The 45,444-nt window shown below is 65.2% G+C and carries 48 protein-coding genes and 1 tRNA gene (2 of these 49 cut by a window edge); 18 read left to right on the top strand and 31 right to left on the bottom strand.

All coding sequences use genetic code 11. The features are described from left to right. A protein-coding gene (locus FNJ84_RS11665; RefSeq protein WP_143793294.1) for a carboxylesterase crosses the window boundary here: on the bottom strand, window positions 1–793 show its 5' portion. Its footprint begins 68 nt before the window's first position; the window shows 793 of its 861 coding nt (coding positions 1–793); it begins with the start codon at window positions 791–793; the stop codon falls past the left edge of the window. Window positions 794–808: 15 nt separating this feature from the next. Next, window positions 809–1,555 carry an alpha/beta fold hydrolase gene (locus tag FNJ84_RS11660; protein WP_143793293.1) on the bottom strand — a complete coding sequence of 249 codons (747 nt, stop codon included), beginning with the start codon at window positions 1,553–1,555 and terminating at the stop codon, window positions 809–811. Window positions 1,556–1,700: 145 nt separating this feature from the next. Here FNJ84_RS11660 and FNJ84_RS11655 point away from each other — a divergent pair, with 145 nt between their 5' ends. From FNJ84_RS11655 to FNJ84_RS11630, 6 genes are all read left to right on the top strand, one after another. Next, a complete protein-coding gene (locus FNJ84_RS11655; RefSeq protein WP_185968502.1) occupies window positions 1,701–2,645 on the top strand; it encodes a glycosyltransferase family 2 protein in 945 nt (314 codons plus the stop codon). 174 nt (window positions 2,646–2,819) lie between these two features. Further along, a complete protein-coding gene (thrS, locus tag FNJ84_RS11650) occupies window positions 2,820–4,766 on the top strand; it encodes a threonine--tRNA ligase (RefSeq protein ID WP_143793291.1) in 1,947 nt (648 codons plus the stop codon). A 210-nt stretch (window positions 4,767–4,976) separates the two neighbouring features. Next, on the top strand, window positions 4,977–5,183 hold the full coding sequence (locus FNJ84_RS11645) for a cold-shock protein (RefSeq protein ID WP_143793290.1): 207 nt from the start codon (window positions 4,977–4,979) through the stop codon (window positions 5,181–5,183). Between the two features lie 110 nt (window positions 5,184–5,293). Further along, window positions 5,294–6,760, top strand: a complete 1,467-nt coding sequence (locus FNJ84_RS11640) for a class I adenylate-forming enzyme family protein (protein WP_143793289.1) — start codon at window positions 5,294–5,296, stop codon at window positions 6,758–6,760. Continuing rightward, on the top strand, window positions 6,757–7,398 hold the full coding sequence (locus FNJ84_RS11635; protein WP_143793288.1) for a DsbA family protein: 642 nt from the start codon (window positions 6,757–6,759) through the stop codon (window positions 7,396–7,398). The genes FNJ84_RS11640 and FNJ84_RS11635 overlap by 4 nt, the downstream gene beginning before the upstream one ends. Window positions 7,399–7,474: 76 nt before the next feature. Next, entirely contained in the window at window positions 7,475–8,701 is a 1,227-nt protein-coding gene (locus FNJ84_RS11630; protein ID WP_255471178.1) for a multidrug effflux MFS transporter, read from the top strand. Here FNJ84_RS11630 and FNJ84_RS11625 read toward each other — a convergent pair. From FNJ84_RS11625 to FNJ84_RS11610, 4 genes are all read right to left on the bottom strand, one after another. Next, entirely contained in the window at window positions 8,660–9,274 is a 615-nt protein-coding gene (locus FNJ84_RS11625; protein ID WP_255471177.1) for a nucleoside/nucleotide kinase family protein, read from the bottom strand. The genes FNJ84_RS11630 and FNJ84_RS11625 overlap by 42 nt on opposite strands. 56 nt (window positions 9,275–9,330) lie before the next feature. Beyond that, entirely contained in the window at window positions 9,331–10,104 is a 774-nt protein-coding gene (locus FNJ84_RS11620) for an ATP-binding cassette domain-containing protein (protein WP_143793286.1), read from the bottom strand. Then, window positions 10,101–11,174, bottom strand: coding sequence for an ABC transporter permease (locus FNJ84_RS11615; RefSeq protein ID WP_143793285.1), 1,074 nt, complete (start codon window positions 11,172–11,174; stop codon window positions 10,101–10,103). The genes FNJ84_RS11620 and FNJ84_RS11615 overlap by 4 nt, the downstream gene beginning before the upstream one ends. 82 nt (window positions 11,175–11,256) lie before the next feature. Next, the gene (locus FNJ84_RS11610) at window positions 11,257–12,291 is read right to left on the bottom strand and encodes a sugar ABC transporter substrate-binding protein (protein ID WP_143793507.1); all 1,035 of its coding nucleotides are present in this window, start codon (window positions 12,289–12,291) and stop codon (window positions 11,257–11,259) included. Window positions 12,292–12,413: 122 nt separating this feature from the next. Here FNJ84_RS11610 and FNJ84_RS11605 point away from each other — a divergent pair, with 122 nt between their 5' ends. The 3 genes from FNJ84_RS11605 (at window position 12,414) to rpsD (ending at window position 15,739) form a co-directional block, all read left to right on the top strand. Next, a complete protein-coding gene (locus tag FNJ84_RS11605) occupies window positions 12,414–13,532 on the top strand; it encodes an ROK family transcriptional regulator (RefSeq protein WP_143793284.1) in 1,119 nt (372 codons plus the stop codon). A gap of 26 nt (window positions 13,533–13,558) precedes the next feature. Continuing rightward, window positions 13,559–14,995 carry a xylulokinase gene (gene xylB / locus FNJ84_RS11600; protein WP_143793283.1) on the top strand — a complete coding sequence of 479 codons (1,437 nt, stop codon included), beginning with the start codon at window positions 13,559–13,561 and terminating at the stop codon, window positions 14,993–14,995. Window positions 14,996–15,118: 123 nt separating this feature from the next. Continuing rightward, on the top strand, window positions 15,119–15,739 hold the full coding sequence (gene rpsD / locus FNJ84_RS11595; protein WP_143793282.1) for a 30S ribosomal protein S4: 621 nt from the start codon (window positions 15,119–15,121) through the stop codon (window positions 15,737–15,739). Between the two features lie 62 nt (window positions 15,740–15,801). Here rpsD and FNJ84_RS11590 read toward each other — a convergent pair whose 3' ends face one another. The 4 genes from FNJ84_RS11590 to FNJ84_RS21985 are packed head-to-tail and all read right to left on the bottom strand — an operon-like array spanning window position 15,802 to window position 21,559. Then, a complete protein-coding gene (locus tag FNJ84_RS11590) occupies window positions 15,802–16,437 on the bottom strand; it encodes an aminotransferase class IV family protein (RefSeq protein WP_143793281.1) in 636 nt (211 codons plus the stop codon). Then, window positions 16,398–17,525 carry an aminodeoxychorismate synthase component I gene (locus tag FNJ84_RS11585; protein WP_143793280.1) on the bottom strand — a complete coding sequence of 376 codons (1,128 nt, stop codon included), beginning with the start codon at window positions 17,523–17,525 and terminating at the stop codon, window positions 16,398–16,400. The genes FNJ84_RS11590 and FNJ84_RS11585 overlap by 40 nt, the downstream gene beginning before the upstream one ends. Further along, window positions 17,522–20,953 (bottom strand): transcription-repair coupling factor, encoded by a 3,432-nt coding sequence (gene mfd / locus FNJ84_RS11580; RefSeq protein ID WP_143793279.1) that lies wholly within the window; start codon window positions 20,951–20,953, stop codon window positions 17,522–17,524. The genes FNJ84_RS11585 and mfd overlap by 4 nt, the downstream gene beginning before the upstream one ends. A gap of 48 nt (window positions 20,954–21,001) precedes the next feature. Beyond that, on the bottom strand, window positions 21,002–21,559 hold the full coding sequence (locus FNJ84_RS21985) for a hypothetical protein (protein WP_255471176.1): 558 nt from the start codon (window positions 21,557–21,559) through the stop codon (window positions 21,002–21,004). 69 nt (window positions 21,560–21,628) lie between these two features. Here FNJ84_RS21985 and hemB point away from each other — a divergent pair, with 69 nt between their 5' ends. Beyond that, on the top strand, window positions 21,629–22,624 hold the full coding sequence (gene hemB, locus FNJ84_RS11570; RefSeq protein WP_143793278.1) for a porphobilinogen synthase: 996 nt from the start codon (window positions 21,629–21,631) through the stop codon (window positions 22,622–22,624). A gap of 88 nt (window positions 22,625–22,712) precedes the next feature. Further along, entirely contained in the window at window positions 22,713–23,333 is a 621-nt protein-coding gene (locus FNJ84_RS11565) for a YSC84-related protein (RefSeq protein ID WP_370454600.1), read from the top strand. 69 nt (window positions 23,334–23,402) lie between these two features. On the opposite strand, the gene FNJ84_RS11560 is transcribed toward FNJ84_RS11565, so the two are convergent. Both FNJ84_RS11560 and FNJ84_RS11555 read right to left on the bottom strand, forming a co-directional pair. After that, the gene (locus FNJ84_RS11560) at window positions 23,403–24,245 is read right to left on the bottom strand and encodes an intradiol ring-cleavage dioxygenase (RefSeq protein WP_143793277.1); all 843 of its coding nucleotides are present in this window, start codon (window positions 24,243–24,245) and stop codon (window positions 23,403–23,405) included. Window positions 24,246–24,352: 107 nt separating this feature from the next. Continuing rightward, a complete protein-coding gene (locus FNJ84_RS11555) occupies window positions 24,353–25,156 on the bottom strand; it encodes an intradiol ring-cleavage dioxygenase (RefSeq protein WP_143793276.1) in 804 nt (267 codons plus the stop codon). 252 nt (window positions 25,157–25,408) lie between these two features. Between FNJ84_RS11555 and FNJ84_RS11550 the strand changes: the two genes are divergently transcribed. Genes FNJ84_RS11550 through FNJ84_RS11540 form a run of 3 tightly spaced genes read left to right on the top strand, consistent with a single transcriptional unit; the run spans window position 25,409 to window position 26,713 of the window. Continuing rightward, window positions 25,409–25,588, top strand: a complete 180-nt coding sequence (locus tag FNJ84_RS11550; RefSeq protein WP_101458859.1) for a hypothetical protein — start codon at window positions 25,409–25,411, stop codon at window positions 25,586–25,588. After that, a complete protein-coding gene (locus FNJ84_RS11545; RefSeq protein WP_143793275.1) occupies window positions 25,578–26,258 on the top strand; it encodes a DUF1638 domain-containing protein in 681 nt (226 codons plus the stop codon). Before FNJ84_RS11550 ends, FNJ84_RS11545 begins: the two co-directional genes overlap by 11 nt. After that, window positions 26,255–26,713: a GNAT family N-acetyltransferase gene (locus FNJ84_RS11540; RefSeq protein WP_143793274.1), complete on the top strand. Its 459-nt coding sequence runs from the start codon at window positions 26,255–26,257 to the stop codon at window positions 26,711–26,713. The genes FNJ84_RS11545 and FNJ84_RS11540 overlap by 4 nt, the downstream gene beginning before the upstream one ends. A gap of 22 nt (window positions 26,714–26,735) precedes the next feature. Here the strand turns inward: FNJ84_RS11540 and FNJ84_RS11535 are convergent, their stop codons facing one another. Beyond that, the gene (locus tag FNJ84_RS11535) at window positions 26,736–27,329 is read right to left on the bottom strand and encodes an HNH endonuclease (RefSeq protein WP_143793273.1); all 594 of its coding nucleotides are present in this window, start codon (window positions 27,327–27,329) and stop codon (window positions 26,736–26,738) included. A 228-nt stretch (window positions 27,330–27,557) separates the two neighbouring features. Between FNJ84_RS11535 and FNJ84_RS11530 the strand changes: the two genes are divergently transcribed. Beyond that, the gene (locus tag FNJ84_RS11530; protein WP_143793272.1) at window positions 27,558–28,001 is read left to right on the top strand and encodes a VOC family protein; all 444 of its coding nucleotides are present in this window, start codon (window positions 27,558–27,560) and stop codon (window positions 27,999–28,001) included. Here the strand turns inward: FNJ84_RS11530 and FNJ84_RS11525 are convergent. The 7 genes from FNJ84_RS11525 to FNJ84_RS11495 form a co-directional block, all read right to left on the bottom strand. After that, window positions 27,998–29,068 carry a 2'-deoxycytidine 5'-triphosphate deaminase gene (locus tag FNJ84_RS11525; RefSeq protein ID WP_143793271.1) on the bottom strand — a complete coding sequence of 357 codons (1,071 nt, stop codon included), beginning with the start codon at window positions 29,066–29,068 and terminating at the stop codon, window positions 27,998–28,000. The genes FNJ84_RS11530 and FNJ84_RS11525 overlap by 4 nt on opposite strands. A 56-nt stretch (window positions 29,069–29,124) precedes the next feature. After that, a tRNA-Pro gene (locus FNJ84_RS11520) sits at window positions 29,125–29,202 on the bottom strand. An 83-nt stretch (window positions 29,203–29,285) separates the two neighbouring features. Continuing rightward, complete coding sequence (locus tag FNJ84_RS11515) at window positions 29,286–29,999, bottom strand: MerR family transcriptional regulator (RefSeq protein WP_143793270.1); 714 nt, start codon at window positions 29,997–29,999, stop codon at window positions 29,286–29,288. Between the two features lie 13 nt (window positions 30,000–30,012). Beyond that, on the bottom strand, window positions 30,013–30,315 hold the full coding sequence (ihfA, locus tag FNJ84_RS11510; RefSeq protein WP_143793269.1) for an integration host factor subunit alpha: 303 nt from the start codon (window positions 30,313–30,315) through the stop codon (window positions 30,013–30,015). Window positions 30,316–30,448: 133 nt separating this feature from the next. Then, window positions 30,449–31,540 (bottom strand): TRAP transporter substrate-binding protein DctP, encoded by a 1,092-nt coding sequence (gene dctP / locus FNJ84_RS11505; RefSeq protein ID WP_143793268.1) that lies wholly within the window; start codon window positions 31,538–31,540, stop codon window positions 30,449–30,451. A 38-nt stretch (window positions 31,541–31,578) separates the two neighbouring features. Beyond that, the gene (locus FNJ84_RS11500) at window positions 31,579–32,910 is read right to left on the bottom strand and encodes a TRAP transporter large permease subunit (RefSeq protein WP_185968499.1); all 1,332 of its coding nucleotides are present in this window, start codon (window positions 32,908–32,910) and stop codon (window positions 31,579–31,581) included. Beyond that, entirely contained in the window at window positions 32,900–33,421 is a 522-nt protein-coding gene (locus FNJ84_RS11495; protein ID WP_143793267.1) for a TRAP transporter small permease subunit, read from the bottom strand. The genes FNJ84_RS11500 and FNJ84_RS11495 overlap by 11 nt, the downstream gene beginning before the upstream one ends. Window positions 33,422–33,558: 137 nt before the next feature. On the opposite strand from FNJ84_RS11495, the gene FNJ84_RS11490 reads away from it, so the two are divergent. Then, window positions 33,559–33,828 (top strand): DksA/TraR family C4-type zinc finger protein, encoded by a 270-nt coding sequence (locus FNJ84_RS11490; RefSeq protein ID WP_143793266.1) that lies wholly within the window; start codon window positions 33,559–33,561, stop codon window positions 33,826–33,828. A 73-nt stretch (window positions 33,829–33,901) separates the two neighbouring features. On the opposite strand, the gene FNJ84_RS11485 is transcribed toward FNJ84_RS11490, so the two are convergent. From FNJ84_RS11485 to rpmF, 3 genes are read right to left on the bottom strand one after another with little or no spacing between them, the layout of a single operon-like run. Then, the gene (locus FNJ84_RS11485; protein ID WP_143793265.1) at window positions 33,902–34,876 is read right to left on the bottom strand and encodes a beta-ketoacyl-ACP synthase III; all 975 of its coding nucleotides are present in this window, start codon (window positions 34,874–34,876) and stop codon (window positions 33,902–33,904) included. Continuing rightward, window positions 34,873–35,997 (bottom strand): phosphate acyltransferase PlsX, encoded by a 1,125-nt coding sequence (gene plsX, locus FNJ84_RS11480; protein ID WP_143793264.1) that lies wholly within the window; start codon window positions 35,995–35,997, stop codon window positions 34,873–34,875. The genes FNJ84_RS11485 and plsX overlap by 4 nt, the downstream gene beginning before the upstream one ends. 19 nt (window positions 35,998–36,016) lie before the next feature. After that, entirely contained in the window at window positions 36,017–36,223 is a 207-nt protein-coding gene (gene rpmF / locus FNJ84_RS11475; RefSeq protein ID WP_143793263.1) for a 50S ribosomal protein L32, read from the bottom strand. A gap of 275 nt (window positions 36,224–36,498) precedes the next feature. On the opposite strand from rpmF, the gene FNJ84_RS11470 reads away from it, so the two are divergent. After that, window positions 36,499–37,764 (top strand): sodium:proton antiporter, encoded by a 1,266-nt coding sequence (locus FNJ84_RS11470; protein ID WP_221931970.1) that lies wholly within the window; start codon window positions 36,499–36,501, stop codon window positions 37,762–37,764. Between the two features lie 3 nt (window positions 37,765–37,767). Here the strand turns inward: FNJ84_RS11470 and FNJ84_RS11465 are convergent, their stop codons facing one another. Next, window positions 37,768–38,304 carry a DUF177 domain-containing protein gene (locus FNJ84_RS11465; protein WP_143793262.1) on the bottom strand — a complete coding sequence of 179 codons (537 nt, stop codon included), beginning with the start codon at window positions 38,302–38,304 and terminating at the stop codon, window positions 37,768–37,770. 126 nt (window positions 38,305–38,430) lie between these two features. On the opposite strand from FNJ84_RS11465, the gene FNJ84_RS11460 reads away from it, so the two are divergent. Further along, the gene (locus FNJ84_RS11460; RefSeq protein WP_143793261.1) at window positions 38,431–38,874 is read left to right on the top strand and encodes an outer membrane protein assembly factor BamE; all 444 of its coding nucleotides are present in this window, start codon (window positions 38,431–38,433) and stop codon (window positions 38,872–38,874) included. A gap of 50 nt (window positions 38,875–38,924) precedes the next feature. On the opposite strand, the gene FNJ84_RS11455 is transcribed toward FNJ84_RS11460, so the two are convergent. The 7 genes from FNJ84_RS11455 to argS form a co-directional block, all read right to left on the bottom strand. Continuing rightward, window positions 38,925–40,034, bottom strand: a complete 1,110-nt coding sequence (locus FNJ84_RS11455; protein ID WP_143793260.1) for a class I SAM-dependent RNA methyltransferase — start codon at window positions 40,032–40,034, stop codon at window positions 38,925–38,927. Between the two features lie 48 nt (window positions 40,035–40,082). Beyond that, a complete protein-coding gene (locus tag FNJ84_RS11450; RefSeq protein ID WP_143793259.1) occupies window positions 40,083–40,286 on the bottom strand; it encodes a hypothetical protein in 204 nt (67 codons plus the stop codon). A gap of 9 nt (window positions 40,287–40,295) precedes the next feature. Further along, window positions 40,296–40,895, bottom strand: coding sequence for an SMC-Scp complex subunit ScpB (scpB, locus tag FNJ84_RS11445; RefSeq protein WP_143793503.1), 600 nt, complete (start codon window positions 40,893–40,895; stop codon window positions 40,296–40,298). A 108-nt stretch (window positions 40,896–41,003) separates the two neighbouring features. Further along, the gene (locus FNJ84_RS11440; protein ID WP_143793258.1) at window positions 41,004–41,834 is read right to left on the bottom strand and encodes a ScpA family protein; all 831 of its coding nucleotides are present in this window, start codon (window positions 41,832–41,834) and stop codon (window positions 41,004–41,006) included. 54 nt (window positions 41,835–41,888) lie between these two features. Further along, window positions 41,889–42,893: a beta-N-acetylhexosaminidase gene (gene nagZ / locus FNJ84_RS11435; protein ID WP_143793257.1), complete on the bottom strand. Its 1,005-nt coding sequence runs from the start codon at window positions 42,891–42,893 to the stop codon at window positions 41,889–41,891. Next, window positions 42,890–44,080 carry an SPOR domain-containing protein gene (locus FNJ84_RS11430; protein ID WP_143793256.1) on the bottom strand — a complete coding sequence of 397 codons (1,191 nt, stop codon included), beginning with the start codon at window positions 44,078–44,080 and terminating at the stop codon, window positions 42,890–42,892. Before FNJ84_RS11430 ends, nagZ begins: the two co-directional genes overlap by 4 nt. A gap of 72 nt (window positions 44,081–44,152) precedes the next feature. Further along, window positions 44,153–45,444, bottom strand: the 3' portion of a protein-coding gene (argS, locus tag FNJ84_RS11425; protein WP_143793502.1) for an arginine--tRNA ligase. The gene runs 451 nt beyond the window's last position; 1,292 of the gene's 1,743 nt are visible here — the last part of the coding sequence; its start codon lies off the right edge, out of view — the gene reads right to left on this strand; it ends in the stop codon at window positions 44,153–44,155.

The raw sequence follows: 45,444 nt of genomic DNA, 5'->3' as shown, positions 1-45,444 counted from the left end.
CCGCCGCCGGATCGACGATCCGATCCTGATCGGCCCACAGAAACAGCACCGGCTGCCGCGCGGCATCATAATTGCCCAGATGCGCATGTCGCACCAGCGCGGCCATGGGCAAGGTCGCAACCGTCGGATAGCAACTGGTCCAGGCCTGCGCATGCTCGACATTCACCGGCTTGAAGCAGCGGATCTTGCCCGCGATCATTGGCACCCATCGCCGGGCGAAGGGCCAGCCCAGCAGCGGCGCGGCCGGGCTTCGCAGGCCGAAATTCCCCGAGATCAGCACCAGCTTGTCGATCTTGCGCCCAAGAATAGGGTCGCGGGCGGCCTCGGCGGCCAGCGTCGCGCCCGTCGAGTTGCCGATCAGAACCACCCGCCGACCCAATCGCTGCCCGACCGTCAGCGCCTCTGCCGTGTCACGCCACCAGTCGCTTGCCCGCACCTGCCCCAGGGCCGCGCCATCCTCGCCATGTCCGGCCAGCCGCGTGACGAACAGATTTGCCCCAAGCGCCCCCGCCACGATCTCGGGCACCGGCCGCAATTCGCGGGGCGAGGCCGAAAAGCCATGCAGATACACCACCGCCAGATCGGTCTGCTGCCCCGGCGTCCCGGCCCAACCGATATGGGCGGCCAGGTCCGGGCGTATCCCGGCCTCGCGCACCTTCAGCCAGGCATCCAGATCATCGGGCAGTTGCACCCTGACGGGCAGCAGCTGTACCTCTTCGCGCGGCCCAAACAGCCACACGCAGACGGCCAGCACCGCCAGGATGATCGCGACAACCATCACCAGATCACGCATCGCGGGCGCGCCGGGTCAGCCACGCCACAGCACCTCGTCCACGGCGCTGGCGATCATCGCCAGACAATCCGGCGTCGAGAACCGATGATCGGCCCCCTTGACCAGCGCCAACCGCAGATCAGGCCCCTCGGCATGCTCCAGCAGGCGCAGCGCCCAGGCCATCGGCACATCCACATCCGCGGTGCCCTGAAGAAACCGCACCGGAAAGGGCAGCACCAAAGGCCTGCGCAAGACCAGATGATCACGGCCATCCTCGATCAGGCGGCGGGTGATCACATAGGGCTCTTCGCTGTAATCACTGGGCAGTTCGATCCGCCCGTCGCGCATCACCGTCGTCCGTTGTTGATCGGTGAAATCCGCCCAGAACCCGTCCTCGGTGAAATCGGGCGCGGCGGCAATGGTGACCAGCCCGGCGATCCGTTCCGGCATGGCCCCCGCGACCAACAGGCTGATCCAGCCGCCCATGGACGACCCGACCAGCACCTGCGGCCCTTCGGTCAGGTCCCGAATGACGGCCAGGGCATCCGCGAACCAGTCGCCAATTCCGCCCGCCTCGAACGCGCCATCGCTTTGCCCATGCCCGGAATAGTCGAACCGCAGAAAGGCGCGCCCCTGTTCCTGGGCCAGATCGCGCAGATAAAGCGCCTTGGTCCCTTCCATGTCGGATCGGAATCCGCCCAGGAAAACGATCCCCGGCCCCTGACCGGCCAATCGTTCATAGGCGATGCGCCGCCCCTGCCTTGTCGTCAGATGGTCCGTCATGCCCACGCTTTCCTGCCGCCCTGTCCCCGTCGATAGCCCGATTGACTCGGCCCGTCAAAGCCCCCAACCTGACACCGGTCCTTGGTTTCAGATAAATGTCGGCTTATTCATTCATACCCGCCCCCATCAGGCCGCTCTGCCCGGAATGACCCATGAACGTCATGCCCTGATGACCTCGATCAAGAACGAGGGGCCTTATCTGCTGGAATTTGTCGCCCATCACCGCGTGCTTGGCTTTGCGCAGCATCATTTTGCCTCGAATGATTGCACCGATGGCAGCGACCTGCTGCTGGACGCGCTGGCGGCACATGGCGTCGTGACCCATACGCGCAATCCGGTGCAGCCGGGTCAGGCGCCGCAGCCGACGGGCTATGCCCGGATCCGGGCCGCCGGCCATCTGGATGGTGCCGACTGGATCATGGTGATGGATGCCGACGAATTTCTGCAAGTCACCATCGGCCAGGGCCTGATCCAGGACCTGACCCGGCTTGCCGGTCCTGAAACGGATATTGTCACGATCCACAGCCTTGCCTTCGGCACCACCGAGGATATCCGCTGGCATCCCGGCCCGGTCACCCATCAGTTCACCCGCCGCCTGCCCGGCACCCACCGCCGCAACGCCCCGGTCAAAAGCATCAGCCGCACCAACCTGTTCCGCAGCCTGCACAACCATAATCCGGTCGGCTTTACCGGCGGCGATCGCCCGGTCCACGTCCTGCTGGGCAGCGGCGAGCGCATCGAGATCGCGGAAACCGGCCGCCTTGGACGCCACCTGCGCCAGCGCCGCACCGACAAAACCTCGCACCAGATCGCCTTTTACAACCACTACCCGATCAAATCGCTGGAATCCTATTGCCTGCGCCAGCAGCGCGGCGACGGGGCCACGCCCATCGGCGATGTCTCGGGCCGCTATGACCACAATTACTGGCAAAGCTTCGCCACGGCCAAGATCGAGGACCACAGCATCATCGACCGCTATGGTGCGGCCCTGACCGCCGAGATGGCCCGCCTTCTGGCGCTACCCGGCGTGTCCCAGGCCCATGCGCAGGCCGAAAACCTGCATCGCGGGCTGCTTGACGCCATGCTGTGACCGCCGCTTTCTTCTTCATCCAAATATCCTCGGGGGTCCGGGGGTGAAACCCCCGGCGCGGCGGTGGCGACCTGCGGCGGCCTGTTGACTTTGCCGCCAACAGGGCGCAAGACACCCGCCGACATACCCGCAACCGGGCGTTCCGTGGGCGCCAAACCGACGAGGAGGACAAGCATGTCCCAGATTTCCCTGACCTTTCCCGATGGCAATTCGCGCGATTACCCTGCCGGCGTGACGGCGGCCGAGGTTGCCGAAAGCATCGCCCCCAGCCTGGCCAAGCGCGCCATCTCGGCCAATCTTGACGGCCGCCATATCGACCTTGCCTGGCCGATCACCGAAAGCGGCGCGATCGCCATCAACACGATGAAGGACGAGGCCCCGGCGCTGGAACTGATCCGCCATGACTTCGCTCATGTCATGGCCCGCGCCGTTCAGGCGCTGTGGCCCGACACGAAAGTCACCATCGGCCCGGTCCGCGATCACGGCTGGTTCTATGACTTCGACCGCGCCGAGCCTTTCACCCCCGAGGATCTTGGCGCCATCGAGGCCGAGATGAAAAAGATCATCGCCGCCCGTGACCCGGTCCGCACCGAAGTCTGGGACCGCGCCCGCGCCATCGCCCATTACACGGCCGCGAACGAGCCATTCAAACTGGAACTGATCGACCGCATCCCCGATGGTCAGGATCTGCGGATGTATTGGCATGGCGACTGGCAGGATCTGTGCCGTGGCCCGCATCTGCAAAATACGGGGCAATTGCCCGCCGACGCCTTCAAGCTGACGCATCTGGCCGGGGCCTACTGGCTGGGCGATGCCACGCGCCCGATGCTGCAACGCATCTATGGCGTGGCGTTCCGCAACCGCGACGATCTGAAGGCCCATCTGACCATGCTGGAAGAGGCCGCCAAGCGCGACCACCGCAAGCTGGGCCGAGAGATGGAACTGTTCCATTTCCAGGAAGAAGCACCGGGCATGGTTTTCTGGCACCCCAACGGCTGGACCATCTATCGCGAACTGGAATCCTACATGCGCCGCCGCCTGATCGCGGCCGGCTACAAGGAAATCAAGACGCCGCAGGTGGTTGACCGCGTGCTGTGGGAACGATCGGGCCATTGGGAGGCCTATCGCGAGAACATGTTCATCGTCGAGGTGGACGAGGAAGGCGCCAAGGAAAAGCGGGTCAACGCTTTGAAGCCCATGAACTGCCCCTGCCATGTCCAAGTCTATAACCACGGGCTGAAATCCTATCGCGATCTGCCGCTGCGACTGGCCGAATTCGGGTCCTGCCACCGCTATGAAAGCTCGGGCTCGATGCACGGGCTGATGCGGGTTCGCGGCTTTGTCCAGGACGATGCGCATATTTTCTGCACCGAGGACCAGATCGAGGCCGAATGCGCGAAGTTCCTGCAGTTGCTCAGTTCTGTCTATGCCGATCTTGGCTTTGACATTTTCGACATAAAGCTGTCGACCCGCCCCGATGTCCGCGTCGGCGCCGACGAGATCTGGGACAAGGCCGAAAGCGCGCTTGAAAAGGCGATCCTGAATGTCCGCAATGATTTCGAGGTCGATCCGGGCGAAGGCGCGTTTTACGGGCCCAAGCTAGACTTCAAACTGACCGATGCCATCGGGCGCGAATGGCAATGCGGCACCTTCCAGGTCGATTTCAACCTGCCCGACCGGCTGGGCGCTGAATATGTCGGCGAGGATGGTGCCAAGCACCGCCCCGTCATGCTGCACCGCGCGATTCTCGGCAGTTTCGAACGCTTCATTGGCATCCTGATCGAAAACTATGCCGGCAAGTTGCCGCTGTGGCTTGCTCCACGTCAGGTTGTGGTGGCCTCGATCGTCTCGGATGCGGATGATTACGTCCATCAGGTCGTGGCAACCCTGCGCGCCGCCGGACTGCGGGCCGAGGCGGATACGCGCAACGAGAAGATCAATTACAAGGTTCGGGAACATTCCGTTGCGAAAGTTCCGGTAATCCTTGCAATTGGGATGAAAGAGGTCGAGAATCAGTCGGTCTCGATCCGCCGGCTGGACAGTCAGGGCAGCCAGACGCTGTCACTGGAAGAAGCAAAGAATACGCTTGCGACCGAGGCAACGCCGCCTGATCTGCGCTGAAAAGCGCCGATGTCACGTAAACTTCACGCCGCGAAGTGCTTCGCGGCGGGTTTCGTGCTTGCGTTTTATCACGATTCGTTCATTTTGCGCGTGTGAGCAACTTTCTACCCTGACCGCCTCCCTACCAGTGGGCAGCCGGACGACCGAAAGACAGGCTGCACGGCTCGTCATAATGAGTATGGCGGGAAATACTGAAAGGAGAGCACGGTCATGGCTACCGGCACTGTGAAATGGTTCAACGCCACTAAAGGCTACGGCTTCATCGCCCCCGATGATGGCGGCAAGGACGTCTTCGTCCACATCTCGGCGGTAGAGCGCGCCGGCCTGAAAGGTCTGCAGGACAATCAGAAGGTCACTTATGAGCTGCAAGCAGGCCGCGACGGCCGCGCTTCGGCCAGCGACCTTCAGGTGATGTAAGCACATCCCGATTTATGTTGGACTGACGGCCCGTTTGCACGGGCCGTTTTTCTTTGCCAATGTCCCGCTGGCGGCAGCTGTCACGCCGTGGATATTTGGATGAAGAAGAAATGAACCTTGCCGAGCATGTGTTGCGCGCTGGTGCGGCCACCCCGGACAAGCTGGCTTTGTCGGTCATCGGTCCCGCGCGGGCCGAGCGGTGGTCCTATGGCAGGCTGATCGCCGCCGTGCGGGGAACCGCGACGGGGCTGTTGCGGGCCGGATTGCAGCCGGGCGACAGGGTTCTGCTGCGCCTGGGCAATCGGCCCGCCTTTCCGGTGGCCTATCTGGGTGCGATTGCCGCCGGGATCGTGCCCGTGCCCAGTTCGGCCCTGCTGACCACCCGCGAGATCGACAAGCTGGCCGCCGAGATCGACCCGGCCATGGTGATCGCCGGCGATGGCGTGGCCTTGCCTGATCACCCTGCCCCGGTCTTGTCCGAATCCGTGTTGGCCGGTTTTGCCGATCTGCCGCCAGCCGATTTCGCGCAGGGTGATCCCGACCGGCTGGCTTATATCGTCTATACCTCGGGCAGTTCCGGCCAGCCTCGCGCCGTGATGCATGCCCATCGCGCCATTCTGGCCCGGCAGATGATGTTTCAGGGCTGGTATGGGCTCTGCGATCAGGACCGGCTGCTGCATGCCGGCGCCTTTAACTGGACCTTTACCCTTGGCACCGGGCTGATGGATCCCTGGACCCTTGGCGCGACTGCGCTGATCCCGGCCGAGGGCGTCGCAATCGAGCAAATCCCGCTGCTGGCTGCGCGTCATGGCGCCACCATCCTGGCCGCCGCACCCGGCGTGTTCAGGCGCATGCTGCGCGTCGAATGGGCCAATCCGCCCGAATTGCGCCACGCGCTGACCGCCGGCGAGCGACTGGATCCCGGCCTGCGCAAGACATGGCAGGACCGCACCGGCGGCGGCCTGCACGAGGCGATGGGCGCGTCCGAGATCTCGACCTTCATTTCGGGCAGCCCTGACCGCCCGGCACCAGAGGGCACCGCCGGATACCCGCAACCCGGTCGCCGCGTCACAGTTCTGGATGATGCCGGCAGCCCCTTGCCCCAGGGCCAACCCGGTCTGCTTGCCGTTCATCGCAGCGATCCGGGGTTGTTTCTGGGCTATCTCGACCAGCCAGAGGACACTGCCGCGCGTTTTCTGGGCGATTGGTTCATCACTGGCGATCAGGCCATGCAGGCCGAAGATGGCGCCATCACCATGTTGGGCCGCTCGGATGACATCATGAATGCCGGCGGCTTCCGTGTCGCCCCGCCCGAGATCGAGGAATTGCTGTCGACCCACCCCGAAGCCGGTGATCTGGCGGTGGCGGAGCTGGCGGTCGGCCCCGGCAGTTCGATCATCGCTGCCTTCTGGACCGGCACCGCCCCCGAGGCCCAGCTGCGCGCGCTGGCAGAAGCCGGGCTTGCCCGCTATAAGCAGCCGCGCGACTATATCCGCGTCGACGCGCTGCCGCGCACACCGACGGGCAAGATCAACCGCCGCGCGCTGCGGCAGGCATACAGCAAGGTCACCGCATGACGGAAACGGTCAATCTGGACATCTTCGCCGATCCGGTCTGCCCCTGGTGCCTGATTGGCAAGGCAGAGCTTGACCGGGCCCTGGAATCGCGCCCCGATCACCGCTTTCGGCTGGCCTGGCACCCGTTCCGCCTGAATCCGCAATTCCCGCGCGAAGGCATGGATCGCGGCGAATACCTGCGCGCCAAATTCGGCGACCGGGCCGAAAGCGTCATGGCCCCGGTTGCCGAACGCGCGGCCCAGCTGGGCCTGAAGCTGGCCCCGGTCGCACGCCAGCCCGACACGACCGACGCCCACCGGCTGATGCATTGGGCCGGAATCGAGGGCGCCCAGACCCGCGTGATGTCGGGCCTGCTGCGCGCCCATTGGCAGGAAAGTCGCGATATCGGCGATGCCGGGACCCTGACCGAGATCGCGGCCAAAGCCGGTCTTGACCCCCAGATGATCGCCCGCCTGCTGGCCAGCGACGCCGATCTGGACAGCATCGCCGCGCGCGAGATGCATGCCCGCGAACGCGGCATAAACTCGGTCCCGACCTTCATCATTGCTGACCGCCATGCCGTCAGTGGTGCCCAGCCCGCAACGTTGTGGCAGCAGGTGATCGACGAGCTGGCCACGGGCAACGCCGCCGCTGGATAGGGCCGGCCCTGCGGGCAGACTTGCACATTCTGCAAATTGGCACTAGAGGCCGGTGGTTATCCGAAAGGCCAGCGCCATGGACGCACCCCAGACACACCCGACCCATGTGGCGCCGATCAAGCGGCTGCCCTTGCCCGAATTCATCGCGATGCTGGCCTTTCTGTTCGCCACCATCGCCTTTTCCATCGACGCAATGCTGCCGGCCCTGCCCGAGATCGCCTCGGAACTGACGCCCGACAATGTCAACCGCGCCCAGCTGATCCTGACCTCATTCGTGGCGGGCATGGGGCTTGGCACGCTGCTTGCAGGGCCGCTGTCGGATGCGATCGGCCGCAAGCCTGCGATCACCCTGGGCTTTGCCATCTATGCCGTGGCGGCCATCGCGGCCATCTTTGCCAATTCACTGGAACTGCTGCTGGTCGCACGCTTTGTCCAGGGCATCGGCGCCGCGGGTCCGCGCATCGTCGGGCTGGCGCTGGTGCGCGATCTTTATGACGGCCGCGAAATGGCGCGGATCACCAGCTTCGTGATGATGATCTTCATCATCGTGCCGGCGCTGGCCCCCGCGCTTGGCCAGGTCATCATCTGGTTCGCCGGCTGGCACGGCGTCTTTGCCGCCTTCCTGTTCTTCGCCCTGGTCGGCAGCCTGTGGCTGAACCTGCGCCAGGCCGAGACCCTGCCCCCCGAACGCCGCCGTCCGCTCAGCGTCACCTCGCTGCGCAGCGCGGCGGCAGAGGTGCTGTCGAACCGCCAGGTGATGCTGGCGACGATCATCCTGACGCTTGGCTTCGCGCAGATGTTTGCCCTGCTCAGCAGAGCGCAACAACTGTTCAGCGAAACCTATGGCCGCGCCGAGAACTTTCCGATGTGGTTCGCGGCCCTCGCGCTGCTGTCGGGGTCGGGCACGGTTCTGAACGCGGTATTCGTGGTCAAGCTGGGGATGCGCCGCATCGCCAAATGGGCCTATATCATGCAGACCTGCATGTCCTCGCTGATGCTGGTGCTTTTTCTGGGCAACCTGCTGCCCCCAGGGCTGGAGTTTCCCGCCTTCTTCATCTGGGCGGTCAGCGTCTTTTTCATGGCCGGGGTGACCTTCGGCAACCTGAACGCATTGGCGCTGCAACAGATGGGCCATATCGCGGGCATGGCGGCCTCGATCATCGCCGCGGTCTCGACCATCCTTGCCACGGTGATCGCGGCGCCGATCGGCCTGCTTTACGATGGCACGGCGCTGCCGATGATCGTGGCCACGCTGATCTGTTCAGCCCTTGCCTGGTTCCTGATGACCCGATTGAAGGACTAGATCGGCCGCCCGCGAGCCGCGCAGCACCAGGGTCGCATTGGTCATGTCATTGGCCAGATGCGCCTCGGCATCGGCAGCCGTCTGCCCCTGCCAGCGCGCGGTCAGCCGGCGGCGCAGCTCGGCCTCGGGCACATCCAGCATGACAGTCAGGTCATATCGCGCGCCCCGCCAGGGATCCGCATCCAGCAGCAGATAGTTCCCCTCGACCACCACCAGCCGCGTGCCGGCATCAATGACACCCGCCCCGGCAATGGCCAGATCGCGGCCCCGGTCGAAAACCGGAAACACCACCTCGCCCCCGGCCCGCACCCGGTTCATCACCGCCACGAAACCGCTTGCATCAAAGGTCTCGGGCGATCCCTTGCGTGCGCGCAACCCGCGCTGGTCCAGCAACCGGTTGTCCAGATGGAACCCGTCCATCGGCAACAGAACCGCGCCCGGCACCCGCGCCACCAGCGCCTCGGCCAGGGTCGACTTGCCCGATCCCGGCGCCCCGGCCAGCGCCACCACGGCCCGCGGCCCCGGCAATTCGGCCAGCCGCCGCAACAGCGCCTGCCCCTCGCTTTGATCCAAATATCCTGGGGGGAGTCCGAAGGACGGGGGGCAAAGCCCCCCTTCCCCCGCCCCGGTCATGCCGCGACCCCTTCGGGCAGCTTGGCGCCGGTCATGAAGGCGACCGCATCAGACATGCTGTATTCATCCGGCCGAATCACCGCCAAACGCCGCCCCAGACGATGGATATGGATGCGATCGGCCACTTCAAAGACATGGGGCATGTTATGGCTGATCAGGATGATCGGAATCCCGCGCGACCGCACATCCCGGATCAGCTCCAATACCTTGCGGCTTTCCTTGACGCCAAGCGCTGCCGTCGGCTCGTCCAGGATCACAACCTTGGACCCGAAAGCCGCAGCCCGCGCCACAGCCACACCCTGACGCTGGCCACCCGACAGGGTCTCGACCGCCTGGTTGATGTTCTGGATCGTCATCAACCCCAGCTCATTCAGCTTCTCGCGGGCAAAAGCCTCCATCTTGGGGCGGTCCAGCTGGCGGAACCAGCTGCCCATGATGCCGGGTTTGCGCAATTCGCGGCCCATGAACATGTTATCGGCGATGGACAGGGCGGGCGACATGGCCAGCGTCTGATAGACGCATTCGATGCCGTAACCCCGCGCCTCCAGCGGGCTGCCGAACTGCACCTTCCGACCTTCCAGCGTGATCTCGCCCTCGTCGGGCTGCACCGCGCCCGACAGCGCCTTGATCAGGCTTGACTTGCCGGCGCCATTGTCGCCGATCACGGCCAGTATCTCGCCCGGCATCAGGTCGAAATCGCAATGATCCAGGGCTGTGACCTTGCCATAGCGCTTGACCAGGTTGCGGGCGTAAAGGATGGGCTCGCTCATGACGATACCTTTCTGATCCACTGGTCCACGGCGACGGCAAAGATGATCAGCACGCCAATCAGGAAGAAGGTCCATTGCGGGTCGGTCCCGACCAGCCGCAGCCCCATTTCGAACACACCGACGATCAGCGCGCCAAAGAACATCCCGACGATGGAACCCCGCCCGCCGAACAGCGAGATGCCACCGATCACCACAGCAGTGATCGACTGGATATTGCCCAACTGCCCGGTCGAGGCCGTGGGCGACACCGAACCGAACCGCCCGATCATCACCCAACCGGCGATGGCGCAGAACAGCCCCGCCAGCGTATAGACCTGGATCAGGATGCGGTCGGTCTGCACGCCCGCCAGCTGCGCGGCCTCGGCATCATCGCCCACGGCATAGACATGCCGCCCCCAGGCCGTGTTGCGCAGCACATAGGACATGACGGCCACCAAGGCGATCATCAGGAACACGGCGTACAGCACCTTTACCCCGCCCGGCTGGATCGCATAGCCCCAGAATTGCAGCGCAGGCGCCTGTTCGCTGATCTCGCGCGAGCGGATGGTTTCATTCTGCGAAAAGATGAAATTCGAGGCCAGAAAGATCTGCCAGGTGCCCAGTGTCACGATGAAGGGCGGCAGCTTCAGGCGCGAAATCAGAAACCCGTTCAGCGCCCCCATCGCCGCGCCGGCGGCAAGGCCAAGGGCAATCGCGGCCGGTGCCGGAATGCCATAGCGAAAGGTGAACTGCCCCATCAGCACCGAGGAAAACACCGCGATGGCGCCAACTGACAGGTCGATGCCGGCCGTCAGGATCACGATGGTCTGGGCGCAGCCGATGATGCCGACGATGGCGATCTGTTGCAGGATCGTCGACATGGTCGTCGCGCGAAAGAAATTGTCGGACAGGAAAGCAAAGACGATGACCGACGCAATCAGCACGATCATCGGCACGGCCGATGGCGTCTGATGCAGCCAGTGCTGAATCTTCTTCAGCCCACGCTCTTTTTGCTCAAAGCTGGCCACGGTTTCCGAGGCGCCGGTCAGCCCCTCTTCGAAACCGGAAGCCGGTTTGGGTTCAGTCGCCATGTCTCGCCTCCTTCGATCATGACTGTGCTTGTAAAAGGGGCGGCGCGCGGCCGCCCCCTTGCATCATTCGGGGTGCGGGCGGTCAGCCCCAGCACATCTCCAGCCCCTTGGCGGTGTCGATGGATTCAACCCCTTCCGCCGGCTTGTCGGTAATCAGCGTGACGCCGGTATCGGTGAAATCCTTGCCCTCGCTTGCCGCAGGCTTGGTGCCGTCGGCCGCAAAGGCCGCGATCGCCTCGATCCCCATCGAGGCCATCGCCAGCGGGTATTGCTGGCTGGTCGCCCCGATGATGCCGTCCTTGACGTTCTGCACGCCGGGGCAACCACCATCAATCGACACGATCAGCACGTCATTTTCCCGGCCCACGGCCTTCAGCGCCTCATAGGCACCGGCGGCGGCGGGTTCGTTGATCGTGTAGACCAGATTGATGTCGGGATCGGTGGCCAGCAGGGCCTCCATCGCGGTCAGCCCGCCCTCTTCGTTGCCGGCGGTGACCTCATGGCCGACGATGCGCGGGTCTTCCTCGTCGCCCCATTTGTTCGGATCGCCCAGTTCGATGCCAAAGCCCTGAAGAAAGCCCTGATCGCGCAGCACGTCGACCGAGGGCTGGCTGATGGCCAGATCCAGCATGGCGATCTTGGCATTGGCGGCCTCGGCGCCCATGGTCGCGGCGGCCCATTTGCCGATCAGCTCGCCCGCGGCAAAGTTGTCGGTGGCAAAGGTCGCATCGGCGGCGTCGATCGGATCCAGCGGCGTATCAAGCGCGATCACCAGAATGCCGGCATCCCGCGCAGCCGTTACCGAATCGACGATGGCCGCCGTGTCCGAGGCGGTCAGCATGATGCCCTTGGCACCATCGGCAATGCAGGCCTCGATTGCGGCGACCTGCGCCTCGTTATCGCCATCGACCTGGCCGGCATAGGATTTCAGCTCGATCCCCAGTTCCTCGGCCTTGGCGGTCGCGCCTTCCTTCATCTTGACGAAAAACGGGTTGGTGTCGGTCTTGGTGATCAGGCAGGCATTCACCGCGTCCTGCGCCTGTACACCGCCAGCTGCAAATGCCAGCGCGGAAGCCGCCAGCGAAAGGCGCAACATGGTTTTCACGGTCAGGTTCATTGTCATCTTCCTCCTCCGGGATGCGGGAATCGCTGCCCCGCGACACCAGCAAACAAGCACCTGAAAATTCATCTTGTCAATAAATCAATTATGTTGATTTAATAGGCAAGGGAGGAATAGCCATGCCAAACCAGACCGACGGGGGACCAGAAAGAACCAATAATGAAAGGCTTGTCATAGCCTTGCTGCAACATGACGGGCCACGGTCGCGGGCTGAAATCGCCGCTGCGACCGGGCTGTCTGCGCAAAGCGCAACAAATATATCAAGGCAGTTGATTGATTCTGGCCTGCTGACCACCGGCAAGGCGATTCGCGGCCGGGTCGGGCAACCCTCGACGCCGCTGTCCCTGGCACCGGACGGGGCGTTCTTTCTGGGGTTGAAGGTCGGCCGGCGGCTGGCCGAACTGGCGCTGGTCGATTTCACCGGCACGATCCGCGTCCACCGGCAAGAGGTGCATTCTCATCCCGACCCGGATCGGCTGGCTGGTTTTGCCCGTAACGCGATCGCCACGACCATGGCCGCCATGGCGCCCGAACAGGCCGCACGCATCGCCGGTCTGGGCGTTGCCGCGCCGTTTCAGCTGTGGGACTGGGGCGCGGACATGGCCGGTTGGCGCGACCGCGATCTGCGCGCGGAACTGGCCGAGGCGTTGCCTTTTCCCGTCTGGCTGGAAAATGACGGCACCTGCGCCTGCGCTGCGGAACTGATCTTCGGCCGTCGCGACCTGCCCGCCGATTTCCTGTATATCTATGTCGCGCATTTCGCTGGCGGCGGTCTGGTTCTGGACGGGCGCCCCCGCTTTGGCCCGCATCGCAATGCCGGGGCCATCGGCTCGATGCCGGGGCCGATGGGCGGGCAGGTGCTGGATCACGCCTCGGTCTCGGGGCTGGAACGGATGATCGGCCATCCCCTTCCGCCCGACGATGCGGGCTGGAACGTCCCCGCACAGATCGAGCATGACTGGGCCATCCAGGCGGGCGAGGCATTGGCCTGGGCCGCGCTGACAGCCACGGCGCTGACGGATCTGGGGGCCGTGGTAATCGACGGCGCGCTGCCCGCCGCGACCCGCGACCGGCTGGTTCAGGCCACGCAGGCGGCGATGGCGCGCCTGCCCTCGGCCGGGGTGAACCTGCCGCCGGTCATGGCCGGCACGCTTGGCCGCACGGCGCGCACCCTTGGGGCGGCGGCAATGCCCTTGTCGCATGCCTTCCTGCCCGATGGCGCACTGTCCTTGCCTTGACCCGGACAAAGGCTGATAAACAGGGAATGTTTCTTGGTCTTGATCTTGGCACATCCGGCGTAAAGGCGGTTCTGATCGGTGATGATCAGACTGTTCTTGCAACCGGGCATGCCCCGTTGTCGGTCAGTAACCCCCATCCCGGCTGGTCCGAACAGACCCCGGCGGATTGGCTTGCCGCCTGCCGCACCGCCATTGCCGGATTGGGCCGTCGGCTGGACCGCGTCGCCGGGATCGGCCTGTCGGGCCAGATGCACGGCGCCGTCTGCCTCGATGCGGATGATCATGTGCTGCGGCCAGCGATCCTGTGGAACGATGGCCGCGCCCATGCCGAGGCGGCCGTGCTGGACGCCGACCCGCGTTTCCGCGCCATCACCGGCAATATCGTCTTTGCCGGCTTCACCGCGCCGAAACTGGTCTGGATGGCAAAGCACGAACCCGATCTTTTCGCCCAAACCGCCCGCGTCCTGCTGCCCAAGGCCTATCTGCGGCTGTGGCTGACGGGCGGCCATGTCGAGGATATGTCGGACGCATCCGGCACCGCCTGGTTCGACCCTGCCACCCGTGACTGGTCCGACGACTTGCTGACGGCCACCGGCATGAGCCGCGCGCAAATGCCCGCGCTGGTCGAGGGCAGCGCCGTCTCTGGCCGGTTGCGCGCCGATCTGGCGGCGGAACTGGGCCTGCCCGCGGGCATTCCCGTCGCGGGCGGGGCGGGCGACAATGCCGCCACCGCCATCGCCGCCGGGATTGCCGCGCCGGGCATGGGGTTTGTGTCGCTTGGCACATCGGGCGTGATCTTTGCGGCAACGGACCGGTTCTGTCCCGCGCCAGAGACCGCCGTTCACGCCTTTTGTCACGCCTTGCCGGGCCGCTGGCATCAGATGGGCGTGATGCTGTCAGCAGCCTCCAGCCTTGACTGGTGGTCGCGGATCGTGGGGGCGAAACCGGGCGATCTGCTGGCCGGGCTTGGCCCCGTCGCCGCGCCGGGGGCGGTGCGCTTTCTGCCCTATCTCTCGGGCGAGCGGACGCCGCTGAATGACCCGGCCATCCGGGGGCAATTCATCGGGCTGGCCTCGTCCCATGGCCGCGACGACCTGACCCGCGCCGTGCTGGAGGGCGTATCGCTGGCTTTGGCCGAAAACCTGGCCGCGCTGAAGGCGGCCGGCGGTGGCGCGGATGCGCTGATCGCCATGGGCGGCGGTGCGCGGTCCGATCTGTGGCTGTCGATGCTGGCGCAGGCGACCGGCGTGCCGGTTCTGCGGCCTGCCGGCGCGGAAACCGGCGGGGCCTTTGGTGCCGCGCGTCTGGCACTGATGGCCGCGACGGGTGCCGGCGAAGAGGTGCTGACCCAGCCCCCCATCGCCGCCGAATTTTCGCCCGATCCGTCGCTGGCGGGTACCTGGGCCGAGGCGCTGGCCGCGCTGCCGGCGCTTCGCGGTGGAACGGCCCGGACGGCGGGTTGACACCGGGCGAATCCCCTCTATAAGCGCAGCCTTCATTGGTGTTGGTGGCCCCTGCAAGGGGATGCCTGTCAGGCGCAAGCCAGAGGACAACGCCCTTCGATAACGCAAAGAAGGAGATCAGCCGTGACCAAACGCACGTCTGCCAAGTACAAGATCGACCGCCGCATGGGCGAAAACATCTGGGGCCGCGCCAAATCCCCGGTGAACCGCCGCGAATACGGCCCCGGCCAGCACGGCCAGCGCCGCAAGAACAAGCTGTCGGATTTCGGCACCCAGCTGCGCGCCAAGCAGAAGCTGAAGGGCTATTACGGCGACCTGACCGAAAAGCAGTTCCGCCGCATCTATGCCGAGGCCGAGCGCGTCAAGGGTGACACCGGCGAAAACCTGGTCGGCCTGCTGGAGCGCCGCCTGGACGCCGTCGTCTATCGCGCCAAGTTCGTCCCGACCATCTTTGCCGCCCGCCAGTTCGTGAACCACGGCCATGTGACCGTGAACGGCCAGCGCGTGAACATCGCCTCCTACCGCGTCAAGGAAGGCGACGTGATCGCCGTTCGCGACCGTTCCAAGCAGCTGGCCATCGTGCTGGAAGCCGTCGGCCTGGCCGAGCGTGACGTGCCCGATTACGTCGAGGTCGACCACAACAAGATGACCGCCACTTTCGTGCGCACCCCGGCCCTGGGCGATGTTCCCTATGCCGTCGTGATGGAACCGAACCTGGTCGTCGAATATTACGCGAAGAACTGATCCGGTTCTTCCGTCAGGAATATGGAAAGGCCGTCCCTCGGGACGGCCTTTTTCATTTGGGCCTATCCGATCAGCCGCGCCGGGATCAGCCCGCGCAGCGCATTGCCGATCAGCAGATCGCCCGTCGCCAGATCCTCGGGATGCAATAAGGATGCCCGCGCAATTCCTTGATCCAGAAGGGATTGCCGCAGCACGCCGGGCAGCAGCCCACAGGTCAGGGGTGGCGTCAGCAGGGTGCCATCGCGGCGCAGGAACAGGTTCGTAATCGTGCCCTCGCAGACCTCGCCGCGTTCGTTCAGCAGCAGGGCCTCGTCCACGCCATCGGGCAGCGCGGCGCGGGCGGCGTCATAGGTGGCGCGCATCGAGGACTTGATCCGCAACCACGGATCGGCGCTGTCCAGCCGCAGGGCCGAGATCACCACCCGCCATTCCGGCGCGTTCGGCGGCAGCGGTTGGCGGGTCACCGCCACCTGCCCCGTGGCATCGACGGCCAGCCGGTTGCGCATCACCTGACCCGAGGCCTGCGGGATCGCGGCCTCTGCCGCCGCCTCATCCAGCGGAAAGCCAACTGCCAGGCACCCACGCCTCAGCCGCGCCACATGCAGCGGCCACAGGGCGATGCGGCCGTCAGCCTCTTGCCGCATGGTTTCAAAGACGGTCAGGCCCGGCGGGGCAGCGTCGCGAAGGTCGATTTCCACAGCGCCTCTCTCCATTCCGCATCGGGCTGGCTGTCATAGACGATGCCGCCGCCGACGTTCAGGCGCAAGCGCCCCGGCGCGGTCATGACCGGCGTGCGGATCGCCACGTTGAAGCGCATCGGCCCGGCGGGATCGGCCCAGCCAATCGCGCCGCAATAGATGCCGCGCGGGGTATCTTCCAGTTCGGCGATGATCTCCATCGCGCGGATCTTGGGCGCGCCGGTGATCGAGCCGCAGGGAAACAGCGCGGCGATGATGTCGGTCAGGGTCGCGGCCTCGGCCAGACGGCCCCGGACGGTGGAGACCATCTGATGCACGGTCGCATAGGGCTCGATATGGAAAAGCTGCGGGACATGGACGGAACCGGGTGTGCAGACGCGGCTGATATCGTTGCGCAGAAGGTCGACGATCATCAGGTTCTCGGCCCGGTCCTTTTCCGAGGCCAGCAGCGCGGCGGCATTCTGCGCATCCTCGGCGGGCGTGGCGCCGCGCGGGGCGGTGCCCTTCATCGGGCGGGTCTCGATCCAGCCATCGGCGCCCACGGCAAAGAACAGTTCCGGGCTGCGCGACAGGATCGGCGGACCGTCCAGAAGGCACAGCGCGCCCTCGCCCACCGGCTGACGTGCTTCCAAGGCGGCATAGATGGCCTGCGGGCTGCCCTTGGCAGTCAGCGCCATCGGGAAGGTCAGGTTGACCTGATAGGTATCGCCCGCCTCGATATAGTCATGGACGGCCTGAACGGCGGCGTGATGGCGGGCCTTGGGCCAGAGCGGTTCGGGCGGTGACAACCGCACAGCGCGGCCCGAGGGCAAGGGCGGTGCCGGTTGCGGCGCGTCGAAGACGCCCATCAGGATCAGCGGCAGATCGCGATCCGGGGGCATCAGCGACGCCAGACGCGGGGTCAGCGCATAGCCCAGTTCATAGGCGAAATAGCCCGCCAGCCAGTGACCGGCCTGCCGTGCGGCCTCGATGGCGGCGAAGGCCGCGTCGACCTGATCGGCGTGATCTGCGCGGATCAGGTCCAGCGGGTCCGCAAACAGCGTCCCCTGCCCCAAGGGTCCGGTGTCAAAGCGGACCCCGCCGCTCACTTCGCGGCCTTGGCCTTGGCGGCCAGATCGCGGACCAGACCGTAAGCGCCCTTGATGCGTTCCGCGTCGCTGCCCCAATCGCGGCGGATGACGATCTTGTTGCCCTCGACCTTGGCCTGCCCGCGCTGGTCGGTCAGGAATTCGACCAGCCCGCCCGGATTGGGGAACTTGTCGCCGTGGAACTGGATCGTCGCGCCCTTCGGCCCCACGTCCAGCCGCGAGACATTGGCCACCTTCGCCCGCGCCTTGATGCGGATCACGTTCATCAGGGTCGAGACCTCGCGCGGCAGCGGGCCGAACCGGTCGATCAACTCGGCTGCGAAGCCTTCGAGCTCAACCTTGGTGGTCAGTTCCGCCAGACGGCGATAGAGGCCCAACCGCACATCCAGATCGGGGATATAGCTTTCGGGGATCGTCACCGGCACGCCAAGGTTCAGCGTGGGCGCCCATTCATCCTCGGGCGTGCCCTCGATCTCACCCGATTTCAGCTTGGCGATGGTTTCCTCAAGCATGGCTTGGTAAAGTTCAAACCCTACCTCGTTGATATGGCCTGATTGTTCCTCGCCCAGCAGGTTCCCGGCGCCGCGCAGGTCAAGGTCCTGCGAGGCCAGATTGAAGCCCGCGCCAAGGCTGTCGATGGCGCCGAGGAACTTCAGCCGCCGCGTGGCCTGCGGGGTCAGCGGCGCGCGGGGTTTCGTCGTCAGATAGCAATAGGCGCGGGTCTTCGAGCGGCCCACACGGCCCCTGATCTGATAGAGTTGCGCCAGCCCGAACATATCGGCGCGCCAGACCACCATCGTATTCGCCGTCGGGATATCGAGGCCGCTTTCCACGATCGAGGTGGCAACCAGCACGTCATGGCCGCCATCGTAGAAATCGTTCATCCGCTGGTCCAGATCGGTCGCGGCCATTTGGCCATGGGCGACCAGATAGGTGATTTCCGGCACGTTTTCCTTCAGCCAGTCCTCGACCTCGGGCAGGTCGGCGATGCGGGGGACAACGAAGAAGCTTTGCCCGCCGCGATATTTCTCGCGCAGAAGGGCCTCGCGGATCGTCACGCTGTCGAATTCCGAGACATAGGTGCGGATCGCCAGACGGTCGACCGGCGGGGTCGAGATGATCGACAGGTCACGCACCCCGGTCAGCGACAATTGCAGCGTGCGCGGGATCGGCGTGGCGGTCAGGGTCAGGACGTGGACCTCGCTGCGAAGTTCCTTCAGGCGTTCCTTGTGGATGACGCCGAAATGCTGCTCCTCATCGACGATCACCAGCCCGAGACGCTTGAACCGCACCGCCTTGGCCAGCACCGCATGGGTGCCGACGACGATATCGACGGTTCCATCGGCCAGCCCCTCGCGCGTCTTGGCGGCATCCTTGGCGGCGACGAAGCGCGACAGCGGGCGGACGGTGATGGCGGTGCCGCGAAAGCGGTCGGCGAAGGTGCGGAAATGCTGGCGGGCCAGCAAAGTGGTGGGCGCGATGACGGCGACCTGCATCCCCTGCGACGCGGCGATGAAGGCCGCGCGCATGGCGACCTCGGTCTTGCCGAAACCGACATCGCCGACGACAAGCCGATCCATCGGGCGGCCCGCGGCAAGGTCATTCGCCACATCCTCGATGGCCGATTGCTGGTCGTCGGTCTCGCTATAGGGGAAGCGGGCGGCGAAGGCCTCCCAATCGTGGTGATCGGGTTCAAGGATCGGGGCGGGACGCAGCAGGCGTTCGGCGGCGACGCGCATCAGCTTGTCGGCGATCAGCTTGATGCGTTCCTTCAGCCGGGCCTTGCGGGCCTGCCATGCACCGCCGCCCAGCTTGTCGAGCAGGCCTTCCTCGTGGCCGTAACGGCTGAGCAGTTCGATATTCTCGACCGGCAGGTACAGCCGGTCCCCGCCCGCATATTCCAGCGCCACACAATCATGCGGCACGCCGGCGGCCTTGATCGTCTCAAGCCCGGTATAGCGGCCAATGCCATGTTCCACATGCACAACCAGATCGCCCGGCGTCAGGCTGGTGGTGTCGCGCAGGAAATCCTCGGGGCGGCGGCGGCGCTTGGTGCCCCGGATCAGCCTGTCGCCCAGCACGTCCTGTTCGGAAATCACCGCGAGGCCGGGGGCGGAATAGCCCTGCTCCAGCGGCCAGACGGCCAGCCCAAGCGCGCCGGGCTGGTCGGGCAGATCGCGCAGATCGGCGATGGGTTTTGCACTGGTCACGCCCTCATCGGCCATCAGCCCCGACAGGCGTTCACGCGCGCCCTCGGAGAAGCTGGCGAGAACGACGCGGCTGGTTTTCGACAGGTCGCGGATATGGGCGGCCAGCGCAGCGAAAAGGTTCGTGTCCTCGGATTGACGCTCGGGCGCGAAATTGCGGCCGATGCGACCGCCGCCGTCCAGGACGCCGGGGCCGGGCGGGGCGGGCAGCACGCGCAGCTGGATCCTGCGACGCGCCGCCAGCCACGCCTGCCATTGCTCGGGCGTCGGAAACATCTGGTCGGGCGGCACCGGGCGATAGACGGTATCGCTGCGCCCCTTGGCGGCCAGCGCGTCGCGGCGGGCCTGATATTGCTCGGCGATCATGCCGCGACGGGCATCCTCGACCTGCGAAATCTGGTCGTCCAGCATGATCGTGGCGCCGGGCAGATAGTCGAACAGGCTCTCAAGCCGTTCATGGAACCATGGCAGCCAATGTTCGACGCCCGCCTGTTTGCGGCCCGCGCTGACGGATTCATACAGCGGGTCATTGGTGCCGCCGCCATAGGTCGCGCGGTAATTCTGGCGAAAGCGGGTGATGGCGTCATCGTCCAGAATGACCTCGGACATGGGGGCCAGTTCGACGCGCTTCAGCGTCTCGGTCGTGCGTTGGGTCACGGGGTCAAAGCGCCGGGCGCCGTCCAGCACATCGCCGAACAGGTCCAGCCGCACGGGGCCGGATTCGCCGGGCGGGAAGATGTCGATGATACCGCCCCGGATGGCGTAATCGCCGGGCTCGGTCACGGTCGGGGCCTGAACGAAGCCCATACGGACCAGAAAGGCGCGCAGCGCATCCAGATTTACCCGATCACCGACGCGGGCCTGGAAACTGGCATGGGCCAGCAGATCGCGCGCAGGGATGCGTTGCAGGGCGGCGTTCAGCGTGGTCAGCAGGACGAACGGCCCCTTGATCGCGCCTTGCGCAAGCGCGGCCAAGGTGGCCATGCGTGCGGCCTGCACCGCGCCTGCGGGCGAGACGCGGTCATAGGGCGTGGTGTCCCAGGCCGGAAAATCCAGCACGACGGCGCCGGGGGCGTGGAAGGCCAGCGCATCGCGCATGGCGGCCATGCGGCGGTCGTCGCGGGCGATGTGAACCACTGGCGCACCGCGCGACAGTTCGCGGGCGATCAGGGCGGCGTCATGGCCCTCGGGGGCGCCGGAAAGGATGATCTGGTCAGGCATTGGCGTGAGGTAAGCGAAGGGCTGGCAGAGTCAAGCTGGCAGCGGGGGTCACAGCCCGTTTGGGTGCATCAGCTGCCAGATCGTGCCCCAAAGCGCGGTGATCGCCACGGCGAGGATCGACAGCACAAAGGCCAGGCGGCGGTGAAAGACGATCAGCCGCAGCGATTGCCGCGCCGCCTGATCGGGGGGCAACTGGCCGTCATGCGCCTGCGCCAGCACCGGCACCAGCCGCCGCGCCAGACGCAGCCGCAGCAGGAACAGCAGCAGCAGCGGCATCGCCAGAAGGGACGCCGCCTGCGCCAGTTCCAGCCCGTAGCAAAAGCCCAGGACCGCCAGCGAGCTGACCGCGAACCCGGCCAGCGCCAGCAGCGCCACCCCCTCGCGCCGGCCCAACTGCCAGCGCGGCAGGGCCAAGGTCAGCCAGTCCAGCAGCGCCAGCCCCGGCTCGTCCTGTGGCGCGCGGCGGGCGCGGTTGATCACATCCGAGGGCACGCCCAGCACCGCCCGCCCGCTGCCGGCCCAGATCAGGATCAGGACAAACCAGAACCAGACGCTGCCAAAGCTGCGGGCATCCATCAGGTCAAGAAATCCATTGAATTGCGGCAAGCCATGCATCCTTGTTCTGGGCTGCGCGGGACCTTAGAACGTGCGTAACCCCAAGGAAAGGCCCCGCATATGGCAATGCCGATCATCGCCCCCTTCCCCGCCACCCGGCTGCGCCGGATGCGCCGCACCCCTGCCCTGCGCGCGATGGTGAGCGAGGTCGATTTCACGGCCGCCAACCTGATCTGGCCGATTTTCGTGACCGAGGTGGCTGGCGCCGAGGGCGAGATCCCCTCGATGCCCGGCGTCGACAGGCTGACGCTGGACGGGGCGCGACGTGCGGCGGAACGGGCGGCGAGCCTTGGCATCCCGGCGATCTGCGTCTTTCCCCATTCCGACCCCGATCTGAAGGACGAAAGCTGCGCCCGTGCCTGGGACCCCGAAAACATCAGCAACCGGGCCATCCGCGCCATCAAGGAAACCGTGCCCGATCTGGCGGTGATGACCGATATTGCGCTGGATCCTTACAACATCAACGGCCATGACGGCTTTGTGGTCGACGGCCAGATCCTGAACGACGAGACGGTCGAGGCACTGGTAAAAATGGGGCTGGCCCAGGCCGAGGCCGGTGCCGACATCCTTGGTCCAAGCGACATGATGGACGGCCGTATCGGGGCGCTGCGAACTGCGATGGAGGCGGCAGGCCATCAACATGTGGCGATCCTGTCCTATGCGGCGAAATTCGCCAGCGCCTTCTACGGGCCGTTCCGCGATGCGGTGGGGGCCTCGGGGCGGCTGGTGGGCGACAAGAAGACCTATCAGGTCAATCCCGCGAACCGGGAAGAGGCGATCCGCTGCGTGGCCCGCGATCTGGCCGAGGGCGCGGATATGGTCATGGTCAAGCCGGGAATGCCCTATCTGGATATCTGCCGCGAGGTGAAGGACCAGTTCGGCGTGCCGACCTTTGCCTATCAGGTCAGCGGCGAATACGCGATGATCGAGGGCGCCATCCGCAATGGCTGGCTTTCGCGCGATGCAATGGCCGAAAGCCTGCTGGCCTTCCGTCGGGCGGGTTGTGACGGGGTTCTCAGCTATTTCGCGCCGCAAATGGCTGAAATGCTGGCCTGAAGCCGCGATTTGTCATATGGTCGTGATCAACGGGCCGAAAGCGCCCGGCGAACCACAGATCGAGGCGACAATGAGCGATTTCAACATGATGACCCGTCGCGGCCTGCTGCTTGGCGCAGGGGCGACGATGGCCTTGGCCGGCTGCAACAACGCGATCGGCCAGAACGCCGCCGGACGGCTGGATGCGCGGGTCGACGCGACCCATAACTATATGGTCCAGAACTATCCCTCGACCGCCGCCATGGCCCAAAGTGCGGCGGGCATCCTGTATATGCCGCTGATGACCGAGGCCGCGCTTGGCGTGGGCGGCGCTTACGGGCAGGGTGCGCTGCGCATTCAGGGCGCGACGGTCGATTACTATTCGGCAACTCAGGCCAGCGTCGGTTTTCAGGCCGGCGCGCAGCAATATGCCCATGTCCTTGTGTTCCAAAGCCCGCAGGCGCTGGCGGCTTTCCGCACCTCGCCGGGCTGGGTCGCGGGCGCGGATGCCTATTACGCGATCCCGACGGGCGGGCTGGCGGTCGGGGCCGATACGGTGACGGCGCAGCATCCGGTCGTGGCGCTGATCTTTGGACAAAGCGGGCTGATGGCCGGCGCCACCATCGAGGGCACGAAATACAGCCGCATCATCCCCTCGGCGTTGAATGTCGGAAATATCGGCGCGATGGGCTTGTCGCGCGGTGGCGCGGCGCAGCCGACCGGATACTGATCGCCCGACAGACCCGCATTTACGAACGGCCCGACCGCCAGGATCACCCGGCGGCCGGGCCTTTTTTCTTCAGGCACCCTGCCCCGGAATCAGACTGGCCGGATCGACCGTGCCATCCGCCGGCCCCTGTGGCGATGGCGGCCGCCCGCCATCATTGCCCGGCCCACCCCCCGGAGGAGGCCCGCCGCCGGGGCGCTGCCCGGCCTGTGACACCGCGTCACGCGCAACGCCCACGACCAGCGCCGCATCATAGCCGTCGGGCTGCTCGGCGATATGGGCATAGGCACCCGCCCCGGCCTGCGCGGCAATGCCATCGCCCTGGTTGAACGTGTCGCGGGTCGAGCTGCGGCCACCGTAATCGGGCGCGTTGTCATAGATGTATTGGCTAAGCGCATCGGGCAGGAAAATCTGGCCCGTCAGCAGGTTGGTCTGATCCAGAAAGACCTTGAAATGCAGATGCGTGGTGCGCCCGCTATACCAGCCGGGATAGATGGTCTGGAACGCCACCAACCCCTGAGCATCTGCCATCTGGGTGCCGCGCAGGAAGGTCTGACCCGCCGTATCGCTGACCGCGTCGCTGCCCTGACCGGCGAAACCGCTGTAATTCCCCTGCGCGTCACAATGCCAGATATCGACGCGCGCGCCCTCGATCGGGGCGCAGCCGGCATCGACGATCTGCAACCGCATGGTCATCGCCACCCCCACGCGATCCTCGCGGATATCGGCGCGGACAAGTTCGGGGTCGATGTAATAGGGGCCCTCGGTCACTTCGGGCATAAGGCTGCACACATTGGGCGAGATCAGACCGGCAGCCGCCGCCTGCGCCCTCAGCATGCCCGGCCACAGACCGATTCCCAGGGTTGCGGGCGCAGCAGCGGCCAGAACCTTCAACAAATCGCGGCGGTTCGTCATTGTCAGCTTTCCTTCTGATACCTTTACAGTCCGGCAGCGCTAACAGCGGCCACCCAAACCAAAGGTAAACCGAGGCCAAGCCCCCCGCGATTGCAGCTTTCAGCCGGTCATGCCCGCAGCGCCGCCAATTCGCGCGGTTCGGGACTGGCGGCCAACGCCGACGCAGCACCGGAATGCACTGTCCCCCGGCGGCTTGGGGCTGTGGCACCACGCAGCCCGCCGTGATCCACCGCCACGACCAGCGCCGCATCATAGCCGTCGCTGCGCTCGGTCACGCCGGCATAGGCCCCCTCGCCCGCCTCGACCGCGATCCAGTCGTCGGCATTGGTCGTGTCCTGCACGGCCGAGCGGTCATAGGCCGCCGCATTCTCGAACACATATTGGCTAAGCGAGTCGGGAAAGAAGATCTGTCCGGTCAGAACCTCGTCCCGGCCCAGAATGACCTTCAGATGCATGTGGGTGGTGCGGCCCCGATACCAGCCGGGAAAGATCGTCCGAAAGGCGACCTGTCCGTCATCGCCACTGATCTGCGTGCCGCGCAGAAAGGTCTGACCCCGCGTGCCAAGCCGCGCATCGCTGCCCTGATTGGCAAAGCCGCTATAGTTGCCCTGCGCATCGCAATGCCACAGATCGACCCTTGCCCTCTTGATCGCACGGCAATCGGCGGTCACGATCTGTATCCGCATGGTCATCGGCACCCCGCCGCGATCCTCGCGGATGTCGCTGCGCATCAGATGCGGATCCAGATAAAACGGCCCCTCGGTTGTTTCGGGTGCCAGGCGGCAAACATTTGCCGCAATCAGCCCCGCCTGCCTGGCCTGGGCCAGCAGTGTCGACGGCCAAAGGCCGATGCCGGCAGCCGCAGGTGCCGAACCAGCCAACAGACGCAGCAGCTCGCGTCGATTCGTCATATGGCCTCCCCCACAAAGGCGCATCTAACAGAACGCAACCTTTTGGCGATCTGATCCAGTGTTTTTCGCAGTGACGGCGATTTTTCGCCGATACAGCGCCGAACATGCCCTGCACAGCGCGCTGCTGGGTCATGGGGACGCAGACATAATGGCAAAATCCCGCCGGGCGGCGTTCAGCAGGCCGCTTTCCTAAAACTGCGGCAAACTGGCCCTTTTCATCCCAGGATCGCGGCCCCATATTGGGGGGGCAAGATGAAAGAGGACATCATGCCGCTGCCGCATTTCCTGCTGATGATCGCCGCCGTCATTCTGGCGGCCGCATTGACGATCTGGGCGACGTTGTCGGCGGGCGTTCCTTTGGCCGCCTTGGCCCTGATCGCGCTGACGGGGGCGGCGGTGCTGCACCTGTCGATGCGAGACAATGAAGGCTGATCCCACCCCACCTGTCGCTGCCACCCCTGCCGCCCCGCCACGCACGCTGTTGCTGGCATGCGGTGCCTTGGCGCGCGAGTTGATCGCCATTCGCGACGCGAATGGCTGGGCCCACATGGATCTGCATTGCCTGCCAGCCGAGTTGCACCTGCGCCCCGAAAAGATCCCCGACGCCGTCGAGGCCGCTGTCGTCAAACATGGTGCCGGGTATGACCGCATCGTCGTGGTCTATGCCGATTGCGGCACCGGCGGGTTGCTTGCCACGCGCTGCGCCGATCTGGGAATCGAGATGATCCCAGGCCCGCATTGCTATGCCTTTTTCGACGGGATCGAGGCCCATGCCGCCCGTGCCGATGTGGAATTTACCGCCTTCTATCTGACGGATTTTCTGGTCCGGCAGTTCGATGCCTTCGTCTGGCGTGCCATGGGCCTGGATCGCCATCCCGAATTGCGTGACATCTATTTCGCCCATTACGAACAGCTGATCTATCTGGCCCAGACCGACGACCCGGCGTTGAATGCCAGCGCCGAACAGGCGGCGGCGCGGCTGGGCCTGCGTTATCAGCGGCGCAAGACGGGCTATGGCGATCTGCCGGCGATTCTGGCGCAGGCGGGCGCTGGTCGCGGCACGGCCCCGCTGGCCCCCGCAGGGGGGCGCGACATCGCATGATCCGCTGGGCCGAGCCTGCCGACAGCGACGCGCTGGGACGTGTCATGTTCGACGCGATCCATCAGGGCGACAGCCCCTATAGCGCGGCCGAGCGCCTGGCCTGGCTGCCCGCACCCAATTCGGGCCGGGTCTGGGCCGGTCGACTGGCCCGTCAGCGCGTCGCCCTTGCCGAGGTGGACGGCCTGCCCGTCGGCTTCATGACCCTTGGCGATGACGGCAATATCGACCTTGCCTTCCTGCTGCCCGCATATCGCAGCCAGGGGTTGTTCCGGCAATTGCTGGATCAGATCGAGGATGCCGCGCGTGATGCCGGCATCGACCAGCTTTGGACCAATGCCAGCCTGATGGCCGAAGGGCCGTTCAAGGCCTTTGGCTTTGTCACCGACAGGGCCGAACATATCGAACGCGACGGCCAGAGGTTGCAACGCTTTCGCATGCATAAATGGCTGGTCTAGGCGCGCGACCGATACGCCCGGCTCAGCTTTCCAGTTCAGCATCCCAATACAGGAAATCCATCCAGCTTTGATGCAGGTGGTTCGGCGGAAAGCGCCGGCCGACGGCGTGCATTTCCTCGCTTGTCGGGCAGCGCGGTGTGCGGCGCAGGCTCATGCCAGAATGGCGCAGCGACTTGTTGGCCTTTTTCAGATTGCAGGGCGAACAGGCGGCGACCACGTTTTCCCAACTGGTGATCCCGCCGCGCGATCGCGGCACCACATGGTCAAAGGTCAGATCACCCTTGGACCCGCAATACTGGCAGGAAAATTCGTCCCGCAGAAAAAGATTAAAGCGCGTGAAGGCCACGCGCTTTCTGGGTCTTACATAGTCTTTCAGAACGACAACCGAGGGTATGCGGAACGCCTGACGCTGACTTCGGACCAGCTCGTCATACTCGGCCAATATGCTGACCCGATCCAGAAACACCGCCTTTATCGCCTCTTGCCAGGGCCACAGCGACAGCGGGTAATAGGATAGCGGGCGATAATCGGCGTTCAGCACCAGCGCGGGGTGATTGCGCAGACCCGAGGGCTCTCGCACGAACTGGGTTCTGAAATCGCGGTGATTATCAAGCATTGCCACGTTCCCATCCGCCCCTTCAGGCCATGATCGGGGCAAAGCAGATATCCGATAACACAACTATATATCGCGTCTGAAATCTGACAAGCCCCAGTATGTATTGGCACCCAAGGAATAGCCTGCCGCTGTGACAACGGCATGACGCCCGCACCCCGGACTGCCCCCCTGCACGGTATCCTGCGCAATCCGATTGCGGCACGCCAGCCGCCATGGCAATCTGAACCCATGCCTGACCGATCCACTGCCCCGCCCGTGCTTGGCACCTTGGAATCCGCGCTCTATGTCGACGATCTGGACGCGGCAATCGGCTTTTGGCGGGGCATCATGGGTCTGACCTGCTTTCAATTAAGCCCCGGCAGACATGCGTTTTTTCGCGTTTCGGACAGCCCGCGCCCGCAGGTTCTGCTGGTCTTTCGCGCAGAGGCGACCGAACACCCGCCAGCCGCTGACGCGCGCCTGCCCGTGCCGCCGCATGGCGCGCGGGGGCCGGGCCATTATTGTCTGGCGGTCGCACCAGACATGCTGGACGACTGGCGCACGCATCTGCAAACCGCCGGCATCGCAATCGAGGCCGATTTCCGCTGGCCCAACGGCGCGCGATCCATCTATCTGCGCGATCCCGCCGGCAATTCGATCGAACTGGCCGATCCCGCCATCTGGCGGCCCTAGCGGAACTGCTTGGCCAGCTTCAGCCCCTGCCCCTGATAATTCGAGGCGATCCCCGCACCATACAGCCGGTCCGGCAGCGCCGCCATGCGTTCATAGACCAGCCGACCGACCACCTGCCCATGTTCCAGCACGAAGGGCGCCTCATGGCAGCGCACCTCCAGCACGCCGCGCGCGCCAGCCCCCGCCTGACCCACACCGAAACCGGGGTCAAAGAAGCCGGCGTAATGCACCCGAAACTCGCCCACCATAGCCAGATAGGGCGCCATTTCGGCGGCGTATTCGGGCGGGATGGCCACGGCCTCGCGGCTGACAAGGATATAGAAGGCGCCGGGGTCCAGAATCAGCCGGCCCTCATCGGTGCGCAGCTCGTCCCAGAACTCGCGCGCGTCATAGGCACCGATCCGATCCAGATCGACAACGCCACTATGCGGTTTGGCGCGATAACCGACCAGATCGCCCGCCTCGGGGCGCAGATCGACCGAGAAACCCAGGCCCTGATCAATCAGCGCCGGCCCGCCCGTAACCAGCGGCTGATCGGCGTTTAATTCGCTTAGCTGCGCATCAGACAGCACCGCCTGCCCCTGCCGCAGACGCAACTGGTTCAGCCGCATGCCGGGGCGCACCAGCACGCTGAATGATCGCGGGCAGATCTCGGCATAAAGCGGGCCGTCATAACCATCAGGCAGCCGGTCAAATTCGGTCCCGTCATCGGTGACCAGCCGGGTCAGCAGATCCAACCGCCCGGTCGAGGATTTCGCATTGGCCACGGCGGTCAGCCCGGCGGGCAGGCGCAGCCGTTCGATCAGCGGCACCAGATAGACGCAGCCGCGTTCCAGCACCGCGCCATTTGTCAGATCCATCTGATGCATCTGGAAATCAGGCAGCCGATCCTCGACCCGGCGCCCCTTGCCGGCCAGAAAACTGGCGCGCAACCGATAGGCCGTGCTGCCAAGCCGCAAGTCAAGACTGGCGGGCTGGATCTGTTCGGGAATGATCGCCGGTTTGGCCGAGATCGCGCCGGTTTCGATCAACCGCCGCAATTCGCTGTCAGGCAAAACACCATTCATGCTGGTCTCCGCAAATGCGAACGCCCACCCCCGCAAAGGGATGGGCGTTATCGGAATGGTCGGGCCGGAGAGATTCGAACTCTCGGCCTTCCGCCCCCCAGACGGACGCGCTAACCAGGCTGCGCCACGGCCCGACGCCGGCCATATAGAGCGAAGCTTGCGGGCAGCACAAGGGCCGGTTTGCGGAAAATTGACAGTCAGGCGACATGAATGCGGATCAATAGTGATCTGCGATGGCGTCAAGCAGCTGCCGGGCCACGTCGCGCGCAGGATCGGACAGGTCGGCCCCGCCCTGCGATGCCTGCAACGCCGCAGTAACGCCGATCAGCCGCCCCAGCCAGGCTGCCTGAACCGGGTCGACCGCGACAGGCTGCCGGGCAGCAGAGGCGGCCGGGTCGGCAGCAAGCCCGGTATCCGGCCGATCCTCGGGAAACAGCGGCAGCGGGTCGGGCACGCGGGTCGGGACTGGGCGCTTGCGGTTGCGCGACCGCGGTGCGCGATCGGGCTGATCCAGCTCGGACAGGCTGGCAGCGTCCGGCGGCGGGGCGACAGGTTTGGGCGTCATGGCCGCAGTCTCGGTGACGCTTTCGATGCTGGCCCGGCCATCCCCATCGACAGCCCCAGAATCGGCGGCAACGGTTTCCACCGCTTCGCCCAACTTGATCGCACCACGGGCACGGACCGATTCGCCCCGATCCTTGGACAGCATCTTCTTGGCGCCGCGAATGGTCAGCCCCTCATCGCGCAGGATCTCGCAGATGCCGGCGGCCAGACGCACATCGTCGGGCCGGTAATAGCGGCGGCCATCGCCGCGCTTCATCGGCTTCAGCAGGCTGAACTGGGTTTCCCAATAGCGCAGCACATGGGGCGCGACTCCGATCATCTTGGCGACTTCGCCGATGGACCGGAATGCCTCTGCCCCCTTTGCCATGCCTTAGCCGGCCCTACCGCTTGTTGCCGGCCGAGACGCGATCTTTCATCAGATGCGATGGCCGGAATGACAGAACCCGGCGCGGCGTGATTGGCACCTCTTCCCCGGTTTTGGGGTTGCGGCCGATTCGCTCGTTCTTTTCGCGCACGCTGAACGTGCCAAAGGACGAGATCTTGACCTGATGGCCGGCCACCAATGCGTCAGAGATATGCAACAGAACGGTTTCCACCAGTTGCGCCGATTCATGGCGCGACAGGCCGACCTCGCGGAAAACCGCCTCGGCCAGATCCATCCGTGTCAGCGTCTTTTCACTCATACCTGCACCATGTCGATTGCACTCAAGATTGGTCAGTTTCGGTTCCGCTGTCAACAAGCGGGGCGGGGGATTTGTTCCCCCGCCCCATCGTTCTGCGTTGATTTTGCGCGATTTAGTGCCGGTCGTCCCCGGCTTAGCCGGCGCAAGCCTGAATTTTGGCCAGATCCGGCCCGTTCGGGCTGCGACCAAGGTTGTAAGGCGCCGAGGCGTCGCGCCATTGGCTGTAGTCCTGCAAATAGGCGATCATGCTGGCATAGACCTTGGCCGAAAGCGGGTTTTCACAGGCGGCTTCCTCGATCGTCTCGTTGGCGAGCATCTGGATGTTTTCCAGCGTGGCGTCGTCCAGACGGGTGATCTCGGTCCCGGCCTCTTTGAACTCGGCATAGGCTTCGGTGGCGCGCTTTTCGGTGAAGGCCAGCGACCACAGCAGGTTGGCGGAGGCCGCGACCTTCAGCGTTTCCTGGGTTTCCGGCGTCAGCGCATCCCAGCTTGCCTTGTTGATCATCACGCCAAAGACGGATGCCGACTGGTGCCAGCCCGGCGTCGACCAGTATTTCGTCACCTGCTGGAAGCCGCCCGACCAGTCCACGTTGGGCGTCGAGAACTCGGCCCCGTCGATCACGCCACGCTCCAGCGACTGATAGATCTCGCCGCCGGCCATGCTGACCTGATTACCACCCAGCTTTTCCAGCAGCTTGCCCTGCTCATAGCCGGAAAGGCGCAGGCGCAGGCCCTTCAGATCCTCGGTGGTGACGATCGGCTTGTCGACGGTGCGGAAGCCCGATTCGTTATTGGTCACGCCATAGGGCAGATAGACCATGCCGAACTTGCCATAGACCTCGTTATACAGGTCCGCCCCGCCCCATTCCTGGATCCAGTTGATGTAATCCACGGCGTTGAACAGCGCCGAGGTCGTGGCCAAGGGCGAAAACGCGCTGTCACGCCCCGCCCAATAGCCCGGCCAGTCGCCGCCGGCCTGAATGGTGCCCGATTCGACCGCGCCGAACACCTCGCCCGCCGGAACCAGCGAACCGCCGTCGAAGAATTCGATGGTCAGTTGATCATCGGGGATCATGGCGTTGGCCAGTTCCACGAAATGCTTGTCGATCTCGATCAGTTCCAGGCTGGACGGCCAGGTCGAGGTCATGGTCCAGTTTTCGGCCATCGCGGGCGCAGCCGCGACAGTGACGGCGGCCAGCGCGGCCCCGGTCAGATAATGCTTCATTGGTATCCTCCTTGTTGAGTTTTGTCTGGCCCGGCGCGTCAACCCGCCGCACCGTAAAGCTTTGTCGGCAGCCAGCTGACCAGCGACGGGAAGGCGATGATCAGCACGCACATCAGCAGCACCAGCGCGATGAACGGCAAGACCCCCCGGATGATGTCGGCGGTGCGCACCTCGGGCGGGGCGATGGCGCGCATATAGAACAGCGCATATCCGAAGGGCGGCGACAGGAAACTGGTCTGCAACACCACCGCCATCAGGATCACGAACCACAGCGGGTCGATGCCCATTTCCTTGACCAGCGGCAGGAAGATCGGGAAGGACAGCAGCACGATCCCGGTCCAGTCGAGGAACATGCCCAGCACAAAGACCACCAGCAGCATCACCGCCACCAGCGTATAGGGATCGTCGGCCAGCCCCCGGATCAGGTCCTGGCTGGCGCGCAGCCCGCCAGTGATGTTGAACACACCGGTAAAGGCCGTGGCACCGACCACGATGAACAGGATCATTGCACTGGTGCGCCCCGTCTCCAGCAGCGCCGAATAGAAGGTGCGCCATTCGAAACGGCCACGGAAGATCACGATCAGCAAGGCCAGGGCGGCGCCGATGGCACTGGCTTCGGTCGCGGTGGCGACGCCTGCCAGCATGGATCCCAGGATCCCCAGGATCAGCACCAGCGGGGGCACCGCCTCGACGATCAGCATCCGCCACATCGCGCCACGGCTGATCTGTTCTTCATCCTTGACCGGGGGCGCCCATTCCGGCCGCACCCAGGCAATCACCGCCACATAGATCGCGTACATCAGCCCCAGCAGAACGCCGGGTATCATCGCACCGGCAAACAGCTGGCCAACCGACAGGCCCGGCGCATAGGACGCCATCAGGATCAACATGATCGAGGGCGGGATCAGGATGCCAAGGCAACCCGATGCGCCGATCAGCCCCGTCGCCAGCCGCTTGTCATAGCCGTATTGCAGCATCGGCTTCAGCGCCATCATCCCCATCACGGTGATCGAGGCACCGATGATCCCCGTAGTCGCGGCCAGCAGGATCGAGATGAACACCACCGCCAGCCCAAGACCGCCGGTCACGCTGGCCATCAGGTGCCGCAGCGCCTCGAACATGCGGTCGGTGACGCCACTATCGGACAGGAACCGCGCCATCAGCACGAACAGCGGAATGGCGATCAGCACGTAATTGTCCAGCACATCGCCAAAGATGCGGTTGATGACGATGCCCAGCACCATCGGCTTGCCGGCGATAAAGGCGCCTGCAACCGCCGTGCCCCCCAGCACAAAGGCCAGCGGATGGCCCATGAACAGGCCAAGCACCAGCATTCCGGCCATGATCAGGCCGATCGTTTCACCGGACATCAAACGGCTCCATCGGCTCAAGGTGGTCGGCCTTGTTCAGGACCAGCTTCAAAAGCTCGCTGACGCCCTGGGCCAGCAACAGCACGGCCGCGACGAACATTGCCATCTTCAACGGATAGACCGGCAATGACACGGCGCCATAGGTCACCTCGCCCTGGTTCCACGAGGTCATCGCGAATTTCCAGCTTTCACGGGCAAAGATCCAGGCGAAGGGAAAGAAGAAGATCAGATAGCCGGCCGCCTCGACCCAACGCCGGGCGTTGCGGCCCAGTCTCTCGGTCACCAGATCGACCTTGACATGCGACTGATGGCGCAGCGCATAGCCGCCCAGCATGATGAAATAAAATCCGAAAAGCTGCTTGGTGACATCAAATGCCCAACGCGTCGGGTTCCCGAACACATAGCGCATGACGACGTCATAGATGATGATGCCTGCAAAGATGATCGCGACGACCGAAACGATTCGGCCGACGACCTCATTGATGCCGTCGATCAGACGAATGATGGGCAAACTGTCCTCCCTGTCGCGGTCCTGTTCATGCCGCGTTGCAGAGACTGTTCCAAACGCCCGGTATGCTGTCAACTGCTTGACGCAAGGTTTGCGTTAACGGCCCGCCATCCCTATCTGATTGGCAAGGAGGACCGCACATGGCTGGTGGTTGGGCGCCCGAGGGCGCGGTGAACGAACAGATCGAGGCCTCGACCCGCGAGGCAATCGACAGGATGCGGGCGCAGCAACGCCGGGGCGGCAACAGCGCCGAATTTTGCGTTGAATGCGACGATCCCATCCCCGAGGCGCGGCGTCAGGCCGTGCCGGGCGTGCAGCTTTGCGTCGATTGCCAGTCAGGCCGCGACAAGGCCTTTCGCCCCACGGCCGGCATCAACCGACGCGGCAGCAAGGATTCCCAGCTGCGCTGATCCGCCATTTCTTCTTCAGTCAAATATCCTGGGGGGATCGCCGCAGGCGATGGGGGCAAGGCCCCCTGCCCGGCTACCAGCGCAGAACCACGCTGCCCCAGCTCAGCCCGCCGCCGATTGCCTCGGTCACGATCACCTGGCCGGGCTTGAACCGCCCCTGCGAGGCCGCGACCGACAAGGCCAGCGGGATCGAGGCCGCCGAGGTATTGCCGTGATCGGCCACGGTCAGCACGACCTTGTCCATCGGCACGCCCATCTTCTGCGCGGTGGCGGTGATGATCCGCTCATTGGCCTGATGGGGCACCAGCCAGTCGACCTGCTCGGGGCTCAGCCCGGCCTTGTCCAGCGCGGTATGGGCGGTCCTGGCCAGCTTTTCGACGGCATGGCGGAACACCAGATTGCCCTGCATCTTCAGATGGCCGGCCGTGCCGGTGCTACTGACGCCGCCATCCACATAAAGCAGATCGCGATACTGGCCGTCGCTGTTCAGATCGGTGGCCAGAATGCCCCGGTCATTGCTGTCGCCCCGACCCTCGACACCTTCCAGCACAACCGCCCCGGCGCCATCACCAAACAGCACGCAGGTCGAGCGGTCTTCCCAATCCATGATCCGGCTGAAGGTCTCGGCCCCGATCACCAGCACGCGACGGGCCTGACCCGCGCGGATCAGGCCTTCGGCATTGGCCAGCGCGAAAACGAAACCGGCACAGACCGCCTGCACGTCAAAGGCAAAGCCCCGTGTCATGCCCAGCCCCGCCTGCACCATCGTCGCCACGGCCGGAAAGGTCAGGTCAGGGGTCGATGTCGCCAGCACGATCGCGTCGATGTCATCCGCCTGCATCCCGGCATCGTCCAGCGCGGCACGGGCAGCGCGGATGGCCAGATCGCTGGTGGTCTGACCCTCGTCCGCGAAATGGCGCCGCTCGATCCCGGTGCGGGCGCGAATCCATTCGTCGCTGGTCTCGATCTTGTCCTCGAACCAGCTATTCTCGACCACCCGTTCGGGCAGGTAGTGGCCCGTGCCCTTGATGACGGCGCGAAGTGTCACGATGCGGCCTCCTCGCCTCCGGTGCCCGCTTCGGGCGTTTCGGCCACCACGGCCATGCTTTGCGCGACCCGTGCGGCAAGCCGTTCCTGAAAGCCGGATTTGGCCAGCTGGAACGCCAGCTTGATCGCCGCCGAGATCCCGGTCGCATCGGCCGAGCCATGCGATTTCACCACGGTCCCGTTCAGGCCCAGAAACACGCCGCCATTCACCCGGCGCGGGTCGATCCGCTTTTGCAGCCGCTTCAGCGAGGTCATCGCCAGAAGCGCCGCGAATTTCGACATGAAGGAATTGGCAAATGCCTCACGCAGCAGTTCGCCCACCAGCTTGGCCGTGCCCTCGCCGGTCTTCAGCGCGACATTCCCGGTAAACCCATCGGTCACGATCACATCGACACGCCCCGAAGGCAGATCGCCGCCCTCGACAAAGCCGACATAGTCGAAGTCCCCCGCCGCGGTGGCATGGCCGATCAGCTCATGCGCCTCTTTCAGTTCGGGGCGACCCTTGTGCTCCTCGGTGCCAACATTCAGCAGGCCAACACGCGGGCGGGCCACGCCCAGACCGTTGCGCGCATATGACGCGCCCATCATCGCATATTGCAGCAGATCGGCAGCCTCGGCGCGAATATCGGCCCCGGCATCCAGCATGATGTTGAAACCCTGCGGGCTTTTCGAGGGCCACAGGCAGGCGATGGCCGGGCGGTTCACGCCGGGCAGCTTGCGCAGGCGAATCATCGAAAGCGCCATCAGCGCGCCGGTATTGCCGCAGGATACGGCAACCGTCGCCTCGCCCTGGCGCACCGATTCGATCGCCGACCACATCGACGTATCCTCGCCCTTGCGCACGACCTGGCTGGGCTTGTCACCCATCTTCACCACGCCTTCCGCATGGCGAATGTCGCAACGCTCGGCCAGGCCGCGGCGCTTGCTGATCAGGCGCCGCAGCAGCTCTTCGTCGCCATGGACGATGAAACTGATCTCGGGGTTCTTCTCGGCGCTTTCCGCGATACCGGCGATGACAGCCGTGGGGCCACGGTCGCCGCCCATGGCGTCAACCGAAATCACCACGCTGCCCCCGGCTACAGGGGCGCGCGGGCCTGGGCTTTGCGCGTCAGTCGTGACCATGGGTCAGCGGTTCGGCGGCTTACGCCGCGTCGTCGTCCAGGTCGATCTCGTTGGCCTTTGCGACCACTTCACGATCGGCATAATGGCCACAGGACGGGCAGACGTGATGCGGGCGCTTCAACTCGCCGCAATTGGTGCATTCGTTCGGATTGCCCGCAACCAGCGCATCATGGGCGCGGCGCATATTGCGCTTGGAACGGGTAACGCGATTCTGAGGGACAGCCATGTCACAACCTCGGTTTTGTCTGACAGGGCAGGCAAAGCGACCCTGAAGAGTGTCTGAATTCGTGGACGAACCGCGCCAATACGCCATGACGGCCGGGCCTGCAAGGCCATTCCGCAGGATGCGGCTGTCGGCCGGCGGGGCGAGCAGCGCCGTCCGGGATGAAGCGCCGAAGTAAGCCATGCCGCGCGCTCACGCAAGGATAAACTGGCTGTCAGCCGCCGTATTTCCCACTTGCCGGCCGGCAGGCGGGACAGCAAAACTGACCGATGATGACGATGAGCTATGAGATCTTTCTGGCGATGCTGGGTTTCGGGGTGCTGTCGGCGGCGGTCGTGCCGGCGCTTTCCCGGCGCATGGGCTGGCGGCTGCCGCTGTCGGTCCCGATCGCCTGCCTGTTCGGCGGAATCGGTGTGGGACTGCTGTTCGACGCCATTCCCACCATCGACCCGATCCGCCAGGGCCTGCTGGTCCAACGCATTACCGAACTGGCGGTGATCCTGTCGCTGACCGGTGGTGGGCTGAAGCTGGACCGGCGGATCGGCTGGCGCAGCTGGGCCTCGACCTGGCGGCTGCTGGCGTTGACCATGCCGCTTTGCATTCTGGCCCTGGCCGGTCTGGGTTGGACCATGCTGGGCCTGCCGCTGGCCGCAGCCCTGTTGCTGGGCGCGGTGATGGCCCCCACAGATCCTGTCCTTGCCGCATCGGTGCAGGTCGGCCCGCCCGGCGAGGCCCGCGAATCCGAGCCGCGCTTTGCCCTGACATCCGAGGCGGGGCTGAATGACGGGCTGGCCTTTCCCTTTGTCTTTCTGGCCATTGCCGCGACCGCCGACCGCATGGCCGAGACCGGCCGCCCCGGCGACGAGGGCAGTTTCGATCCGCCCGTGTTGTGGGAGTGGCTGGCTGTCGATGTGGTCTGGAAGATCGCGGCGGGGCTGTTCATGGGCTGGCTGATCGGCCGCCTGCTGGGTTGGGCGGTTTTCCGGCTGGCGCCGCGCCGGGGCGTGTCGGATGGGTTTCTGGCGCTTGGGCTGACGCTGTTTGCCTATGGCGTGACCGAGATGGTCCATGGCTATGGCTTCATCGCCGTCTTTATCGCCGCCCTGACCTTCCGCCGGTTCGAGCGTGACCACGCCTTTCATTCCGACCTGCACCATTTCGTCGAGCAGACCGAGATGATCTTTCTGATCGGTGTGGTCTTTGTCACCGGAATCGCCATCGCCCAAGGCATCCTGGCGCCGCTTGGCCCGTCGGGCTGGCTGGTGGCGGCGCTGTTTCTGCTGCTGGTGCGGCCGCTGGCGGGTTGGTTCTCGCTGGCGGGGCTGGGCCTGCCACGGGGCGAGCGCTTTGCCATCGCGGCGCTTGGCATTCGCGGCGTCGGCTCGATGTATTATCTGGCCTATGGGCTGAACCACGCGCCCTACAGCATCGAAACGGGGCGCCTGCTTTGGGCACTGGTGGCGCTGATCGTGGCGATCAGCGTCGTGGCCCATGGCATCGGCGCGCCCCGGTTGATGGCGCGCCTGCCAGCACGGGTCGAATAGCCGCTATTGCGGGCGCTTGGACAGCAGCGCGCCCAGATTGGCAAAGGGTTTCTGGCGATCCCCCTCGTCATCGGCGGAGGGCTGATCCTCGGCTTCCTCGGGCAGTTCGGCACCCTCGGCACGAGGATAAAGCGGCAGTGCCAGCGCCAGCGCCTCGACCATCACCGCGCCCGCGTCGATGAACTGGCCAAGCGGTTCGATCTCGTCATCGGGCATCTCGATTTCTTCGTCCAGCGGTGCCGTGACATGGGGCGAGAAAACCCGGCGCAAATCTTCGTCGATGGGGCTTTCAACGGGGGCCAGCGTCACCACGCAAGGCTGCACCACCCGCGCCGTCAGCCGGCCCGTCAGCACCCAGGCATCGCTGCCCTGCGCCGTGATCTGTGCCTGAAGCCGCAAGGCGGGCAGGTCCAGCAGGTCCAGTTCGGCCGCGATCGCCGCACGCGCGTCGGCGTCGGGTTCCAGCAGCACGGGGTTGGGTGCGCGCGGATTCAGATGCGCGACGCGCAGTCGATGGGCATAGACAGGGGTGGCAGTCATGGCGTTGTCCTTCACATCGCCGGCATGGCCGGACGGTTTGCGCCTTATTCTTGAGCGCAGGGGCCGAGTTTGCTAAGCCGTGTCGGCGGCGTCAACCGAACGACCGGAAAAGAGGGACCAAATTTCATGTCAGCCATCCGGCGTTTTGTGATCGTGGCCGTTCTGGCCGTTGCCGCCTGCTCGCCTGTCTATCGCAATCACGGCTATGTCCCGCCCGAGCTGGATCTGGCCGAGGTCGTCGTCGGCCAAACCACCGTTGATGAACTGCCCACGCTGATCGGCCGGCCCAGTGCGCAAGGACTGCTGACCGGGTCGGGCTGGTATTACGTTGGCTCTCGCTGGCGCCATTACGGCCCCTATGAGCCGCAGGAAATCGACCGCCAGGTCGTCGCCATCACCTTTGCCGCAGACACCGGCACCGTCGCCAATGTCGAGCGCTTTGGCCTGGAACGCGGTCGCATCGTCGTGCTGTCGCGTCGCGTGACCGATTCGGGCGTGACCGAGATCTCGCTGGTTCGGCAGCTGATGGGCAACCTGGGCAATTTCAATCCCGGCCAGATCATCGACTGATCCGGGTCCGGCCGCCGCGCCGGACCGAATCAGATCGTAAAAACCGCTGCCTAACCGGGCAGCGGCCCCGTTTGCCACAGCCGCACCTTCAACCCGCCATGCGCCACGATGGGACCGGGCGGCTGAAACGGCAGCCCGGTGGCCTTGGCCAGACCGCCCTCGCTGGTCACGATACCGATGCGCCAGCCGGCAAAACGGCTGCGAAACACCTCGCCCATGGCGGCGTGCAGGCCGAAAAGCGGCCCCTTGTTGCCGACCCGCGCACCATATGGCGGGTTGATGATCACCAGACCGGGCGGGCCGATGGGGCGTTCAAGATCAGCGATGGGGCTGGTCTGAAAGCGGACATGGTCGGCCACCCCTGCCCGTTCGGCATTCTCACCACTCATGCGGATCGCACCGGCATCGCGGTCGCTGCCAAGGAAGATCAGCCCGGATGGCCGAGGCGTCACCGCGTCCCGCATCGCCTGCCAGGGGGCGGCGGCAAAGCTGGCCAGTTGCTGAAAGGCGAAGGCGCGCGATCTGCCGGGTGCCAGCCCCGTCGCGATCTCGGCCGCCTCGATGACAAAGGTGCCCGAGCCGCACATCGGGTCCAGCACCGGCTGACTGCCATCGAAACCCATCTCGCGCAGGAACATGGCGGCCATGGTTTCGCGCATGGGGGCCTTGGCGACGGCCTGTTTATGGCCGCGCTTATGCAGGGATTCGCCGGTGGTATCGACGCTGATCGTACACAGATCATCCTCGATCCGCACCTTGATGGTGACCGGCGCATCGGCGGCGATGGGGGCGCCCAGTTCCTCGGCGATGGCGCGTTCGATCCGTTGGGTCACGGCGCCTGCGTGATAGATGCGGCTGGCGCGGGTGGTCGCCTCGACCTTCACCGGCACATCGGGGCGCAGTGTATCGGCCCAGGGAAACTTGCGCGCCCGCTTGTCCAGCTGCGCCAGATGCAGCGCGCGGAAACTGCCGATCCGGGCCAGCACCCGCGTTGCCCCGCGCAACCACAGATTTGCGCGCCAGACCTCGGGCCAGCCGCCCTGAACGGTCACGCCGCCCGGCTGGATCACCGGCTGAAAGCCCAACTCGGCCGCCTCGGCCGCCAGCGGGGCTTCCAAGCCCGGCGTGGCCACCAGAAATATCTCGAATGTTTCGCTCATGGCCGGCAGCCATAAAGCGGATCGGGCCGCCAGAACAGGGCCGCGATGCTAACGCCCCAGGCGCCGGGTGATGCGGGCGGCCTGTCGGGCGCGTTTCACCGCCTCGCGCGCAGCCTTGGCCTGCTGGCGGCTTTGCGGCGTGGCTTTGCCCCCAGATCCGCGCCGGGCCATATGGTCAATGCCTTTGTTGATGCCGCGATTGGTGACCATGTTGATCAGCCGGCGCATCATCTGGTTCAGAAAACCGTTCATCCCTGTGCCCTATTCATCCTCGAACAGATCGTCGGCGGGCGATCCGTCGTCGATGTCATCATCATCCTCGCGCATTGCAAGAGGCACCTGAAGCCCGTCGCTTGGCACCCGGCTGTCCAGCAGCCCGGCAGCGCGCAATTCGGACAGTCCAGGCAGATCGCGGGCCGATTCCAGGCCGAAATGATCAAGGAAAGTCTCTGTCACCACGAATGTCGCAGGGCGGCCCGGCGTCATCCGGCGGCGGCCCATGCGCACCCATTCCATCTCGATCAGCTGATCCAGCGTGCCGCGCGACACGGCAACGCCCCTGATCTCCTCGATCTCGGCCCGCGTCACCGGCTGGTGATAGGCGATGATGGCCAGCGTTTCGGTCGCTGCGCGCGACAGGCGGCGTTGTTCGACCGTTTCGGTCTGCATGAGGAAAGACATGTCGGGCGCGGTGCGGAAGGCCCAGGCATCGCCGGTCTTTTCCACCATCACGCCCCGGCCCTGATAGCGCGCGACCAGCTGTCGCACAGCCTCGGCCGGGTCGCAGCCATGGGGCATCCGCGCGGCCAGTTCGCGCACAGACATGGGCTGTGACGAGGCAAATAACAGCGCCTCGACCATGCGTTCCTGCACCTCGATCGGCGGCGGAGGAAACTCTGCCGGGTCGATATCGTCGCCTGTGGGTTCGGGGTTGCCCTCGATCTCGCTCAATTCACTCACTGCACTCACTTAATTCGGCCTGCGCCTTATGGTTATCGGGGAAAATGTCCCGTCCTGCTTCAATTCCAGCTGCCCCTGCCGCGCCAGTTCCAGCGTGGCAGCAAAGGTGGCGGCCGTGGCGGATCGACGGCGCGCCGGGTCGGTTTCCCAGCCATCGGGCAGAAAATCGGCCAGTTCGGTCCAATCGCCGGCAAAGCCGATCAGCTTGCGGACCCGTTCAAGCGCCTGCTCCATGGTGAAAACGCCCTTGCGGTCAAAGGCATAGGGGCGAAACTCATCCTTTGTCTTAAGCCGGGCATAGGCCCGCATCAGGTCGATCAGCCCGGCCTGATATTCGGTCCGGCGTTTGCGAGCCACCGTTTCGGGCGCACCACGCTGAAACCGGCTTTGCCCCAGCCTGTCGCGGCCCATCAACCGGCTTGCGGCCTGACGCATCGCTTGCAACCGTTCAAGCTGAAATGCCAGATGCGCGGCCATATCCTCGGCCGACGGGCCCTCGGCCTCGGGGTCGGGGGGAAGCAGCAGCCGCGATTTAAGGAAGGCCAGCCATGCCGCCATGACCAGATAATCGGCGGCCAGTTCGATGCGCAGCTTGCGGGCCTGTTCGACGAAAGCCAGATATTGCTCGGCCAGTTTCAGAACCGAGATCTTCATCAGATCGACCTTCTGCGTGCGCGACAGCGTCAGCAGCAGATCCAGCGGGCCTTCGAAACCCTCGACATCGACAATCAGCGCCTCTTCCGCGCGGCGGGCGGAAACCGCATCGAAATCGTCATCCGACGCCCCGGCGCCATCGGGCACGGGCTTCAGATAGGGAACATCTTTTCCGGTTCGGGACATGGCAGCCACCGCAAGCAGGACAGGCCGACAGGGTCGGCCCATCCGGGCTGCAAGTCAAGCAATGGCTGATCCAGCCGCCTGCGGCACCAGTTCGCGATATTCGGCCATCAGCGCAGCCTGATCCACCGCATCCGGCGCATGGCGCATCGCCAGCGCGGCATCGGCGCGGCGGGTGGCATCGGTGCCCATCGCGCCGGCTGCGGCAACCACAAGCTCCATCTGGGCGATGGTGGCATTGCAATGCAGCACCAGATCGCAACCGGCCGCGATGGTGGCGGCGGCGCGTTCGGCATGGCTGCCGGGCAGCGCGTTCATGGTGATGTCATCGCTCATCAACAGGCCGCCAAAGCCGATGCGGTCGCGGATGATCCCCACCATCTTGGCCGAGGCCGTTGCCGGCGCATCATCCAGCGCGGCAAAGCGGATATGCGCGGTCATCGCCATGGGCAGATCGGCCAGCGCGCGGAACGGCGCGAAATCGACGGCATCCAGGTCCTGCAAGCTGGCGGTGACGGTCGGCAGATCCTTGTGGCTGTCGGCCACGGCCCGGCCATGGCCCGGCATATGCTTCATCACCGGCAGAACACCCGCCGCCAGCAGCCCGTCGGCCACGGCGCGGCCAAGACGGGCGACGGTGGCGGGATCCTCGCCCAGGCAACGGTTGCGCAGGAAAGGATGCGTATCGGCCTGCGCCACATCCAGCGTCGGCGCGCAATCGCTGTCGATGCCGACCGCGCGCAATTCGGCCCCGATCAGGCGATAGCGCAGCCACATCGCGCGTTCGCCGGCACCGGCCTGATCCAGCGGCGGCACCCATTCGGCCCAATGCGGCGCGCGCATCCGCTGCACCCGCCCGCCTTCCTGGTCGATGGTGATCACCGCATCGCGGCCCACCGCATCACGCAGATCGCCGGTCAGGCGGCGCAGCTGTTCAGGATCGGCGACGTTGCGACCAAAAAGGATGAAGCCCCAAGGATCGGCCGAGCGGAAGAAATCCCGCTCGGCCGATGTCAGTTCAGCCCCGGCGATACCGCCGAGGATGGTTGCGCTGTGGCTCATTGCGCGGTGGCGATGCAGTCGGTGCCGCCAGCTTTCAGCTGGGCGCAGAAGGCCTGCGCATCGGCCCGCGAATCAAAGCCGGCCACGCGCAGCCGCCAGAACGTGCGGCCATTGACCTGATGCTGCTGGATCAGCTGACCCTTGCCCGAGAAAAGCGAGCCGAACTTGCCCGACACCCGGCCCCATTCGCTTTCGGCGATGGCATTGCTGTCAAAGGCACCGATCTGAACCACTTGCGAGCCCGATGCGACCTGAGCCTGCACCGGCCGTTGCGCCTCGGCCTCGGATGCGGCCATTGCGGCCTCGGGGCGGCGGGCGGGCGCATCGGTGGCGGCAGCCGCCTGCACCGGGGCTGCGGCAGGCGCGGCTGCGACAGTGGTATGGCGGGGGCGCGGAACCGGACGGGTCGACACGGCCAGCTTGCCCGCGCCTGCGGTCTGCTGCGCCTGCGTCAGCGCCTCGCGGATCGCCTCGGCCTGGGCAGGGGCGCCAGTTTCATCGGTCACAACGCTGGTCACGGCGCCTTCGGCGGCAGGCGCGTCGGACACGGCGGCGGCAACCTGTTGCTCGGCCAGCGCGGCTTCGGCAAGCGCCTGCTGGCGCTGCTGTTCGGCCAAAGCCTCGGCCTCGGCGGCGGCACGGGCGGCCGCGGCCTCGCTGTCCTGCATGGCGATCACGGCCTCGCCGCCGAAATCCAGCGGGGCCTCGGATGCGGATGCAGGTTCGCGCGCCGTCGCGCCCAACTGGCCCATGGCGACATCGCCATCGTCCAGCCCGGTCGCGGCCGGTGCGATACCGACCTGCTGGACCGCCTGTTCCTGCGCGCCACCCGAAACGGTATTGACGGCAAATCCGGTATGGCCCGTCAGTTCGCCGCCCGGATCATCGGGCGTGGTGCGCGCGTCCCCGGCCACCGCCTTGATGACCGGCACGCCCGAGACATCGCGCATCATCAGCTGCCAGCCCCAGGCCATCAACCCGACCATCAGCGCGACCGAAACCAGCGCGCCCACATAATGCGTCAGGCGGGCGATTCGCACCGACAGGCCGTCGCCACCCGGACTGGCCGCGAATTGCGATTCGTCTGGCCCGTAGCCGTCATCGAATTCGTCCTGATAGGAAAGTTCGCGCCGCTTGTCGCCACGCGAAAATACATGCCCGCCATCGCGGAAATCCATCACTGCCATAGCCTGCCTGTCCGCCGGTTGATCCGGCATTACCATTGACTGCTCTCATCAGCCCGGCGGCGGCACCTGTATTCAGCGCATTTCTTCCACCGGATTCACGCCAAGGATACCCAGACCGGATGAAATGACAACGCCAACCGCCCGAACCAATGCGATTTTTGCGGCGGTTGTGTCCTTATCGCCATCCTGGACAAAGCGCAGCGTGACCTCGTCATTGCCGCGGTTCCACAGCGAATGCAGCGCCGAGGCGATGTCGTAAAGGAAAAACGCCACGCGATGCGGCTCATGCGCGCGGGCGGCATGTTCGACCAGCCGTGGCCATTCTGCAACTTTCCGGGCCAGGTCCAGCTCGGCCTCGTGACCCAGACGGGCCAGATCGGCACGCGCCAGCGCCGCATCCGAGGTATCGACGCCCATTTCCGCCGCCCGCCGCAGGACCGAGTTCACCCGCGCATTGGCATATTGCACATACCAGACCGGGTTGTCCTTGGACTGTTCCAGCACTTTGGCGAAATCGAAATCCAGCGCCGCGTCGTTCTTGCGTGTCAGCATGATGAAGCGGGTCACGTCCGGCCCCGCCTCGTCCACCACATCACGCAGCGTAACGAATGTGCCCGCGCGCTTGGACATCTTGAAGGGCTCGCCGTTCTTGAACAGCTTGACCAGTTGCACCAGCTTGGCGTCCAGCGGCACGCGGCCATTTGACAGCGCCTTGACCACGGCCTGCAAACGCTTGACGTAACCGCCGTGATCGGCGCCCAGCACGTCGATCAGCTGATCAAAGCCACGTTCGACCTTGTCGAAGTGATAGGCGATATCGGGCGCGAAATAGGTCCAGCTTCCATCGGATTTCTGGATCGGCCGGTCCTGATCGTCGCCAAACTCGGTCGAGCGGAACAGCACCTGTTCGCGCGCTTCCCAATCCTCGGGCAGCTTGCCCTTTGGCGGCTCCAGCGTGCCGGTATAGATCAGGCCGGCGGCTTCCAGCCGGGCAATCGCCGCCTCGATCTTGCCGGTGCCATACAGTGCCTTTTCGCTGGAATAGACATCCATGGTGACGCCCAGCATGGCCAGATCCTGCCGGATCATGTCCATCATCGCCTCGGTGGCAAATTCGCGGATTTCAACCAGCCAGTCCTGTTCCGGCTTGTCGATCAGGCTGGTTCCGTATTTCGCCTTCAGCGCCTCACCGACCGGAATCAGGTAATCGCCGGGATACAGCCCCTCGGCGATCTTCGGCTCTAGCCCGTTGGCCTCGCGGTAGCGTTCATAGGCGGACCGGGCCAGCACATCGACCTGCGCCCCGCCATCATTGATGTAATATTCGCGCGTCACGTCGAAGCCCGCGAAATCCAGCAGGCTGG

It is taken from the genome of Paracoccus sp. M683 (assembly GCF_007096355.1).
Classification (GTDB): Bacteria; Pseudomonadota; Alphaproteobacteria; order Rhodobacterales; family Rhodobacteraceae; genus Paracoccus.
The sequence above is the reverse complement of the archived record's forward strand: the minus strand, read 5'-3'. Positions and strand labels throughout refer to the sequence as shown.

What these genes read in the sequence shown, in the direction of transcription:
- FNJ84_RS11660 (WP_143793293.1), bottom strand. Translation starts at nt 1,555, where the DNA reads ATGACGGACCATCTGACGACAAGGCAGGGGCGGCGCATCGCCTATGAA.
- FNJ84_RS11655 (WP_185968502.1), top strand. Translation starts at nt 1,701, where the DNA reads ATGACCCATGAACGTCATGCCCTGATGACCTCGATCAAGAACGAGGGG.
- thrS (WP_143793291.1), top strand. Translation starts at nt 2,820, where the DNA reads ATGTCCCAGATTTCCCTGACCTTTCCCGATGGCAATTCGCGCGATTAC.
- FNJ84_RS11645 (WP_143793290.1), top strand. Translation starts at nt 4,977, where the DNA reads ATGGCTACCGGCACTGTGAAATGGTTCAACGCCACTAAAGGCTACGGC.
- FNJ84_RS11640 (WP_143793289.1), top strand. Translation starts at nt 5,294, where the DNA reads ATGAACCTTGCCGAGCATGTGTTGCGCGCTGGTGCGGCCACCCCGGAC.
- FNJ84_RS11635 (WP_143793288.1), top strand. Translation starts at nt 6,757, where the DNA reads ATGACGGAAACGGTCAATCTGGACATCTTCGCCGATCCGGTCTGCCCC.
- FNJ84_RS11630 (WP_255471178.1), top strand. Translation starts at nt 7,475, where the DNA reads ATGGACGCACCCCAGACACACCCGACCCATGTGGCGCCGATCAAGCGG.
- FNJ84_RS11620 (WP_143793286.1), bottom strand. Translation starts at nt 10,104, where the DNA reads ATGAGCGAGCCCATCCTTTACGCCCGCAACCTGGTCAAGCGCTATGGC.
- FNJ84_RS11615 (WP_143793285.1), bottom strand. Translation starts at nt 11,174, where the DNA reads ATGGCGACTGAACCCAAACCGGCTTCCGGTTTCGAAGAGGGGCTGACC.
- FNJ84_RS11610 (WP_143793507.1), bottom strand. Translation starts at nt 12,291, where the DNA reads ATGAACCTGACCGTGAAAACCATGTTGCGCCTTTCGCTGGCGGCTTCC.
- FNJ84_RS11605 (WP_143793284.1), top strand. Translation starts at nt 12,414, where the DNA reads ATGCCAAACCAGACCGACGGGGGACCAGAAAGAACCAATAATGAAAGG.
- xylB (WP_143793283.1), top strand. Translation starts at nt 13,559, where the DNA reads ATGTTTCTTGGTCTTGATCTTGGCACATCCGGCGTAAAGGCGGTTCTG.
- mfd (WP_143793279.1), bottom strand. Translation starts at nt 20,953, where the DNA reads ATGCCTGACCAGATCATCCTTTCCGGCGCCCCCGAGGGCCATGACGCC.
- hemB (WP_143793278.1), top strand. Translation starts at nt 21,629, where the DNA reads ATGGCAATGCCGATCATCGCCCCCTTCCCCGCCACCCGGCTGCGCCGG.
- FNJ84_RS11565 (WP_370454600.1), top strand. Translation starts at nt 22,713, where the DNA reads ATGACCCGTCGCGGCCTGCTGCTTGGCGCAGGGGCGACGATGGCCTTG.
- FNJ84_RS11560 (WP_143793277.1), bottom strand. Translation starts at nt 24,245, where the DNA reads ATGACGAACCGCCGCGATTTGTTGAAGGTTCTGGCCGCTGCTGCGCCC.
- FNJ84_RS11555 (WP_143793276.1), bottom strand. Translation starts at nt 25,156, where the DNA reads ATGACGAATCGACGCGAGCTGCTGCGTCTGTTGGCTGGTTCGGCACCT.
- FNJ84_RS11550 (WP_101458859.1), top strand. Translation starts at nt 25,409, where the DNA reads ATGAAAGAGGACATCATGCCGCTGCCGCATTTCCTGCTGATGATCGCC.
- FNJ84_RS11545 (WP_143793275.1), top strand. Translation starts at nt 25,578, where the DNA reads ATGAAGGCTGATCCCACCCCACCTGTCGCTGCCACCCCTGCCGCCCCG.
- FNJ84_RS11540 (WP_143793274.1), top strand. Translation starts at nt 26,255, where the DNA reads ATGATCCGCTGGGCCGAGCCTGCCGACAGCGACGCGCTGGGACGTGTC.
- FNJ84_RS11535 (WP_143793273.1), bottom strand. Translation starts at nt 27,329, where the DNA reads ATGCTTGATAATCACCGCGATTTCAGAACCCAGTTCGTGCGAGAGCCC.
- FNJ84_RS11530 (WP_143793272.1), top strand. Translation starts at nt 27,558, where the DNA reads ATGCCTGACCGATCCACTGCCCCGCCCGTGCTTGGCACCTTGGAATCC.
- FNJ84_RS11525 (WP_143793271.1), bottom strand. Translation starts at nt 29,068, where the DNA reads ATGAATGGTGTTTTGCCTGACAGCGAATTGCGGCGGTTGATCGAAACC.
- FNJ84_RS11515 (WP_143793270.1), bottom strand. Translation starts at nt 29,999, where the DNA reads ATGGCAAAGGGGGCAGAGGCATTCCGGTCCATCGGCGAAGTCGCCAAG.
- ihfA (WP_143793269.1), bottom strand. Translation starts at nt 30,315, where the DNA reads ATGAGTGAAAAGACGCTGACACGGATGGATCTGGCCGAGGCGGTTTTC.
- dctP (WP_143793268.1), bottom strand. Translation starts at nt 31,540, where the DNA reads ATGAAGCATTATCTGACCGGGGCCGCGCTGGCCGCCGTCACTGTCGCG.
- FNJ84_RS11500 (WP_185968499.1), bottom strand. Translation starts at nt 32,910, where the DNA reads ATGTCCGGTGAAACGATCGGCCTGATCATGGCCGGAATGCTGGTGCTT.
- FNJ84_RS11490 (WP_143793266.1), top strand. Translation starts at nt 33,559, where the DNA reads ATGGCTGGTGGTTGGGCGCCCGAGGGCGCGGTGAACGAACAGATCGAG.
- plsX (WP_143793264.1), bottom strand. Translation starts at nt 35,997, where the DNA reads ATGGTCACGACTGACGCGCAAAGCCCAGGCCCGCGCGCCCCTGTAGCC.
- rpmF (WP_143793263.1), bottom strand. Translation starts at nt 36,223, where the DNA reads ATGGCTGTCCCTCAGAATCGCGTTACCCGTTCCAAGCGCAATATGCGC.
- FNJ84_RS11470 (WP_221931970.1), top strand. Translation starts at nt 36,499, where the DNA reads ATGAGCTATGAGATCTTTCTGGCGATGCTGGGTTTCGGGGTGCTGTCG.
- FNJ84_RS11465 (WP_143793262.1), bottom strand. Translation starts at nt 38,304, where the DNA reads ATGACTGCCACCCCTGTCTATGCCCATCGACTGCGCGTCGCGCATCTG.
- FNJ84_RS11460 (WP_143793261.1), top strand. Translation starts at nt 38,431, where the DNA reads ATGTCAGCCATCCGGCGTTTTGTGATCGTGGCCGTTCTGGCCGTTGCC.
- FNJ84_RS11455 (WP_143793260.1), bottom strand. Translation starts at nt 40,034, where the DNA reads ATGAGCGAAACATTCGAGATATTTCTGGTGGCCACGCCGGGCTTGGAA.
- FNJ84_RS11450 (WP_143793259.1), bottom strand. Translation starts at nt 40,286, where the DNA reads ATGAACGGTTTTCTGAACCAGATGATGCGCCGGCTGATCAACATGGTC.
- scpB (WP_143793503.1), bottom strand. Translation starts at nt 40,895, where the DNA reads ATGGTCGAGGCGCTGTTATTTGCCTCGTCACAGCCCATGTCTGTGCGC.
- FNJ84_RS11440 (WP_143793258.1), bottom strand. Translation starts at nt 41,834, where the DNA reads ATGTCCCGAACCGGAAAAGATGTTCCCTATCTGAAGCCCGTGCCCGAT.
- nagZ (WP_143793257.1), bottom strand. Translation starts at nt 42,893, where the DNA reads ATGAGCCACAGCGCAACCATCCTCGGCGGTATCGCCGGGGCTGAACTG.
- FNJ84_RS11430 (WP_143793256.1), bottom strand. Translation starts at nt 44,080, where the DNA reads ATGGCAGTGATGGATTTCCGCGATGGCGGGCATGTATTTTCGCGTGGC.